Annotated in this window: 50 protein-coding genes, 2 tRNA genes and 1 pseudogene (1 of these 53 running past the window's edge); 46 read left to right on the top strand and 7 right to left on the bottom strand. The window is 43.2% G+C overall.

Features of this window, described 5'->3' with window-relative positions; all coding sequences use genetic code 11:
* On the bottom strand, positions 1 to 148 hold the 5' end (the start) of the coding sequence (locus ABWO12_RS02255) for a rhodanese-like domain-containing protein (protein WP_353086850.1). 164 nt of this gene lie to the left of the window's left edge; the window shows 148 of its 312 coding nt (coding positions 1-148); the start codon lies at positions 146 to 148; its stop codon lies beyond the left edge, outside the window.
* A gap of 89 nt (positions 149 to 237) precedes the next feature.
* Here ABWO12_RS02255 and ABWO12_RS02250 point away from each other — a divergent pair, with 89 nt between their 5' ends.
* The 19 genes from ABWO12_RS02250 (at position 238) to ABWO12_RS02160 (ending at position 22,915) form a co-directional block, all read left to right on the top strand.
* Positions 238 to 822: a TetR/AcrR family transcriptional regulator gene (locus ABWO12_RS02250; RefSeq protein ID WP_353086848.1), complete on the top strand. Its 585-nt coding sequence runs from the start codon at positions 238 to 240 to the stop codon at positions 820 to 822.
* An 89-nt stretch (positions 823 to 911) separates the two neighbouring features.
* The gene (gene paaE / locus ABWO12_RS02245; protein ID WP_353086846.1) at positions 912 to 1,985 is read left to right on the top strand and encodes a 1,2-phenylacetyl-CoA epoxidase subunit PaaE; all 1,074 of its coding nucleotides are present in this window, start codon (positions 912 to 914) and stop codon (positions 1,983 to 1,985) included.
* Between the two features lie 207 nt (positions 1,986 to 2,192).
* Positions 2,193 to 3,149, top strand: a complete 957-nt coding sequence (paaA, locus tag ABWO12_RS02240; protein ID WP_353086844.1) for a 1,2-phenylacetyl-CoA epoxidase subunit PaaA — start codon at positions 2,193 to 2,195, stop codon at positions 3,147 to 3,149.
* Between the two features lie 34 nt (positions 3,150 to 3,183).
* A complete protein-coding gene (gene paaB, locus ABWO12_RS02235) occupies positions 3,184 to 3,465 on the top strand; it encodes a 1,2-phenylacetyl-CoA epoxidase subunit PaaB (RefSeq protein ID WP_073364158.1) in 282 nt (93 codons plus the stop codon).
* 176 nt (positions 3,466 to 3,641) lie between these two features.
* Positions 3,642 to 3,848 (top strand): four helix bundle protein, encoded by a 207-nt coding sequence (locus ABWO12_RS02230; RefSeq protein WP_353086842.1) that lies wholly within the window; start codon positions 3,642 to 3,644, stop codon positions 3,846 to 3,848.
* Between the two features lie 198 nt (positions 3,849 to 4,046).
* Positions 4,047 to 4,817, top strand: a complete 771-nt coding sequence (paaC, locus tag ABWO12_RS02225; protein ID WP_353086840.1) for a 1,2-phenylacetyl-CoA epoxidase subunit PaaC — start codon at positions 4,047 to 4,049, stop codon at positions 4,815 to 4,817.
* 25 nt (positions 4,818 to 4,842) lie between these two features.
* Positions 4,843 to 5,322 carry a 1,2-phenylacetyl-CoA epoxidase subunit PaaD gene (gene paaD / locus ABWO12_RS02220; RefSeq protein ID WP_353086838.1) on the top strand — a complete coding sequence of 160 codons (480 nt, stop codon included), beginning with the start codon at positions 4,843 to 4,845 and terminating at the stop codon, positions 5,320 to 5,322.
* A gap of 84 nt (positions 5,323 to 5,406) precedes the next feature.
* On the top strand, positions 5,407 to 6,192 hold the full coding sequence (locus ABWO12_RS02215) for an enoyl-CoA hydratase-related protein (RefSeq protein ID WP_353086836.1): 786 nt from the start codon (positions 5,407 to 5,409) through the stop codon (positions 6,190 to 6,192).
* Positions 6,193 to 6,232: 40 nt separating this feature from the next.
* Entirely contained in the window at positions 6,233 to 6,592 is a 360-nt protein-coding gene (locus ABWO12_RS02210) for a four helix bundle protein (RefSeq protein WP_353086834.1), read from the top strand.
* 1 nt (position 6,593) lies between these two features.
* Entirely contained in the window at positions 6,594 to 7,814 is a 1,221-nt protein-coding gene (locus tag ABWO12_RS02205) for a 3-hydroxyacyl-CoA dehydrogenase NAD-binding domain-containing protein (RefSeq protein WP_353086832.1), read from the top strand.
* Between the two features lie 80 nt (positions 7,815 to 7,894).
* Positions 7,895 to 8,296: a PaaI family thioesterase gene (locus ABWO12_RS02200; RefSeq protein ID WP_353086830.1), complete on the top strand. Its 402-nt coding sequence runs from the start codon at positions 7,895 to 7,897 to the stop codon at positions 8,294 to 8,296.
* A 124-nt stretch (positions 8,297 to 8,420) separates the two neighbouring features.
* Entirely contained in the window at positions 8,421 to 9,623 is a 1,203-nt protein-coding gene (locus ABWO12_RS02195) for a 3-oxoadipyl-CoA thiolase (protein WP_353086828.1), read from the top strand.
* 157 nt (positions 9,624 to 9,780) lie between these two features.
* Complete coding sequence (gene paaZ, locus ABWO12_RS02190; RefSeq protein WP_353086827.1) at positions 9,781 to 12,279, top strand: phenylacetic acid degradation bifunctional protein PaaZ; 2,499 nt, start codon at positions 9,781 to 9,783, stop codon at positions 12,277 to 12,279.
* Between the two features lie 77 nt (positions 12,280 to 12,356).
* Positions 12,357 to 13,112, top strand: coding sequence for an enoyl-CoA hydratase/isomerase family protein (locus tag ABWO12_RS02185; protein ID WP_353086877.1), 756 nt, complete (start codon positions 12,357 to 12,359; stop codon positions 13,110 to 13,112).
* Between the two features lie 38 nt (positions 13,113 to 13,150).
* Complete coding sequence (locus ABWO12_RS02180) at positions 13,151 to 13,747, top strand: acyltransferase (protein ID WP_353086825.1); 597 nt, start codon at positions 13,151 to 13,153, stop codon at positions 13,745 to 13,747.
* Between the two features lie 41 nt (positions 13,748 to 13,788).
* On the top strand, positions 13,789 to 15,126 hold the full coding sequence (locus ABWO12_RS02175; RefSeq protein WP_353086823.1) for a dihydrolipoamide acetyltransferase family protein: 1,338 nt from the start codon (positions 13,789 to 13,791) through the stop codon (positions 15,124 to 15,126).
* A 16-nt stretch (positions 15,127 to 15,142) separates the two neighbouring features.
* Positions 15,143 to 16,198, top strand: a complete 1,056-nt coding sequence (locus ABWO12_RS02170; RefSeq protein WP_353086822.1) for a branched-chain amino acid aminotransferase — start codon at positions 15,143 to 15,145, stop codon at positions 16,196 to 16,198.
* A gap of 25 nt (positions 16,199 to 16,223) precedes the next feature.
* The gene (locus ABWO12_RS02165; RefSeq protein ID WP_502902903.1) at positions 16,224 to 18,299 is read left to right on the top strand and encodes an alpha-ketoacid dehydrogenase subunit alpha/beta; all 2,076 of its coding nucleotides are present in this window, start codon (positions 16,224 to 16,226) and stop codon (positions 18,297 to 18,299) included.
* Between the two features lie 257 nt (positions 18,300 to 18,556).
* On the top strand, positions 18,557 to 22,915 hold the full coding sequence (locus ABWO12_RS02160; protein WP_353086820.1) for a RemA C-terminal-like gliding motility protein: 4,359 nt from the start codon (positions 18,557 to 18,559) through the stop codon (positions 22,913 to 22,915).
* Here ABWO12_RS02160 and ABWO12_RS02155 read toward each other — a convergent pair.
* The gene (locus ABWO12_RS02155) at positions 22,905 to 23,237 is read right to left on the bottom strand and encodes a hypothetical protein (protein WP_353086818.1); all 333 of its coding nucleotides are present in this window, start codon (positions 23,235 to 23,237) and stop codon (positions 22,905 to 22,907) included. The genes ABWO12_RS02160 and ABWO12_RS02155 overlap by 11 nt on opposite strands.
* Positions 23,238 to 23,264: 27 nt before the next feature.
* Between ABWO12_RS02155 and ABWO12_RS02150 the strand changes: the two genes are divergently transcribed.
* The 8 genes from ABWO12_RS02150 to hemL all read left to right on the top strand — a co-directional run bounded on the left by ABWO12_RS02150 (position 23,265) and on the right by hemL (position 32,292).
* A complete protein-coding gene (locus ABWO12_RS02150) occupies positions 23,265 to 23,468 on the top strand; it encodes a C1orf53 family protein (RefSeq protein WP_297518134.1) in 204 nt (67 codons plus the stop codon).
* A 4-nt stretch (positions 23,469 to 23,472) separates the two neighbouring features.
* The gene (gene hutU, locus ABWO12_RS02145; protein WP_353086816.1) at positions 23,473 to 25,458 is read left to right on the top strand and encodes a urocanate hydratase; all 1,986 of its coding nucleotides are present in this window, start codon (positions 23,473 to 23,475) and stop codon (positions 25,456 to 25,458) included.
* A gap of 45 nt (positions 25,459 to 25,503) precedes the next feature.
* The gene (locus ABWO12_RS02140) at positions 25,504 to 26,043 is read left to right on the top strand and encodes a DUF4136 domain-containing protein (protein ID WP_353086814.1); all 540 of its coding nucleotides are present in this window, start codon (positions 25,504 to 25,506) and stop codon (positions 26,041 to 26,043) included.
* Between the two features lie 84 nt (positions 26,044 to 26,127).
* Positions 26,128 to 26,892, top strand: coding sequence for a polysaccharide deacetylase family protein (locus ABWO12_RS02135; protein ID WP_353086812.1), 765 nt, complete (start codon positions 26,128 to 26,130; stop codon positions 26,890 to 26,892).
* A 426-nt stretch (positions 26,893 to 27,318) separates the two neighbouring features.
* A complete protein-coding gene (locus ABWO12_RS02130; RefSeq protein ID WP_353086811.1) occupies positions 27,319 to 29,148 on the top strand; it encodes a DUF8693 domain-containing protein in 1,830 nt (609 codons plus the stop codon).
* A 45-nt stretch (positions 29,149 to 29,193) separates the two neighbouring features.
* Entirely contained in the window at positions 29,194 to 30,087 is an 894-nt protein-coding gene (locus ABWO12_RS02125; RefSeq protein WP_353086809.1) for a 1-aminocyclopropane-1-carboxylate deaminase/D-cysteine desulfhydrase, read from the top strand.
* Complete coding sequence (locus ABWO12_RS02120) at positions 30,080 to 31,000, top strand: glucosaminidase domain-containing protein (protein WP_353086807.1); 921 nt, start codon at positions 30,080 to 30,082, stop codon at positions 30,998 to 31,000. The genes ABWO12_RS02125 and ABWO12_RS02120 overlap by 8 nt, the downstream gene beginning before the upstream one ends.
* A 2-nt stretch (positions 31,001 to 31,002) precedes the next feature.
* Positions 31,003 to 32,292 (top strand): glutamate-1-semialdehyde 2,1-aminomutase, encoded by a 1,290-nt coding sequence (hemL, locus tag ABWO12_RS02115; RefSeq protein WP_353086805.1) that lies wholly within the window; start codon positions 31,003 to 31,005, stop codon positions 32,290 to 32,292.
* A gap of 28 nt (positions 32,293 to 32,320) precedes the next feature.
* On the opposite strand, the gene ABWO12_RS02110 is transcribed toward hemL, so the two are convergent.
* Positions 32,321 to 32,659 carry a hypothetical protein gene (locus tag ABWO12_RS02110; RefSeq protein ID WP_353086803.1) on the bottom strand — a complete coding sequence of 113 codons (339 nt, stop codon included), beginning with the start codon at positions 32,657 to 32,659 and terminating at the stop codon, positions 32,321 to 32,323.
* 260 nt (positions 32,660 to 32,919) lie between these two features.
* Here ABWO12_RS02110 and ABWO12_RS02105 point away from each other — a divergent pair, with 260 nt between their 5' ends.
* The 4 genes from ABWO12_RS02105 (at position 32,920) to ABWO12_RS02090 (ending at position 36,251) form a co-directional block, all read left to right on the top strand.
* Positions 32,920 to 33,291, top strand: a complete 372-nt coding sequence (locus ABWO12_RS02105; protein WP_353086802.1) for a hypothetical protein — start codon at positions 32,920 to 32,922, stop codon at positions 33,289 to 33,291.
* Positions 33,292 to 33,389: 98 nt separating this feature from the next.
* On the top strand, positions 33,390 to 34,199 hold the full coding sequence (locus tag ABWO12_RS02100; protein WP_353086800.1) for an MbnP family protein: 810 nt from the start codon (positions 33,390 to 33,392) through the stop codon (positions 34,197 to 34,199).
* Positions 34,200 to 34,252: 53 nt separating this feature from the next.
* A complete protein-coding gene (locus tag ABWO12_RS02095; protein ID WP_353086798.1) occupies positions 34,253 to 35,293 on the top strand; it encodes a cytochrome-c peroxidase in 1,041 nt (346 codons plus the stop codon).
* 40 nt (positions 35,294 to 35,333) lie between these two features.
* A complete protein-coding gene (locus ABWO12_RS02090) occupies positions 35,334 to 36,251 on the top strand; it encodes a transporter (RefSeq protein ID WP_353086796.1) in 918 nt (305 codons plus the stop codon).
* 27 nt (positions 36,252 to 36,278) lie between these two features.
* Here the strand turns inward: ABWO12_RS02090 and ABWO12_RS02085 are convergent, their stop codons facing one another.
* Entirely contained in the window at positions 36,279 to 36,620 is a 342-nt protein-coding gene (locus tag ABWO12_RS02085; RefSeq protein WP_353086794.1) for a hypothetical protein, read from the bottom strand.
* Positions 36,621 to 36,683: 63 nt separating this feature from the next.
* Entirely contained in the window at positions 36,684 to 38,372 is a 1,689-nt protein-coding gene (gene lysS / locus ABWO12_RS02080) for a lysine--tRNA ligase (RefSeq protein WP_353086792.1), read from the bottom strand.
* A 141-nt stretch (positions 38,373 to 38,513) separates the two neighbouring features.
* Here lysS and lipB point away from each other — a divergent pair, with 141 nt between their 5' ends.
* Positions 38,514 to 39,209, top strand: coding sequence for a lipoyl(octanoyl) transferase LipB (lipB, locus tag ABWO12_RS02075; protein ID WP_353086791.1), 696 nt, complete (start codon positions 38,514 to 38,516; stop codon positions 39,207 to 39,209).
* Here lipB and rnhB read toward each other — a convergent pair.
* Positions 39,206 to 39,811, bottom strand: coding sequence for a ribonuclease HII (gene rnhB, locus ABWO12_RS02070; protein ID WP_353086789.1), 606 nt, complete (start codon positions 39,809 to 39,811; stop codon positions 39,206 to 39,208). The two genes, lipB and rnhB, sit on opposite strands and share 4 nt — an antisense overlap.
* A 197-nt stretch (positions 39,812 to 40,008) precedes the next feature.
* On the opposite strand from rnhB, the gene ABWO12_RS02065 reads away from it, so the two are divergent.
* From ABWO12_RS02065 to ABWO12_RS02045, 5 genes are all read left to right on the top strand, one after another.
* Positions 40,009 to 43,059 (top strand): SusC/RagA family TonB-linked outer membrane protein, encoded by a 3,051-nt coding sequence (locus ABWO12_RS02065; protein WP_353086787.1) that lies wholly within the window; start codon positions 40,009 to 40,011, stop codon positions 43,057 to 43,059.
* 13 nt (positions 43,060 to 43,072) lie between these two features.
* Complete coding sequence (locus ABWO12_RS02060) at positions 43,073 to 44,689, top strand: RagB/SusD family nutrient uptake outer membrane protein (RefSeq protein ID WP_353086786.1); 1,617 nt, start codon at positions 43,073 to 43,075, stop codon at positions 44,687 to 44,689.
* 111 nt (positions 44,690 to 44,800) lie between these two features.
* The gene (locus ABWO12_RS02055) at positions 44,801 to 46,669 is read left to right on the top strand and encodes a S8 family serine peptidase (RefSeq protein ID WP_353086785.1); all 1,869 of its coding nucleotides are present in this window, start codon (positions 44,801 to 44,803) and stop codon (positions 46,667 to 46,669) included.
* A gap of 114 nt (positions 46,670 to 46,783) precedes the next feature.
* A complete protein-coding gene (locus tag ABWO12_RS02050) occupies positions 46,784 to 48,721 on the top strand; it encodes a putative porin (protein WP_353086783.1) in 1,938 nt (645 codons plus the stop codon).
* A gap of 141 nt (positions 48,722 to 48,862) precedes the next feature.
* Positions 48,863 to 50,224: a pyridoxal-phosphate dependent enzyme gene (locus ABWO12_RS02045; protein ID WP_353086782.1), complete on the top strand. Its 1,362-nt coding sequence runs from the start codon at positions 48,863 to 48,865 to the stop codon at positions 50,222 to 50,224.
* 32 nt (positions 50,225 to 50,256) lie between these two features.
* On the opposite strand, the gene ABWO12_RS02040 is transcribed toward ABWO12_RS02045, so the two are convergent.
* On the bottom strand, positions 50,257 to 51,909 hold the full coding sequence (locus ABWO12_RS02040; RefSeq protein WP_353086780.1) for a GLPGLI family protein: 1,653 nt from the start codon (positions 51,907 to 51,909) through the stop codon (positions 50,257 to 50,259).
* 92 nt (positions 51,910 to 52,001) lie between these two features.
* On the opposite strand from ABWO12_RS02040, the gene ABWO12_RS02035 reads away from it, so the two are divergent.
* The 9 genes and pseudogenes from ABWO12_RS02035 to ABWO12_RS01995 all read left to right on the top strand — a co-directional run bounded on the left by ABWO12_RS02035 (position 52,002) and on the right by ABWO12_RS01995 (position 57,589).
* Positions 52,002 to 53,273: a DUF2851 family protein gene (locus tag ABWO12_RS02035; protein ID WP_353086779.1), complete on the top strand. Its 1,272-nt coding sequence runs from the start codon at positions 52,002 to 52,004 to the stop codon at positions 53,271 to 53,273.
* A 25-nt stretch (positions 53,274 to 53,298) separates the two neighbouring features.
* On the top strand, positions 53,299 to 53,520 hold the full coding sequence (locus ABWO12_RS02030) for a PspC domain-containing protein (protein WP_073364244.1): 222 nt from the start codon (positions 53,299 to 53,301) through the stop codon (positions 53,518 to 53,520).
* A 7-nt stretch (positions 53,521 to 53,527) separates the two neighbouring features.
* Positions 53,528 to 54,397: a ComEA family DNA-binding protein gene (locus ABWO12_RS02025; protein ID WP_353086777.1), complete on the top strand. Its 870-nt coding sequence runs from the start codon at positions 53,528 to 53,530 to the stop codon at positions 54,395 to 54,397.
* Between the two features lie 24 nt (positions 54,398 to 54,421).
* Positions 54,422 to 55,590 (top strand): annotated as a pseudogene (locus tag ABWO12_RS02020) (acyl-CoA dehydrogenase family protein).
* A 215-nt stretch (positions 55,591 to 55,805) separates the two neighbouring features.
* On the top strand, positions 55,806 to 56,000 hold the full coding sequence (gene rpsU / locus ABWO12_RS02015; protein WP_073364309.1) for a 30S ribosomal protein S21: 195 nt from the start codon (positions 55,806 to 55,808) through the stop codon (positions 55,998 to 56,000).
* Between the two features lie 69 nt (positions 56,001 to 56,069).
* Complete coding sequence (locus ABWO12_RS02010; protein ID WP_353086775.1) at positions 56,070 to 56,963, top strand: tyrosine-type recombinase/integrase; 894 nt, start codon at positions 56,070 to 56,072, stop codon at positions 56,961 to 56,963.
* A 28-nt stretch (positions 56,964 to 56,991) separates the two neighbouring features.
* Complete coding sequence (hpf, locus tag ABWO12_RS02005; RefSeq protein ID WP_353086773.1) at positions 56,992 to 57,294, top strand: ribosome hibernation-promoting factor, HPF/YfiA family; 303 nt, start codon at positions 56,992 to 56,994, stop codon at positions 57,292 to 57,294.
* 91 nt (positions 57,295 to 57,385) lie between these two features.
* Positions 57,386 to 57,459, top strand: a tRNA-Thr gene (locus ABWO12_RS02000).
* A 47-nt stretch (positions 57,460 to 57,506) separates the two neighbouring features.
* A tRNA-Tyr gene (locus ABWO12_RS01995) sits at positions 57,507 to 57,589 on the top strand.
* Positions 57,590 to 57,671 lie beyond the last annotated feature (82 nt).

Raw genomic sequence — 57,671 nt, 5'->3', positions numbered from 1 at the left:
CCTGAAGCGGAATGTTTTTCGATCCTTTGATATGCCCCGAGGCAAATTCCTCAAAGGTGCGCACGTCAATAATCACAGCACCTTTTGCCATAAATTCTTTCGCACTTTCTCCTTTACTTCCAAAACCTAAAATGTTCAATAATCCCATAGTGTTATTTTTGACCAAAGGTAAACGACCCATCTCTCGTACAAGGTAACTCAAGTTACCAAACGCAAAATTGTGTACATTTGACTCCCATGAAACCCACCGATCGCAAAACGGAAATCATCAACGTCGCAGCCCGACTCTTTAAGGAGAAAGGGTACAGCGCCGTAACCGTACGCGATATCGCCCAATCCATGAACATTAAAGCGGCGAGTTTGTACAACCACATTCAGTCCAAACAAGAAATTCTCGTACTCATCGTTATCATCATCGCCGAAGAATTTACAACGGTAATGGAAGAAGTACAACAAAGTGAAGCTTCCGCTATCGCCAAAATCGAACGCATTATCCAACTCCATATCGATATCACCCTGCGCAATCCCGATGCACTCGCTTGTTTAAACAACGATTGGATGCATTTGGAAAAGGAAGCCGATCTGAAGTATTTCTTAAAAATGCGCACGGATTACGAAGAAAATTTTCGTCAAATTGTAAAAGAAGGCGTCCGCAACGGCGAAATCCAACACCACAATCCCGAAGTCATTATCTTCTCTATTTTATCCACCTTGCGCACACTTTACATTTGGTACAATAAAACCAAAAGCCTCAGCGAAAATACTTTGCGTAACGACATGCGCAATGTATTACTTAACGGAATCACTGTAAACGCACGTTAAAAATTTACAACGATTTCGTTACCCATTAAAAAAATCACTAAATTTGTATCGTAAACTAACAATTGTTAGTTAAAAATGAAACGCAAATTATGGTTCAGTTTTACAAGGTAAAAGTAGCTGCTATTTACAGGGAAACCAAAGATTGTTCGGTAGTGACCTTGGATATTCCTGCCGAAATCCAACCGGCTTTCCATTTCAAACAAGGCCAACACCTCACGTTCAAAACGCATTTGGATGGCCAAGAAGTGCGACGCTCGTATTCACTTTGTTCGGCACCTCACGAACAAAAATGGCAAGTGGCAGTCAAACAAATTCCCGGCGGATTGTTTTCGACCTATGTTAACGAACAGTTGCAAGCAGGGGACGAAATCGAAGTGATGGCCCCCGATGGGAAGTTTTATGTGGAAACGCAAAAAGAAGCGGCTAAAAATTACATCGCTTTTGCAGCGGGTAGCGGTATAACCCCTATGTTGTCCATCATCAAAACGCATTTGGCCCACGAACCCCTCAGCACTTTTAAACTGTTTTACCTGAATCGTAGCGTAAAATCCATTATCTTTAAAGAAGAAATTGAACAATTGAAAAATACCTATTTCAACCGTTTTGAGATTTTCCATTTCTTGACCAAAGAACACCGCCACGCCGAGTTGTTCAACGGTCGCTTTACCCCAGAAAAAATACAAACGCTTACCAAGCGAATCATCGATATTCCCAACACGCACGATTGTTTCTTGTGCGGTCCCGAGGAAATGATTCACTTGTTGCGGGACGAACTCACGGCGGCGGGATTGCCCAAAGAATACATTCATTTCGAATTGTTCAATACGGGGATTTCCGAAGCCGATAAAGAACGCATCAGCAAAATCGTCGAGAAGAAAGTCGAGGGAACCGAAGTCACCATCATCGATGGCGGTAAAGAATTCCACTTTGTGATGGGCGATGATTTTGATAACATCCTCGATGGCGCGATTGCCGCGGGAGCCGACTTGCCCTATGCCTGCAAAGGTGGCGTGTGCAGTACCTGCCGTTGCATTGTCAAAGAAGGCTCGGTCGAAATGAAATTGAACTATTCGCTGGAAGAAGACGAATTGGCCAAAAACTATACGTTGAGCTGCCAAGCCGTGCCCACTTCCAAGAAAGTGGTAGTGGACTTTGGGGTGTAATTTTTTGGAGCAAGAACCCTTGTTCTCAAAGGATACACTGTCCCGCTTTCGCCTTTATCTCTCCGCTTCGCTGCGAGGATACCGGCTCTATCAGGGCTAAAAAAGAACCCCTATTTTCAAAATAAATCCCCGAAAGGGAAAACATAAAAACAAAAAAAACGATGTGCCTTCGGGATCATCAAGTTGTCTAACGAAAAGGATTCAACGATGTCAGAAAAAGAGATCAAAAACTTAGAAGAATTGTTTCAACGTCGCATCGATAACGACGAGAAAATTGAACCCAAAGATTGGATGCCGGAGAAATACCGTCAAACACATATTCGTCAAATTTCACAACACGCCCACTCTGAAATCGTGGGGATGTTGCCCGAAGCCAATTGGATTACTCGCGCACCTTCCTTGCGTCGTAAAGTAGCCTTGTTGGCCAAAATCCAAGATGAAGGCGGACACGGCTTGTACTTGTACAGCGCCGCCGAAACCTTAGGCATTTCTCGTGACGAAATGTACGAGCAATTGCATACGGGTAAAGCGAAATATTCCAGCATTTTTAACTATCCTTCCTTGACATGGGCCGATATCGGCGCCATTGGTTGGTTGGTTGACGGTGCCGCCATCATGAATCAAGTCGCGTTGATGGGAACGTCCTACGGACCCTATTCGCGTGCCATGATACGCATCTGTAAAGAAGAAAGTTTTCACCAACGACAAGGTTACGAAATCTTATTAACCCTATCCAAAGGCACACAAGAGCAAAAGGATATGGTGCAAGATGCCCTAAACCGCTGGTGGTGGCCGTCTTTGATGATGTTCGGACCCCGTGATGCCGAATCACCGAACACCGAACAATCCGTGAAATGGAAATTGAAACGCAAAACCAACGACGAACTCCGTCAGCAGTTTGTGGATCAAACCGTGCCGCAAGCCGAAATCTTAGGCGCAAAAATTCCAGACGCGAACCTAAAATGGAACGAAGACCGTAAACATTACGACTTCGGTGAAATCGATTGGGAAGAGTTCTGGCAAGTAGTCAACGGACATGGAAAATGCAACAAATTGCGTTTAGAAGCCCGTCGTTCCGCCTGGGAAAAAGGAACTTGGGTGCGCGATGCCGCCATGGCCCATGCCGAAAAACAAGCCCAACGCAACCTAGAAAAAGCTGTGTAACAACACATAATTCATAACTCATAACTCATAATTTATGAACAATTGGCCTCTATGGGAAGTCTTTATCCGTAGCAAAAACGGATTAGAACACCGCCACTGTGGTTCCCTTCACGCAACCGATGCAACCATGGCATTAGAAAATGCTCGCGATGTCTACACCCGCCGTGGCGAAGGGGTAAGCATTTGGGTTGTACCCTCCAGCCAAATCACCGCCTCCAATCCCGAACACAACGGAGAAACCTTCGAACCGGCATTGGATAAAGTGTACCGTCATCCCACATTCTATGAATTGCCGGATGAGTTAAAGCATATGTAAGAAGTCGTAAGTCGGAAAGTCATCAGTCATAAGTGGCTTATAAAAATACTTTTTGATGGGATAATTACGAAGAGTGAATAGATAGACGAGATGCTATTTTAGAAAAATGAAAAGGAAAATGAATTGGAATAATCTTAAAAAAGTATGAAGTTTTATCAGTTCAAAGAAATTTTGGCTTGGCAAAAAGCACAAGATTTAGCTGTGTTGTTTTTAAAGAATTTTCGAGTGTAAAAGATTTTGGATACAAATATCAAATTCAGAATGCAGTCGTATCTATCTCTAACAACATTGCAGAAGGGTTTGATCGAATGAGTGATAAAGAATTTGTTCGATTTCTATACATTAGTTTAGGCTCGTGTAGTGAAGTGAAATCAATGCTTTAATTGGGAAATCGGTTAAATTATTTGGAGGAATCAAGTTCAAAAATGTTAATCGAACGCGCCAATGAGATAGCAATAATGATTCGAGGCTTGATTAAATCATTAAGCCCAAAAGATTAAAAAAACAATAAAAAGTGTCAATAGGTAAAAGGGTTTGAGTTTTAGTTTTGAATGACTTACGACTTACGACTTTTTCGACTTATGACTAATCATAGAACCATGTATACGACTAAAGTAAACTACATCCTTGGTATCGCCGACAACGCACTCATCCTTGGGCAACGCTTAAGCGAACTGTGTGGGCACGGACCCAGTCTAGAAACCGATATTGCCACTACCAATATCGCCTTGGACCTGCTAGGGCAAACGCGCAGCTATTATCAGTACGCGGCCGAATTACAAGGCGGGGAGGCTACCGAAGATACCTTGGCTTTTTTGCGCAAAGAACGCGAATACAAAAACGTCTTGTTGGTAGAACAACCCAATACCGATTTCGGATATGTAATGGCACGCCAATATTTGTTTGATGTGTTTCATCTGTTATTGTTGGAACAATTACAAAGCAGCAACGACGAAGTGCTAGCAGCCATCGCAAAGAAAAGTATCAAAGAAGTGAGTTACCACAAGCGCTTCTCCGGCGATTGGATCAAACGCTTGGGCGACGGAACCGAAGAAAGTCACAACCGTATGCAAGAAGCTTTCGACAATTTGTGGACTTTCACCAACGAGTTGTTCCTAATGACTGCTGACGACACCGCCATGGTTGAAGCAGGAGTAGGGGTGGATGTAGCTGCTTTAAAAACGGCTTGGACCCAAGAAATCACGGCCTTGTTGACGGAAGCGACCTTAATCGTGCCCGATTTGAAGTATTTCTTAAAAGGAGGTAAAGAAGGCATCCATTCTGAACACATGGGATTCATCTTGACCGAAATGCAGTACATGCAACGCACCTATCCAAACATGACTTGGTAAGAATATGGTAATTGAAATGAAAACAATGACTCCGAAGATAACCGCGATTCTCGAATCGGTTTCCGATCCCGAGATTCCTGTCCTTTCCATTATGGACATGGGCGTGGTGCGCGAAGTTGAGGTGCAAGAGCGCGATGTTTTCATCAAAATTACACCCACCTACAGTGGTTGTCCTGCTATGGATACCATCGCCGATGATATCAAAGCGGCTTTCGCCAAAGAAGGGTACCAAGCACAAGTCAAACTCATATTAGCTCCCGCTTGGTCCACCGATTGGATTACCGAGCGCGGGCGAAAAGCACTCGAAGCCTATGGCATCGCAGCGCCCCTAACCGAGGAAGCCGACAAAGAAGCCCTCCTTGGGAATAAAAAATTAGTGAAGTGCCCGCAATGCGGTTCCACCCACACCCGATTAGTCAGTCAGTTTGGTTCGACCGCCTGTAAAGCCTTGTTTCAATGCGAGGCGTGTCACGAACCCTTTGACTATTTTAAATGCTTAAAATAAAGTCCACCTGCACAATTTCGGTTGCTGTAGGTGTTTATATAACAAACCATAACGTAAGTCCGCTTACAACTAATCAATATACCGATGAGTACAACTTCAATTGAAAAAAAGATTGAAAACAAGGTCGCGTACCTACAGTTGAACCGACCCGAAGTATTCAATAGCTTCAACCGCGAAATGGCCCTCGCCATGCAAACCGCCTTGGATGAGGTGGCTCAAAACCCAGAGGTGCGCGCCATCGTCATTACCGGAAACGGAAAAGCCTTTTGCGCCGGTCAAGACCTAAAAGAAGTGACCACTCCCGAACTCAATCCGGGGTTCCGAAAAATCTTAGAAGAACATTATAATCCCATTATCGAACGCATTCGCACCATCGAAAAACCCATCCTAGCCGCTGTAAATGGGGTAGCAGCTGGAGCTGGAGCGAATATTGCTTTGGCGTGTGATATTGTGGTCGCCAACGAACATGCGGCTTTCATTCAAGCCTTCAGTAAAATTGGTTTGGTACCCGACAGTGCCGGAACGTTTTTCTTACCCCGATTAATCGGATTTCAAAAAGCATCGGCTTTAATGATGCTAGGCGATAAAGTGTCAGCAATTGAAGCCTATGAAATGGGAATGATCTATAAATGTTATCCCAATGCCTTGTTCGAGGAAGAAGTGCAAAAGCTAGCTTTAACGTTAGCCAACATGCCTACACATGCCTTGGCGCTCACCAAAAAATTGTTGAACCGTTCCATGATTAATAACCTTCAAGAGCAATTGGCCATGGAAAGCGACTTGCAAATCGAAGCAAGTTCGTCCACCGATTACCGTGAAGGCGTTGCCGCTTTTGTAGAAAAACGCAAACCGGAATTCAAGGGAAACTAGGGATTAACGATTGCTGATTAACGATTTTTGATTGATGAACATGAAGCCGAATAGTTTAGAAGAACGATTAATCCAATTTGCAGTTGATGTAATAAATCTTACGCAAAAGATGAATCATACTTTCGCTTCAGAACATTTAACAAAACAATTAATTCGTTCCTCAACATCAGCAGCACTGAATTACGGAGAAGCAAGAAGTGGAGAATCACCCAATGATTTTCTTCATAAAATGAAAATAGTTTTGAAAGAACTTAGAGAAAGTTTGATCAATTTGAAAATACAACAAAGAACAGCTTTGATTGAAAAAGAGGAGGATTTGAGACGATTAATTAATGAAAATGATGAGCTAGTCTCAATATTCGTAGCGAGTATTAAAACCGCTTCCTCTAAAAAGCAATAACATGATAGAAAGTAATAATCAAAAATCAACAATCGTTAATCTTCATTCGTTAATCAACGTGGCGATTATCGGTTCGGGAACCATGGGCAGCGGTATCGCGCAAGTGGCCGCCACCGCCGGGTGCTCCGTTAAATTGTTTGATGTGAGCCAAGGGGCGTTGGATAAAAGCAAAGCCGCACTCGAAGTGACCTTGTCCAAATTGGTGGAAAAAGAAAAAATCACCGCCGAGACGAAAGCCGGTATTCAAAGCCGTACAACCTATGTGACGTCTTTATCCGACTTGTCCGATGCGAATTTGGTGATTGAAGCGATCGTGGAAAACCTAGAAGTGAAGCGCAAGTTGTTTGCCGAACTCGAAAGCATCGTTGCGCCAACAACGATATTGGCCTCCAATACATCCTCGTTGTCCATTGCGTCCATTGCCGCTTCGTGTCAAAAAGCAGAACGCGTCATCGGGATTCACTTTTTCAATCCCGCACCCTTAATGCAATTGGTCGAAGTCATTCCTGCGGTGCAAACGGCAGAAACTGTGTTGCAAACCGCTGTGGAAACCATCCGTTCCTGGAAGAAAGTTGTAGCCGTTGCCAAAGACACTCCCGGATTTATCGTGAATCGTGTGGCCCGACCCTTTTACAGTGAGAGTTTGCGCATTTATGAAGAGGGGATGGCCGACTTTGCTACTATCGACTGGGCGTTGAAAACAGTGGGCGGGTTCCGTATGGGGGCGTTCGAACTCATGGACTTCATCGGAAATGATGTGAACTATGCCGTAACCGAATCGGTGTTTACCTCGTTCTATTTTGATCCGCGGTACAAACCATCGTTTACGCAAAAACGCCTTTCGGAAGCCGGATTCTATGGAATAAAATCGGGTCGCGGTTTTTACGATTATAGTGCCGCAATGCCGCAACCCACTGAAGATACCGCGTTGGCACAATGCATTTTTCAACGGGTCATCGTCATGCTCATCAACGAAGCCGCCGATGCGCATTTCCTGAATGTCGCATCCGTACAAGATATCGACAATGCCATGACCAAAGGGGTGAATTATCCCAAGGGACTCCTCGCTTGGGGCGACGAACTCGGTATTCAATGGTGTGTTGACAAACTCGATGCGCTCTACGAAGAATACCGTGAAGACCGCTACCGCTGCAGTCCGCTCCTCCGTCGAATGGCCAAAACCAACCAACGGTTTTATGAAAGTAACTCGTACAACGACTAAAGACTAAAGACTAAAGACTAAAGTCTAATGTCTAGCAATTAATTCATTTATAATTCAAAATTTACAATTCAAAATAACAAATGACTCCCTCCGAAATCGTCCATACCATGCTCTCCAACGACGCCTTTAGCCAATGGCTAGGGATCGAATTGGTGCACATTGACCACGGAACCTGTACCTTGTCGCTCACCGTTCGCGAAGAAATGCTCAACGGGTTTGGCATCGCACACGGAGGCATCACCTATGCGTTGGCCGATAGCGCTCTAGCGTTTGCCGCCAACTCCCACGGACGCCAATCGGTGAGCATCGATACGTCCATCAACCATGTGGAAACCCTCAAAGTCGGGGATGTGATTACCGCCACCGCCACCGAGGAAGCCCTCAAAAACCGCTTCGGATTCTATGCCGTAGCCCTAACCAAAAACGAAACCACCGTCGCGCTTTTCAAAGGAACGGTCTTCCGTAGCGAACGCGAATGGTAGTTTTTTTTAGGAGCTTTTTCCTGCGAAACCTGCCTGCCGTAGGTAGGTCGGGGCTAGGGTCTCCTGCTCAATAAAGTAAAACAATAAAAATCGATTGCCTAGGGCAATCCATGAACAAAAATATATGGAATCGTATATCATCGACGGCCTTCGAACGCCCATCGGAAATTACCAAGGAACTCTCGCTGCCGTGCGCCCAGACGATTTGGCAGCTCACGTCATCAAAGCCTTGGTGGAACGCAATGTACAAATCCCCAAAGACGCCTATGCCGATGTGATTTTAGGCTGTGCCAACCAAGCTGGGGAAGACAACCGCAACGTGGCGCGTATGGCGCTACTTTTAGCAGGCTTGCCGTATACCGTTCCGGGAGAAACCGTGAACCGTTTGTGTAGCTCCGGACTATCGGCAGTGATTCATGCCCACCGCGCTATTCAAGCCGGCGACGGAAAGGTATTTATTGCAGGCGGTGTTGAAAACATGACCCGCGGACCACTCGTGATTTCCAAACCTTCGGTGGCTTATGGAACCGATAGCAAAATGTACGATTCCAGTTTTGGATGGCGTTTCGTCAATACCAAAATGCACGAAATGTTCGGCACCGACGCCATGGGGGAAACCGCTGAAAACTTAGTGGATCTATACCAAATTTCCCGTGCCAACCAAGATGCCTTTGCCTTGCACAGTCAGCAAAAAGCAACAGCTGCCCAACAAAGCGGCCGCTTGGCACAGGAAATCGCCCCTGTAACGATTCCCCAACGCAAAGGTGATCCCATCGTTTTTGAAAAAGACGAGTTTATCAAACCCAATTCCTCTATGGAAGGATTGGCCAAACTCCGTCCCGCTTTCCGTAAAGACGGTAGCGTTACCGCCGGAAATGCCTCAGGATTAAACGACGGAGCGGCGGCCTTGATTGTTGCCTCAAGCGAAGCCGTAGCCCAATACGGGTTGAAACCCTTAGCCCGAATCGTGAGTTCGGCAGTTGTCGGGGTCGAACCCCGCATTATGGGTATCGGACCCGTGGAAGCGAGTAAGCAAGCCTTAGACAAAGCGGGTTTAACGCTTCAACAAATGGATGTGATTGAACTAAACGAGGCGTTCGCAGCGCAAAGCATCGCGTGTATTCGTGCCCTAGGATTAGCCGATAACGATCCGCGCATCAACCCGAACGGAGGAGCTATCGCCATCGGTCACCCACTGGGAGTAACGGGCGCGCGCATTGCCTACTCTGCGGCCTTGGAATTGCACCAAACGGGCAAACAATACGCCTTGATTACCATGTGTATTGGTGTGGGCCAAGGTTATGCAGTCATCATCGAGCGCGCGTAAAGAAATCGTGCGTGACGGTTTAGCCCCGATAGGAGCGGCATCCCCGGAACGCAGTGGAGGGATATAGCGGATAGCGGGACAATTCGGGTAAAGAACACTAAACGTCCTGCTCCAAAAAAATAAAAATCAAACGACGTTAAACGTCAAAAGATAAATTATGAATACAATTCAACATTACGTTTTGGGTCAGTGGACCACCGCCAACGGGTCGGGAACACCCACCTACGATGCGGTTACCGGCGAATTTATCGCGGAGACTTCTGTAGAAGGATTGGACATCCCTGCCATTTTGCATTATGGTCGCACCAAAGGCGGTGAGCAACTCCGCAAAATGACTTTTCAAGAGCGCGGGAATCGACTCAAAAGTTTGGCGCTCTACCTAAACAAACGCAAAGAACAATTTTATGACCTGAGTTACCGCACGGGCGCTACCCGCGTGGATAGCTGGATCGATATTGAAGGGGGTTTCGGGAACCTATTTGCCAATGCTTCGTTGCGCAAATTATTCCCCAACCAACCCTATCACGTAGAAGGCGATCCCATCGACCTGTCGCGTGGTGGTCGATTTATGGCGCACCACATCATGGTGCCCAAAAAAGGGGTTGCCATTCACATCAATGCGTTTAACTTCCCGATTTGGGGAATGCTAGAGAAATGTGCGGTCAACTGGATGGCGGGAATGCCTGCCGTGGTGTTGCCAGCACCGTCGACTTCGTATTTGACCGAAGCGGTGGCGCGCGAAATCATCGCGTCCAATATTCTTCCGGAAGGGGCGTTGCAACTGATTTGCGGTACCGTGACCAATATTTTTGACACGGTTGAGAGTCAGGACGTGATTACCTTCACGGGTTCGGCAGCCACCGGACGCAAATTGAAAGCCCATCCGCGCATCATCCAAGAAGCGGTTCCATTTACTATGGAAGCCGACTCGCTCAACGCGTCTATTTTGGGCGCTGATGCCGTGCCGGGAACCCCCGAATTTGATTTATTCATCAACCAAGCGCGTAGCGAAATAACCGTGAAGGCCGGACAGAAATGTACCGCCATTCGCCGTATGATTGTCCCCGAAAATTTGATGGACGATGTGCAAAGCGCCTTGGCCAAATCCTTAGATAAAGTAACCATTGGCGACCCACGCCTCAAAGAAGTTCGTATGGGTGCTTTGGTGAGCAAACACCAAGTCGAAGTGTTGAAAGGGCGCGTGAATGAACTCGCCCAACACAGTCAGATCGTGTACGGTGGCAATTGGGATGCGCTTTCCTTAGTAGGTGCCGATATCCAAGGGGCGTTTGTCGCGCCTGTCGTGTTGCGTCAAGACCGACCTTTCGAACATACTGCTGTGCACGAAATCGAAGCGTTCGGTCCTGTGTCGACCATTATGCCGTATAAAAACCTCGACGAAGCCATCGAATTGGCCCAAATGGGGAAAGGTTCGTTGGTGTCTTCGATTGTTACTAATTCCGATGACATCGCCAAAGACTATGTGGTCAACGCGGCATCGCACCACGGCCGTATTTTAGTGCTTAACCGCGAAAACGCCAAACAAAGCACCGGTCACGGTTCGCCACTCCCATTACTCGTTCACGGCGGTCCCGGACGCGCCGGTGGCGGTGAAGAAATGGGCGGGGTACGCGGTATCAAACACTATATGCAACGCTGCGCGATTCAGGGTTCGCCTACTACCTTAACCGAAATCACGGGCATCTACCAAGCCAATGCGAAATACAAGGAAGTGGACCAACATCCGTTCCAGTACCATTGGGAAGATATCCAACCCGGAATGTCGTTGAAAACGCACAAGCGAACCATCACCGATACCGATATCATCAACTTTGCAAACCTGACGTGGGATCATTTCTATGCCCATACCGATATCACCTCTTTGGACGGCAGTATTTTTGAAAAACGTACCGCCCACGGTTATTTCATTCTTTCGGCTGCCGCCGGGTTATTCGTGTACCCCAACAAGGGACCGGTAGCCGCCAACTATGGGTTGGAAGAATGCCGTTTCTTACGTCCGTTGTACCATAACGATACGGTGTATGTGCGCTTGACGTGTAAGCAAAAAATCGAACGTGATGTCGCTTCAGCCGAACACCCGAGCGGTATTGTGAAATGGTTTGTCGAAGTTTTTGACAGCGAAGACGAATTGGTAGCCGTGGCCACGATTCTCACCATGGTGCAGAAAAAACAAACCGTTTTTGTGGAAATGACTACCGAGAAAATCCAAGCCTGTTTGGACAAATTAACGGAAGCGTCTCAACCGAAATGGGGGATACTCACCGCGCAACATTTGATCGAACATTTGGAAGAAGGCTACCGCATAATGTCGGGCGAAAAGCAAGATTTCGAGATTGCGACCCCTGAGAAGATTTTGGATAAAGTCCACCATTCGTTATACAATTATGAACCCTTCCCGAAAGGAACCTTGTTCCCAACGATGAGGAAAGGCGAGTTGGAAGACTTGATCCACCCGGATCTCGCAACCGCCAAAGCCAAATTCTGGGAAGCGCGCGAGGCCTATGTAACGTTCTTCAAGCAAAATCCCGAAGCCGTCATGAAGAATATGGTCTTTGGCCATTTAAACCGCTACGAGAGTTATTTGCTCGAACGCAAACATTTGAACCACCATTTTGAACAGTTCGGAGTTTTGTGATTAACGAGTGAAGATTAACGATTAACGATTTTTGAAGTTAATTTACCAACAACCGACAACCATTAACCAACAACTCCATTATGGAACCTTACGTAAAACACCATATACAAGAAAACATCGCGACGATTGAGTTTTTTCATCCGGAGCAAAATTCCCTGCCAGGCGCCGTTTTAGCCGAATTGGCACAAACGATTACTGAAGTAGGACAGCGCGACGACGTCAAAGTCATCATCCTGCAAAGCGGCGGCGACCGTACATTTTGTGCGGGGGCGAGTTTTAAGGAACTTATCGCCATCAACGATGCCGCTACAGGAAAAGTCTTTTTCTCTGGCTTTGCCAACGTGATCAATGCCATGCGCAAATGTCCGAAGTTCATTATCGGACGTATTCAAGGGAAAACCGTTGGCGGTGGCGTGGGGATTGCTGCGGCAACCGACTATTGTATGGCGACCCAGTTTGCCGCAATTAAGTTGAGCGAACTCAATGTAGGGATCGGACCCTTTGTGGTGTCGCCCGCCATTGAACGTAAAATGGGGGTTTCCGCTACCTCGCAAATTGCCATTGATGCCAATACGTTTTATGAAGCGACTTGGGCCCGCGAAAAAGGGTTGTTTGCACAAGTATTCCCGTCGTTAGAAGAATTGGATGCTGCGGTTTGGGCTTTTGCGCAACACCTATGCACCTACAATCCCGAAGCCATGCTCGAAATGAAGAAAGTCTTCTGGCGCGGCACCGACGATTGGGATACCTTACTCGCCGAACGCGCAGCTATCAGCGGCCGTTTGGTACTCAGTGATTTTACGAAACAAAAACTGGAAAAGTTTAAGAATTAACCTGAAACTTTAAACTTTAAACCTGAAACAAAAATATAATGATTTACGCATTCAAAGGATTTATTCCGGTCATTCACGAAAGTAGCTTTATCCACCCGCAGGCTTCGGTTACGGGGAATGTGATTATTGGGAAAAACGTGTATGTCGGACCCGGTGCTGCCATCCGTGGGGATTGGGGCGAAATCATCATCGAAGACGGATGTAACGTGCAAGAAAACTGCACGCTGCACATGTTTCCGGGGAAGACGATGGTTTTAAAAGCTGGGGCTCATATCGGCCATGGCGCGATTATTCATGGCGCGAATATCGGAGCCAACTGCCTCATCGGAATGAATGCCGTGTTGATGGATGATGTGAATGTCGGCGACGAATGTATCATCGGCGCGTTGGCGTTTGTGAAAGCCGGAATGCAAATCCCCGACCGAAAAATGGTCGTGGGAAATCCAGCCGAAATCATCAAAGACGTTTCCGACGAGATGATCGCCTGGAAAACCAAAGGGACCCAATTGTACCAACAATTGCCCCAAGAATGTTATGAAACGCTACAGGTGGTCGAACCTTTACGGGAAATCCCCAAAGACCGACCCACACAAGAAGCGTTTTATGCAACTTTGAACGAATTTAAAAAAAAGTAAGCAGTCGCAGTCGCAGTGTTCAGTGAATACTGCTACTGTTCATGCAACTGAATATAAAAGCAATGATTATAGAGTTTAAAATGCCCAAACTGGGGGAGAGTATTGCTGAAGCGACGGTCATCAGTTGGTTGAAAAATGTCGGGGACTATATCGCGGCCGAAGAGACCCTTTTGGAAGTCGCCACCGACAAAGTAGACAGCGAGGTGCCATCACCCGTTTCGGGAATAATTAAAGAAATTCGCTTCCAAAAAACCGATGTGGTCTCCGTAGGAACCGTGATGGCGTTGATTGAAGCATCTGAAGGGGAGTCTCAGTCTCAGTCTCAGTCGCAGTCTTCAGTCAGCAGCCTGCCTGCCGATCAAGGCAGGTCGCAGTCACAAGTAGCAGAACCGAGTTCGCCCTATGCCTCCGCCGCACCTTCTTCCGTGGCGCAATTGCGTCAGGGAGGCACCACCTTTTTGTCGCCGCTCATCATTAGCATCGCACAAAAAGAAAACCTATCGATAGAAGAATTGCAGTTGATTCCAGGTTCTGGGGCTGACGGTCGTTTGCAAAAAAGCGATGTATACCAGTATTTGAAAAACCGAAAATATCCGGTACAAAGTAAACCCGTGGTTCAAAGTCTACCCACGTCTTCCTATCCCAAACCGAAAATCAATTATACCGAAGGGAAAGATTATATCATCGAAATGGACCGTATGCGCAAGATGATTGCGGATCATATGGTGTATTCGAAGCAAACCTCACCCCATGTTACGTCCTATCTCGAAGTGGATGTGACCGATCTCGTGGCTTGGCGCAATACCCACAAAGAGGCGTTTCAGGCCAAAACCGGGCACAAACTTACCTTCACGCCGCTTTTCGTAGCGGCCGTTGCCAAAGCAATTCAAGCTTATCCGTTGATTAATGTGGCCGTAGAAGACACCAAAATCTACGTCCGCAAAGACATCAATATTGGGATGGCGACCGCATTACCGACGGGGAATTTAATTGTGCCCGTAGTACGCAATGCCGACACCAAAGATTTAGCCGATTTAGCAACCGATGTGAATCAACTCGCCGAAAGTGCGCGCACCAATACCTTAAAACCCGAACAAATTCAAGGGAGTACCTTCACCATTTCCAATGTGGGTACCTTCGGGAGTTTGATGGGAACACCCATTATCAACCAACCCGAAGTAGCAATCTTAGCTTTTGGCATCATCAAAAAACGTCCCGAAGTGATTACCACCGAAAAAGGGGATGAGATTGCCATTCGCAGTATGATGTTCCTTTCACTATCGTTTGACCACCGCGTCGTGGATGGCTTCCTCGGCGGCTCGTTCCTCCGCAAGGTGGGCGATTACCTCGAACAATTTGACACCCATACAACCTACTAAATAAAGAATGAGATCAATGACGCAAGAAATAAAAATTACGAAAGTAGCAAAGTCGCAAGCGGCAGGCGTGGATTTTCACAACATTGTAATGGGAACGCGGTTTAGCGACCACATGTTTATCTGTGACTTTGAAAATGGTGGGTGGCACAACCCGCGTATCGAACCCCTAGCTTTAATTCCGACGCACCCTGCCGCGATGGCTTTACATTACGGTCAGGCGATTTTTGAAGGGATGAAAGCGACCCTTGGACAAGACGGAACACCGTTATTATTTCGCCCTGAAGAAAATGCGAAGCGCTTAAACCACAGTGCCGATCGTATGGGAATGCCCGCATTTCCTGAAGAGTTTTTCGTAGAGGCCTTGAAGCAATTTGTGGCTATTGAAAAACAATGGATTCCCACCCAAGAAGGAAGTGCGTTGTACTTGCGTCCGTTTATGTATGCCGATGAAGCGTTTATCGGAATGCGTGCCGCGACCTCGTATAAATTTATCATCATGGCTTCGCCGGCCGGACCCTTTTTCAGTCGTAAGATTAAATTGTATGCTGAGAAAAAGTACGTACGCGCGGTAAACGGGGGAACGGGAGAAGCAAAAGTGGCTGGAAACTACGCTGCAGCCATTCGTCCCACCGAATATGCCAAAGCGCAAGGCTACGACCAAGTTTTATGGTTGGATGCCCACGAGTTCAATTATATCCAAGAAGTCGGGACTATGAACATCTTCTTTAAAGTGGATGGAAAATTCATCACGCCGAGCTTGAGCGGTTCTATTCTCAACGGAATTACCCGCATGAGTGTGATCGACTTGTTGCGTCACAAAGGCTATGAAGTCACCGAGCGTCCGATTACGATTGATGAAATCAAAGCGGCCCATGCAGCCGGGCTCCTCGAAGAAGCCTTCGGAACCGGAACAGCAGTAGGCATCGCTATGGTGGAAGCCATCGGAAATAACGATTTCACGTTGAAATTGCCCGAAGCCAATCCCGTTTCGCACATGGTCAACGATACCTTGAATGCTATTAAAGTACAACAAGAAGCCGATCCGTTTGGATGGATTGTGCCCGCTCAATAATTTGTGCTTGACGCACCCCATGGATATGTTAGATAAAAAAATACTTGAAAAAGCGTTTACGACCTTAGTGACGGCCAAAACGATGGCCGAATGGTACGAAGCGAATTTTAAAACCGTTTCCAAATACGTCCACGCCACCTCACGCGGCCATGAAGCGATTCAAATTGCGGTGGCGATACAATTGGGTCCCCAAGATTATGTGTTCCCCTATTACCGCGACGACGCCATGTTGTTGGGTATTGGGATGCAACCCTATGACTTGATGTTGCAATTATTGGCGAAGCGAGACGATCCGTTTTCGGGCGGGCGCACCTACTATTGCCACCCGAGTTTGCGCGATGCCGACAAACCCAAGATTCCGCACCAGTCGTCTGCGACAGGGATGCAAGCGATTCCCGCTACGGGGGCGGCCATGGGATTTTGGTACAAAGAAAATTATCCATTAACGACTGAAGGGGGAGGATTCGAAGGCGAGATTCCTCCATTGGGGGCTAGGGGGCTTGTCGTTTGTTCGTTAGGCGATGCCTCTGTTACCGAGGGTGAAATTGCAGAAGCCTTTCAAATGGCGGCCTTAAAGCAATTGCCGATACTGTATTTGGTACAAGATAATGGCTGGGATATTTCGGCGAATGCCAAAGAAACCCGTGCCCAAAATGCCTTTGACTATGCCAAAGGTTTCCACGGTTTGGAAGCCATTAGCATTGATGGGGCCAATTTTATAGAAAGTTATACCGCACTGGAACACGTGATCCAGACAATACGTACCGAACGCCGTCCGTTTTTGGTACACGCCAAAGTACCGTTACTCAACCACCACACTTCGGGTGTGCGGATGGAATGGTACCGCGACGACTTGGACGAAGCTCGTTCACACGATCCGTATCCCGTTTTATGGCAGCAGATGTTGGAAGCTGGATTCATGGAAAGCGATTTAAAAGCGATCGAAGCAGCGGTGCTCCAACAAGTGGAAGCTGATTATGAAAAGGCGATGGCAGCTGAAGATCCGCGCCCCGAAGATTTGTTTACGCATGATTTTGCCCCAACACCCGTTACTGAAGAAGTAGGGGAGCGCTCACCCGAACGCGAAGATAAAGTGGTGATGGTTGATTGCGCCTTATTTGCGGTCGAAGAACTCATGAAGAAACATCCCGAATGTTTGCTCTACGGGCAAGACGTAGGCGGACGCTTGGGAGGTGTTTTCCGTGAGGCAGCTACCTTGGCCCAGAAATTTGGCGACAACCGCGTATTCAATACCCCCATTCAAGAAGCCTTTATTGTAGGATCTACGGTGGGGATGTCGGCCGTTGGCTTAAAGCCCATCGTTGAGGTACAGTTTGCCGATTATATTTGGCCAGGCTTGAACCAATTGTTTACCGAGGTGAGTCGTTCCAATTACTTAACCAACGGGAAGTGGCCGGTGAGTATGATTTTGCGTGTCCCAATTGGAGCGTATGGCAGCGGCGGACCCTATCACTCGTCTTCTGTGGAGAGTGTGTTGACCAATATTCGGGGGATAAAGATTGCCTATCCGTGTAATGGTTCCGACTTGAAAGGTTTAATGAAAGCAGCCTATTACGACCCGAATCCTGTAGTGATTTTGGAACACAAAGGATTGTACTGGAGTAAGGTGAAAGGAACGGATATGGCACGGGTAAACGAACCTTCAGAAGACTATCTATTGCCGTTTGGAAAAGCGAATGTAGTGCAAGAAATATGGCCCCAAGAAACCCAAGAAACCCTTACGGTGATTACGTATGGTATGGGCGTACATTGGGCGCTGAATGCTTCGGCGGGCATGGCAACGCAGGTGGAAATTGTCGACTTGCGCACCTTGTATCCGTTGGATGAAGAAACCATTTTCAAATCGGTACGCAATGCCAAGAAGTGTTTGGTAGTAACCGAAGAGCCGGTAAACAACTCGTTTGCCCGCAGCTTGGCGGGTCGTATTCAAGAGGAATGTTTCCGCGACTTGGATGCACCCGTGATGGTGATTGGTTCCGAAAACCTACCTGCGATCCCTTTGAACAGCACGTTGGAACACACCATGATCCCGAATGCCGAGAAGGTGAGGGTGAAGATGGAGGAGTTGTTGCGGTATTAGTTTCAGGTTTAAAGTTTCAGGTTGGTGTCGGTGGAAGGTTGTCGTTTGCGATTGCTTAGTAGCTCAGTATCTCAGGGTTTCAATGACTCAGTAACAGAATCTCAGAGGCTCACTAACTGAATAAAGCCAATAATTTTTATAAGAAAAAACAGATTATTTGCATTTCAACAGAAAATCTAACAGTTAATCGACTTTATAATAAATTCCCGATTTTTTGAAGAAAATTTGTATTTGTCTTGGTTCAAAACAAGTGATGCATGAAACTTTACAATTTCTTTTTTTATACACTACTTTTCCTTATTTCTTATAAACTAAATGCACAAGGTGCCACTTGTGCAACTGCAGTAAATGTAAATGTCAATGGCACATGTATTACCAATCATACTATTACTGACTCCACAATTGATAGTGGGGTTATTGGATACAACTGCGGAGGATCAATTGTTAGAGAGGGCTGGTATCAATTTACAATTACATCGGGTCCACAGATCGTGAGTATCGTTGCTCAAGGAAACAATAGAAATATTGCTATTCAACTGCTTACAGGATCTTGTGGGAGCTTAACACAAATACGATGTTCTAATGCAATTACAACAAATGGGACTCAAACAGAGACTTTAATTCATCCTACTCCTTTGAATAACGGAACCTACTTTATTCGAATTCTTAACGTAGGAAATAATAACGACATGACTTTAACTAGCCTGTGTGTTAGTGCTTCTCCTCCAAATAGCATTTGTAATAATGCCACATCATTACCATGCGGCACAACAAATTTAGCAGGTACTACAGCGCTAACGACTAACTTGAATAATCATGGAACAGGTTGTAGTATGAGTAATAACGGAGTTTGGTATACCTTTGTTGGAGATGGACAAACCAATATAATTTCCTCAACTGCAAATAGTGGTTTTGATCATGAAATGGCGATTACTAGCGGGTCCTGTGGAAGTTTGACCAATATCACGTGTCAAGATTCAGGTTTAAGTGGTGAGACAGAAACGTTTACATTTAATACCACACTTGGAACTGTTTATTATGTATATATAGCCTATTGGAGTACTGGAACTACAACAGGTGGTTTTACGATTTCAAGAACTTGTTTGACACCACCCACGAATGACAATTGTAGTGGTTCTATAATACTAACCCCTTCGACGAGTTGCAATTATACTACTTACTCAAACCTTGGCGCTACAAATTCCGTTGGACCGCCAGCACCAGGTTGTGCTAATTATTTGGGTGGGGATGTATGGTTCAGAGTAACCGTACCCGCCTCTGGTATTTTAAATATTGACACTCAAACGGGAGTCATAGCCGACAGTGGAATGGCGATATACTCTGGGTCTTGTGGCGCTTTAACTCTTATTACTTGCGATGATGATTCAAGTACCAACGGATTGATGTCTAGTATCAATTTGACTGGACAAACCCCAGGAGCCATCTTATATATTCGTGTTTGGGAAAAAGGAAATGATAGCTCTGGTACTTTTGGGATTTGTGTAACCAGCCCTGGCCCACCAGTTAATGATAATTGTGCTACGGCCATAGCTTTAAACACAAATCCAACATCTGTATGTACACTATCCACAAATGGGACTACAACCTTAGCAACACTTTCTTCTGCTGGTTGTGCAGGGAATGCCGATGATGATGTTTGGTATACCTTTGAAGCTTATGAACCTTCCCACACGATAACGGTAACCCCTGGGACTTTAGCCAATGCCGTTCTTCAAGTATATAGTGGCTCATGTTTAGGGCTAACCTCGTTAGCTTGTATAAATGCTACTACAGGAAGCTTAACTGAAACAACGACGCTTACAAGTCTTACTATTGGAGCTACCTATTACATTCGTGTCTATAGTTTTGCTAATGGCATTGGCCAAGGTACCTTCAATATTTGCGTAACAACAACTTGTTCTCCTGGAACAGGAGTTGGAACAGTCTCTACGGGCTGTCCCACCAATATTGTTGGAGGTTTAGGATTAAACGGAGTTAATCCTGCACCTATTACTACTTGCGGAGCTTCTACTTGTACTACCTTGGAAGCCACTTATAAAAATTTAGGAGATACTACGAATTACACGGTTGAATCTATCCCTTACGCTCCGCCTTATCAATTTGGATGCTTGGCCAATTCAGTAAGTATTAACGTGGATGACGTTTGGTCTGGTTTGGTATCTATCCCTTTCAACTTCTGTTACTACGGAAATACCTATAATCAAATGTTGATTGGGTCTAATGGGGTTGTTTCATTTAATACCACCAACAATACCCCTGGAGGGTTTAATAACTGGGCTTTAAGCACTAATTTGCCCAGTCCTTCCCTTTTCTTAAATACGATTTTTGGAACCTATCACGATATCGACCCAAGCATAGGTGGTGAAGTAGGTTGGGAATTAGTGACCATGCCTTCGGGATGTCGCGCTATGGTTATTGGATGGAGCGAAGTACCTATGTATTGGTCAACTTGTAATAACTTGATGTATACCGGAATGATTATTTTATACGAAAACACCAATATCATTGAAGTATACATCAAAGAAAAACGCGTATGTTCTTCTTGGAATAGCGGCAATGCTGTTATTGGTATTCAAAATAATAATGGAACTGTAGGGACTGTAGCCCCCAATCGTAACTCTTTAGATCCTGATTGGACTTCAACGAACGAGGCTTGGCGTTTTATGCCTGCTGGACCTTCGATTACCACGATAACTTGGTTTGAAGGCGCAGGAACATCGGGTCCTGTAGTGGGAACTTCTCCAACACTTAGTGTCTGTCCAAATCAAACGACAACCTATACTGCACGCATTCGCTATACTTTTTGTAATGGCGTCATCATGGATGTCACCGATGATGCAACTATTACGGTGAACAATCGTAAAATATGGAATGGCTCGGTTGATACCGATTGGAATAAAGTGAATAACTGGACACCCAACACCAGCATTCCCAACAACGCAGATTGTGTGATTATTCCTGTTGCAGCAAATAATCCTATCGTTTCGGGCAGCTCTTATCATGCCTTTGCCGGAAACTTGATTGTCCAAACAGGCGCTAGCTTAACCGTAAATGCCTCCAATACCATCACGGTTACCGATTGGGTAAATGTGCAAACAGGTGCTCAATTTAACCTGCTAAACAATTCAAGTTTGGTGCAAATCAATAACGTAGCCAATACCGGATCGATCAACTATACCCGCAATGCAAACATTCGTCGCCAAGACTACGTGTATTGGTCCTCTCCTGTTGCTGGTTTTAGCACGAGTAGCATTGGTGCGCCTACCACCTCAGGATTAATCTGGCGCTGGAACCCTACTATTGCCAATACCAATGGCGGGCAAGGCAACTGGGAAATGGCTGTGGGCAACACGATGACTGCGGGTAGAGGATACATTGTCCGCGGCCCTGATTCGTTTGGAAATGTAACACCACAAACCCTAGTCAATACATTCACGGGCGTTCCCAATAATGGAAATATTACCACAGTTGTATCACGCGGGTCTAATACTAATACCGCTTACCAAACGGGATTAAATGGCACTGAAATAACCAACTATAGTGACAACTGGAATTTGATCGGTAACCCCTATCCTTCAGCGATTCGTGCGAGTCAGTTTTTGTTCAATAACCGCACAAAAATCATGGGGAATATCAAAGTTTGGACCCACGGTACCTTACCATCTCAAATTGCAAGTCCGTTTTACAATACTTACATTTACAATTACAGCCCTGGAGATTATCTAACTTATAATTTCACAGGTACGTCTTGTTGTCCAGCAGCATCAAGCGATTATTTCATAGGTGCTGGCCAAGGATTCTTTGTGCAAATGATTGATGGCCCTGCGACGACCGACACCGTTGCTTTCAACAATGGCTTACGAAGCAATACATTTGACAACAGTAATTTTTATCGCGCTAACCAATTTTTTGAACCCCCCGTAAATGTTGAACTAGAACGTCACCGTTTTTGGTTGGATATAGTGAATAGCAACCTTCAATCGGATCGTACATTGGTTGGTTATGTTCAAAGTGCTAGCAATGGAAAAGACAATTTTTTTGACAGCAATACGGCAATTTTAGGATCCATGAGTATCTTTTCACTTATTGATACTGAAAAATTCCAAATTCAAGGAAGGGCATTGCCATTCAACCCGATGGATGAAGTTCCTGTTGGATTCCACGCTCCGGCCGCAGGTAGATACCATATAGCTTTGGCCGCCGTCGATGGAATGTTTAACGATCAAGATATTTTTATCCGTGATAAAGATTTGAATATTGTACACAACTTAAAAGTAAGTCCGTATCGCTTTACGACCACAACGGGAACACGTTTGAATCGCTTTATCATCATTTACAACAATGGACTGAAACAATCCGCAGAGGCTGAAGATGAAGTGACTGTTATCACACAAGAAACCCTACAAGTAAGTTCTGTCCGTGAAGTAATTGCCTCCGTCACCATTTTGGATATGTTGGGTCGCGTTATTGGTCAATACAATCAAATCAATGCTTCACAATTTGAAGTCCCAAATTTAACACGCAACCAAACCCCATTATTGGTGCAAACACGATTGGCCAATGGAATAATTACTGCTACTAAGATTATTTTTTAAAATAAGAAAGAAAGGAATACAACGACCTTCGCTTGAGATAGTGAGGGTCGTTGTCGTTGGTATACGCCTCTCGTTCAAAGGAGAGCGCACGATAGGCCGCCATACGGTCGCGAAATACCATCCAACGTACTAAAAATTCCAAAACATACCAAACATAAAAAAACACCACGAGTAGTTCGCGTTGTTGGTGGATATGTATACGCTCGTGAGAAAGCAAATGTGGATTCGATAGGGCTTCTTTTGACCGTACAATGATAAAAGGAAAAATGGTAATGGCCCGAAATCCAACAGGCGTTAAATATTTGGCAACGATGACTTTCATTCCTGCAAAGTTTTTAATTTTGTACATATGAATGACGCTCTCCACCCGAATAATCTTAAAGAAGGCGAGGATTTTTATCTGAGTCCCGAAGGATTTCGTGTTTTTACCGAACGCTATCACCTGAAGCGTGGGTATTGTTGCAAATCGGGTTGCCGCCATTGCCCCTATGGTTTTGATAAAAGCACGGGCGACATTCGACAAAACAAACAAACCAACAAACCAAGACATTAAATTAATGACCTTTCACGAACAAATACTCGGGGGAATCCCAAAGGTTTTACCCCAACCGAAACCGTATGATCCCGCTATCAATCATGCGCCCAAACGCAAAGAAATATTAAACGACGAAGAGAAAAAATTGGCGCTACAAAATGCCTTGCGCTATTTTGAACCGCAGCACCATGCCGAACTCATTCCAGAATTCAAGCAAGAATTGGAAACCTACGGCCGTATTTATATGTACCGCCTTCGCCCTGATTACCGCATGTATGCCCGACCCATTTCGGAATACCCCGGCAAAAGCGAGCAAGCTAAAGCCATCATGCTCATGATTCAAAACAACTTGGATTATGCCGTGGCGCAACACCCGCACGAATTAATTACCTACGGAGGGAATGGTGCCGTGTTTCAAAACTGGGCCCAATACCGCCTTACCATGAAATATTTGGCCGAAATGACCGACGAACAAACGCTCGTCATGTATTCGGGCCACCCGATGGGACTCTTCCCCTCGCACAAAGACGCCCCGCGCGTAGTGGTGACCAACGGCATGATGATCTCGAACTACTCCAAACCCGATGATTGGGAAAAATTCAATGCCCTGGGTGTCACCCAATACGGGCAAATGACTGCGGGTAGTTATATGTACATCGGACCCCAAGGTATCGTGCATGGCACCACCATCACTGTACTCAACGGCTTCCGAAAAATCAAAAAGAGTCCGAGCGGCAACCTTTTTGTCACCTCAGGTCTTGGCGGCATGAGTGGTGCGCAACCCAAAGCGGGTACCATTGCCGGTTGTATCACGGTTTGTGCCGAAGTCAACCCCAAAATCACCCGCATCCGTCACGAACAAGGATGGATTCATGAGATTGTTGAAAATATTGACGCACTCGTAACCCGCGTGCGCAAAGCCCAAGAAAACAAAGAAGTGGTATCCATCGCTTACTTGGGGAATATTGTGGATGTCTGGGAATGTTTTGATGCCGAAAACCTGCATATCGACTTGGGCTCTGACCAAACCTCGCTGCACAATCCGTGGGCGGGTGGCTATTATCCGATGGGGTACAGTTTTGAGGAATCCAACGATTTGATGGCCAACCATCCTGAAAAGTTCCGCGAGGAAGTCCAAAAAACACTGCGTCGTCATGCCGCAGCCATTAACAAACACACTGCCAAAGGCACCTATTTCTTTGATTACGGCAATGCGTTCTTACTGGAAGCGTCCCGTGCTGGAGCCGATGTGATGAACGACCATCCTACTTTGGGGCGCGAGTTTAAATTCCCCAGCTATGTCCAAGACATCATGGGACCCATGTGTTTTGATTATGGGTTCGGACCTTTCCGTTGGGTGTGTGCCTCAGGTGATCCCGAAGATTTGAAGAAAACCGATGCGATTGCCTGTGCGGTATTAGAAAAAATCATGGAAACCGCGCCAGAGGAAATTCGCCAACAAATGGCCGACAACATCCAATGGATCAAAGGCGCCCAAGAAAATAAATTAGTGGTAGGTTCGCAAGCCCGCATTCTGTATGCCGATGCCGAAGGCCGCATGAAAATCGCCGAAGCCTTTAACCAAGCGATTGCCCGTAGCGAAATCGGTTACGTAATTTTAGGCCGCGATCACCACGATGTTTCGGGAACGGATTCCCCCTATCGCGAAACCTCCAACATCTATGACGGTTCACGTTTTACCTCGGATATGGCGATTCACAACGTGATTGGCGATAGTTTCCGTGGGGCAACTTGGGTGTCGATTCACAACGGTGGTGGTGTTGGTTGGGGCGAAGTGATGAACGGTGGCTTTGGTATGGTTCTTGATGGTTCTGCCGATAGCGATAGACGCCTGAAATCCATGCTTTTCTGGGACGTGAACAACGGAATTTCCCGCCGCAGTTGGGCCCGCAATGAAGGCGCTATTTTTGCCATCAAACGAGCCATGGAAGTGGAACCTTTGTTGAAAGTAACCCTTCCCCATTTGGTAGACGAAACCTTGTTGTAGCCGATTTCCACTCCGAAAGAAGCTGCACTCTAAATACCAATTGTTATGAAAAAACTATTTTTACTCACCGCAGTTTTGGCGTTATGCTTAACGTCCTGTAGTACGATTCGTGTGAATGCTGACTATGACAAAGATGTCACATTTAGTCAGTATAAGACCTATGCCTATCAAAAAGCGGCCATTGACAAAGCGGCCATTTCGGACTTGGACAAGCGGCGCATTTTACGATCGATTGACGAAGTGATGGCTACTAAAGGCTTTACCAAAAGTGAGGCGCCCGACTTAATTGTTTCCATTTTCACCCAAGAAAAAGAGCAAGTCGATGTCATCCAATCGCCCATGTGGGGTTGGGGCTGGGGCTGGGGCTGGGGTTGGAGTCCTTGGGCTTGGGGTGGCTTCAATTCAGTGTACCAATATGTGGAAGGTAAACTGACCATTGATTTCCGCGATGCCAAAACGAAAGAACTGATTTGGCAAGGCGTGGGCGAAGGCGAACTCACCCAACGTACGGAGAAAAAAGATGCGAACATCAAGGAGTTTGTAACCAAGATTCTCGAATATTATCCTCCTCAATTGAAAGAATAAAGTATACAACTGTATAATTCGAACCGGAACAAAGGTGCCTTTGCTCCGGTTTTTTTTTGTACTTTTAAGAACCAATACCTAGCCATGATTAAACGACTTCAATCGACGTTTACCCTACTCCTCTGTTTCATCACCTTTTTGGGGTGTACTTCAAAAAAAGAAACCCCACTCGAAGCCGGTGTTATCATCACTTTTGACGATGCGTATGTGAACGAATGGTACCGCGCCAACAAAGTCTTGAAAAAATACGATTGGAAAGCGACCTTCAATGTTTGCCGTATCGACTCCATTGGTGAACCTCAACAGCGCATGCTGCATCAACTCCAAAACGAAGGGCACGAGATCGCTGGACATGGGTACCACCATTACAATGCCGTAAAGTTTGTCGACCAAAACGGGATGAACGCATACCTCCAACAGGAAATCGACCCCATGATAGCCGCCATGAAACGCCGTAAATTCAACGTAACCACCTTCACCTACCCCTATGGCGAACGCTGCGATGCGTTAGACTCAACACTTACCAAACGGTTTAAAATTATTCGTGGTCGCGCCTTTTGTAGTGAACAACCCGAGAAGGAAGGCTGCTATTTTCGGGGAACCAAGTTTATGTATGCCTTTGATATCGACAAGAGCCACAAGCACTTCAGTTACCATTACTTGCTCGAACTCCTCGACTACGCCAAGAAAAACAACAAAATCCTCGTGCTGTGTGCACACAATGTGGTCGACAACGTAACGGGCGACTACCAAACCCAACTCGGAACCTTGGAATTTGTGTGTAAGTATATGAAAATAAATAACATGAATTTTTATACGTTGCGGGATATGGAGGGGTTTGTGAAGTAGTTTCAGGTTTCAGATTGGTTCACGGGAGAAATCACATTTCATGATATATATGATTCAAAATATCAACCTTTCTTTAACTAAAATGATGATAAACAGTAAATAACTTCTTTGATTAAATACGCATTCTGTTTTTTAAAATCGTAAGTATTTAAACTTTCAATTACAATCGTGAAAATTATACCAATTAGTTTTAACAATTACAAACCTTTTTTTCATAATACACCATCCTCTGTTTAGAAAGTAACTATATAACTGTTAAGACCTTCATTTTCAATCCTTATTTTGTTAAATTTGAAATCGAAGTTACACTAGCAACGATTAAAACTTCGAGTTTTTGTTAAAAAACATGCATTTCATCGATTTTTATGGTTATTACGTCGACTATAAGAAGTATATTCCTACATTTACAACATAAAATTTTTGATTATGAAAAAAATAGTACTATTATTTGTTTGTTTAGTGTCATCTGCGACCTATGTTAGTGCACAAATGTATGTGTCTAATAATAGCTATGTTTTCAACAAAGGTGCTTTGTTGTTTGCACGTGGAAATTTGGAGCTTAATGGGGCCAATAGTTTTTTATACTTACGGAATGAGGCGCAATTTCTTCAGGGAACTAATGGTTCTTCGGCCAACAGAGGTTTGGGTCGACTGTCGGTCTTTCAAGAAGGAACGAGTAATGCCTTTGCTTACAATTATTGGTGTGCGCCTGTAGGTAATGCTTCTGCTGGTTCGGGTAATGAAAATTTTGGCGTAAGTATGTTAGGTACTCCAATTTCATTAACAACCACTACCCCAGCTACCTTATCTTCTGCAACATACAACGGGGTATCTTCTGTTGGTTCTCTAACCATTGCAACCTATTGGATTTGGCGTTTTTTGTCGTCAACAAACTATTCGCAATGGGTACAATCTGCAGCTTCAACCAATATTGCTCCTGGAGAAGGATTTACTATGAAAGGGGTCTCAGGAGCCGATACGACAAATCCCGGTGAAGCGGTAGCTAATAATCCTGGAAATCGGCAACGCTATGATTTTCGTGGTAAACCTAATGATGGAACTATTCTTATTAATGTTGGAAATGGAGCCTCAACACTCACAGGAAACCCCTATCCTTCATCGATTGACTTAAACTTGTTCCTCACCGATCCTGCTAATTCAGCAATTGATGGTACTGCTTTGTTTTGGGAACACGACAAAACCGTCAATTCGCACAACATAGTAGATTATCGTGGCGGTTATGGTGTATATAACGGCACCACAAGTGTATACACTCCTGCTACTTTTTATACCTATGATTTGGGAGGTAGCCAAGGCTCTGTTTTCAGTTCTCCAAACAATGTCTACCAACGTCGATTTTCTCCAGTTGGGCAAGGTTTTATGTTGCGGGGCGTTGCGAATGGTACGGTTAGTATGCGCAATGTACATCGTGTGTTTGTTAAAGAAGGTGCTGCCAATTTCTCCCAGTTTGAACGACTCAGTAATGAAACAAATACTGCGGGCATTACTAGTTTTGGTCATATTCCCAATGTGGCGGGGATTGACTATACACAGTTAAGTGCCGAACCTACTCCTCACTTTACCGTGAATACCTCTTTAGGCGGAAATGCTGTTCGACAAGTAGCTTTATGCTTTTTACCCAATGCCATTGACGGTGTCGATCGCGCCGATTCAAAATCACCCGATGCTACGACTAACTTGCCCATGGACATGTATCTCGTTCTGGATAATGAGCCTTATGTTCATGCGACCACGTCATTTGATATCAGCAAACGAATCAATGTAGGATTCAAATGCAATGCTTCCACCACCTTCACCATGATGGTCAAAGATATCGTGAACTTTGACATGGCAGAAGATATTTTCCTATACGATGCCGAAACAGGATTGTATCATGATATCAAAAATCAACCGTATGCATTTACCTTGCAACCCGGGGTGATCAACAACCGTTATCAAATCACGTTTACGGATCAAGCACTTTCCAGTGGCGAGTTTAATGGAGGTCGATTGGATATACTACAAAACAATCAGGAACAGCTTTTAGTAATCAGTAATCCAACACAATACGAGCTTTCAGAAGTGAGCCTTTATGATATGCTTGGAAAAAATGTATTTACCAAAAAAGGCTTGGGTAGTCAAAATCAATATGAGTTTGCTACAGGTTCCCTTGCAGAAGGAATTTACATCGCCCGCATAAAAACAATAGAAGGGCATTCGCTCAGTAAAAAAGTCATTATCGAGCGTGTTCGCTAAAACTAAAGGGGCCTTAAGGCTCCTTTTTTTATGTACTTTTGTCTTATGCAAGCGATTTCGCAAAAACTCGAGTTACATGACACCATTTCCGTGACCCTCCGTCGGGAAGACCTCCTCTTTCCAGAGATTTCAGGAAATAAGTGGCGAAAACTCAAATACAATATCCAACACATTCTCCAAGAGGGTTATGAAGGGGTGCTAACATTTGGTGGCGCTCATTCCAATCATATCGCTGCCACCGCCTATGCGGCCAAAGCGTTCGGATTTAAAGCGATAGGTGTAATCCGAGGGGATGAACTTCAACAAACCACTCCGTTGAGTCCTACACTCCAATCGGCACAGCAATGGGGCATGACTTTAAAATTTTTATCGCGAGCGTCTTTTCGTGATTTAAAATCTGATGTAACGTATTGGAGCGATCGTTTTCCCAATTATTTTATTTTGCCCGAAGGAGGAACCAGCGCTTTAGCGGTTCAGGGATGCGCCGAAATACTCATGCCCGAAGACCAATCATTCACGCATGTTGTGTGTGCTGTTGGGACAGGAGGAACGCTAGCTGGATTGAGTGAAGGGGCTTTTGCACATCAAAAAATTTTAGGATTTCCTGCATTAATTGGGGATTTTTTAAGAGAAGATATTCGTAATTTTGCAAAAAATGAAAATTGGGAGTTGATTCAAGGCTATACTTTTGGAGGTTATGCCAAAACAAGTCCCGAGTTAATTCGTTTTATTAATCAATTTTATCAAAAACATCAGGTGCCGTTGGATCCGGTTTACACGGGTAAAATGATGTATGGTTTGGTTGATTTATTGGCAAACGATTTTTTTTCAAAATCAGCAAACATACTGGTCATTCACACAGGAGGGTTACAAGGTATTCCCGCTATGAATGAAAGGCTTAAACAAAAAAATCAAATTACGCTTCAAATTCATGTATAAATTCATCTGTATTTTTGTCGTGTTATTGGTCTTTACGGCCTGTGGCTCCTCGCGTCCTGTCGTTCGAACGACCAAACCCACTGCACAATCCACAAAAACTGATCCGCGCAAAGCGAAGCGCCCCGTAGCGGCTACGACACCCGCAACCCCTTCATCCACAAAACCGGTTCCAACCGCTCCAACACCTGTGGCTACCCCGCAAACAGATCAATCAAAAACCGAAGTATTGGAAGCTACTACTGCCGTAAAAGTTACTACTGCGATGGTGCTCGAATACATTGAAAAGTACAAGGATATCGCCAAAAAAGAAATGGTCGATTACGGTATTCCTGCAAGCATTACTTTGGGCCAAGGGATATTAGAATCGGGGGCAGGAACGGGACCGCTAAGCGTTCAAGCCAATAACCATTTTGGAATAAAATGCCACAAGGAATGGAAAGGCCCCAGTGTAAGTTATGACGATGATGCAGTAGGCGAATGCTTCCGCAAATACAGCGATCCTTATGAATCGTTTAAAGATCATTCGATTTTTCTCGTGACACGTGAACGCTATGCCAATTTATTTCGCTTGGATATTGCCGACTACAAAGGCTGGTCCAAAGGACTCAAAGCCGCAGGCTATGCTACCGATCCAGCCTATCCTGCCAAACTAATCGGATTGATTGAACGCTATCAATTGCAGCGTTATGATATCGAAGTACTCGGAACAGGTTCAATAACAAATACGATCAGCTCAAGCGCAACACTCCCAATTAAAAGTGATTACACGACTGAAAAACAGCATATTGTGGTGAAAGGCGATACGTTGTATTCCATTTCCAAGAAATATAGTATTCCGGTTGAAGTGTTACAATCAAAAAACAATCTAAAAGATACCGCATTAGCTATCGGTCAAATTTTACGCATAGAATAAAAATGATATACCAAAGAAGTAGTGCGCTGTTTGCAGCCGCTGAAAAAGTAATTCCAGGAGGAGTAAATTCCCCAGTACGCGCTTTCAAAGGAGTAGGAGGCACTCCGATTTTTGTTAAATCCGCCAAAGGTGCTTATTTGTATGATGAAGACGGCCATCGTTTGATCGATTATATCAATTCGTGGGGGCCGATGATATTGGGACATGCTTATGAACCTGTGATCACTGCCATTAAAGAACGCGCTGAAAAAGGAACCTCTTTTGGAATGCCGACCGAATTGGAAACTCAAATAGCGTCCTTAGCCATTGCTATGGTGCCCAATATTGATAAAATTCGTTTTGTAAATTCAGGAACAGAAGCCTGTATGAGTGCCATTCGTTTAGCGCGTGGGTTTACAAAACGCGATAAGATTATCAAATTTGCAGGCTGTTATCATGGTCATTCGGATTCATTTTTAATTCAAGCCGGTAGTGGTGCGAGTACATTTGGGACACCCAACAGCCCAGGTGTAACGCAAGGAACTGCCAAAGATACCTTGTTGGCGCCTTACAACAACTTAGCCGCGGTTGCCGATTTGTTTGCCGCCAATCCGCAACAAATTGCCGCCATTATTGTGGAACCCGTTGCTGGAAATATGGGGTGTGTACCTCCTTTACCAGGATTTTTAGAAGGACTCCGTGAATTATGTTCACAGCAGGGTGCACTGTTGATTTTTGATGAAGTCATGACGGGCTTCCGACTTGCAGCTGGGGGTGTACAAGAGCGCTTATCCATTACCGCCGATATTGTTTGTTTTGGTAAAGTGATCGGTGGTGGACTTCCTGTGGGGGCTTTTGCAGCCAGAGAAGAGATTATGAACTACCTAGCTCCAGTTGGTCCAGTGTATCAAGCAGGAACCTTAAGCGGTAATCCGTTAGCCATGGCTGCTGGTCTGGCGATGTTGACCGCTTTACACGATGATAAAGATGTTTTTAATCGAATCGATCAAAAAACAGCCTATTTGCATGAGGGAATGGCAACCGTTTTACAAAAAACAGGACTGCCACACACGATTAATCGATTAGGGTCGATGATTTCAGTTCATTTTGACGAAACTCCAGTAATCGATTTTGAAACCGCAAAAAAAGGAGATAACGATCGGTTTAAAGCGTTTTTCCATGGGATGTTGCAGGAGGGTATCTACATTGCTCCGTCTGCCTTTGAAACATGGTTTATTGCCGATGCGCTCACCTATGAAGATTTAGATAAAACCGTGGAAGCTGTCGCCAAAGTAACCACAGTATTGAAATAAAAAAAGCTCCGAAAGGAGCTTTACTTTTTTACTTTATTTTCTTGCCGATGAGTCGGTTTAAAAGTTCGGGATTGGCTTCCAATTGCGCCATTTGTTGGGGAGATAATGTGCCTCGAATTTTTGCTTCAATCACACGGCTCATTTCCAACTTTCGTTCAGCGGAAAGATTTTTATTGTCTAACACTTCATACTTCATTTCAAATAGTCTGAAAAAATCTTCTTGTTGATTTTCAGGTAAATTTACCACCAGGGCCAACGCAACCATATCGTTTTTTGCTTTAGCTTGTAACGATAATTCCTTGTCTTGAGCCGACATGCTTAACATGGCTATCATACAAAAAGCAAAAGAGAGAAGTAATTTATTCATAACTATTAAATCTTAATTGATAATCAAAGGTAAACTATTTAGCTATAAATCCAAAAAAAATTAATAATATGAAAGTTATAGTTTCGACGGCTCAAAAAAACCTTATGTTTTTTATTTTTTTTCATTGCACTAAGCCGTAAAAATAAGTGCGAATTATTTCCTTTTTTTTTGTTTTACTTTCGCTATTGCGATAACAAAATAATAGCCTATTTTTTTAGCCATCACGCAGGAAGTAGGCAAATAAATTGTACTTTTGTAGTGTGAAAATTGGTGTAATCGTAATCGTATTTGTTTTTCTGTTTCGCCCCGTAATGCCGGTGGTAGAATACGTATTGAATTACGATTACATTCGTACGGTTTTGTGTGAAAATAAAGCCAAACCCAAGTTGTCTTGTAACGGTAAATGTCATTTGATGAAGCAATTGGCTGAAGCCTCAGAGCAAGAAGATACCAATCAAAAAAACAACAAAAGCCAAGTCAAAGCGGAATGGGAATTTCCATTTATGCAAGCAAATGTTCACGAAAGTAGCGCTACTTTTGTTCAATGGGCTGATCAAAATTCAATCTTTTCGTATTCTAATTTATACCAATTTTCCTCGGTAATTGGCGTTTTTCATCCACCAACGGTTTAATTTACTTTTCTCGATTCTTACAGCCTTGTGCTGCACATTTTGATGAGTTTTACCTAAAATTCATCACTTAATTATTTTTTTTAAACGTAAATTAAAACATGAAAAATTTTTTAAAAAAAGCAGCCTTATGTATGGTTGCCCTTACTGCTTTGTCCCTAACTTCTTGTTCCAATGATGACGATGCCAACAACAACATCACGGGTGAAGGGACCTTAAAATTAGAGTTCGATAATATCTATAAAGCGGACAACTTGGCAATGAACACGCCTTATACCAATACAAATGGGGAGATAGTAAAGGTATCAAAAATGAAATACATCGTAAGTAACATCAAACTTACTAAAGATGATGGCACCGTGTTTACGTATCCCAAAAGTCAGAGTTATTTTATTGTAGATGAATTAACACCAGCGTCATTGATTCTTGATTTGCCTAATATTCCAGCAGGGAATTACACCAAAGTTACTTTCGGCATTGGAGTGGATCAGGAGCAGTTCAATCTTGGTGCAGCTGGACAAGGCGATTTCTTAACGCAAGCGCAAAATGCCGGCATGATGTGGTCATGGAGTGCAGGGTATAAATTTGTTAATTTTGAAGGTACCTTTACTTCCTCAACCGTAACAACAGATACTAATTTTAAAGTGCATACGGGACAAACAGGTACAGATTACAACTACACCACGGTGACTTTAAACTTACCATCCAATGCTTTGGTTCGCACCAACATTACCCCACAAGTGCATATCATGGCGGATGTTTCACATTTAATTGATGGAACCAACAAAATTTCGATGACAGCAGCCAAAGGGACTGGCGCAGCTGCTAACATTATGGGGGGACCAAGTTTAGCGCTTGTTACAGCCAATATCGCCAATATGTTTACGGTAGATCATGTTCATAATGACTAAATAAATCCTAAAGGCGTTCGACTTTCGGGCGCCTTTTTTATCTTCTTTATACCATGAGAAAAGTGATCATAGGGGTATTAGCCCTTGGACTTCTTTCGGCCTGTTCTTCTGATGAAGACGCGCAATACATTGATGTTCCTTTGGAAACCTCAAAACCCAGTAATTTTCCAGATGCAGTCTATAATTATGGAAATAATCCTCCAACACAGGCAGGGTTTGAGTTAGGAAAAAAACTGTTTTATGAGGGGCGTTTGTCCTCTGATGGTCTGGTTTCTTGCGGATTTTGCCATATTCAAGCCGATGCATTTACCCATCACGGACACAGTGTGAGTCACGGAGTAGATAATTTGGTAGGAACCCGTAACACGCCCCCCATTCAAAACATGGCCTTTCAATCGGTTTACATGTGGGATGGCGCGACGAATCATTTGGATTTACTTTCCGTCATTCCCTTTACAAGTCCCATTGAAATGAATGGTAATTTTGAAACAGCTCTCAATATGATGCGTCAAGACAATACGTATCGAACCCTTTTCAAAAGAGCCTTTCCCGATGGATTAATTAACGCCGAGAATATGTTAAAAGCTCTCGGACAATTTATGGCAATGATGGTTTCCTCTAATTCGCGTTTTGATCATTACCGACGTGGCGAAAGTGGTGGCCAATTAACCACCATTGAGTTGGAAGGGTATGCAATTTTTAATCAAAAATGTGCAAGCTGTCACGCAACGGACTTGTTTACGGACAATTCTTTTCGAAATAATGGCCTTCCTATCAATCCTCAAATCAATGATGTTGGCCGTTACCGTGTTACCGAATTAGAACAAGACCGCTATAAGTTTAAAGTACCTAGTTTGCGCAATATCGAATTCACAGCACCATACATGCATGATGGACGGTTTTTTACCCTTGAAGCGGTATTGGATCACTACAGTTCGGGCGTGGCGCAAACCCCCAACTTGGATCCGTTGTTGGTTAATGGAACGACCCTTGGAATTCCGCTTACGGCTTCAGAAAAATCCAAACTCATTGCGTTCCTAAAAACTCTAACCGATCATCAGTATTTAAATGATCCCCGATTTGCTGAATTTTAAGATGAAAAATATTCTATTTATACTGATTTCAACGTTTGTTATGGCTTCGCCAAAAGATACGTTGCCTTCACCGAATTGGATTTACAGCTTTAGATTACCCAATGCTGTACTTGAAGATTGTGATTCCTGTGGCTGTTCAGCAAGTGGAGGAAGTATGGGATTTGCCTCGTTGCTGAATTCCAATTTTATTGGAGTGCGGTATTTTTACCAACATTATAAAACCAATGATGGATTGTACTCAAATTCACCTTGGTATGATGAATATTATCAAACGACACAATTGTGGACACGTATTCCCTTAACGTCAAAAATTCAAATTTCTGCCATTGTGCCCTATCATTTTCATCAACGTCAAACGGTAAATGGCACAGAACCTATTTCTGGATTGGGCGATGTAACGGTTATGGGTTTGTATCAGGTGTATCAAAGTGTAAAAAAAGATACGACGGCTTTCTCCCATACCTGGCATTTGGGAGGGGGAGTGAAAGCCCCAACGGGAACTTATGATATCCGCAACAACGGCAGTATTAATCCAGGCTATCAATTGGGAACAGGGAGCTGGGATGGTTTGATTTTGACCGAATACACTCTTCGTAAAAACGCTTTTGGGCTAAATCTAATGGCCAATTATACTGTAAAATCAGAAAATGATAAAGGATACCGGTTTGGCAACCAATTGAATTATGGTGGAACGATTTTTTATTTGTGGGAACGAAACCAAAATACCTTTTCACCGCAATTGGGCCTCAATGGAGAGGTGTATGAATTTAATTTCCAACACGGACAAAAGGTGCAAGAAACAGCAGGCTCCATCCTTTTTTCAAAAATTGGTTTTGAATGGGGGATAGGAAAATGGTCGTTGGGAAGTAATTTGTTGGTGCCTTTGCGACAAAATTTAATTGCGGGCAATGTAGAGGCTAAATTTCGCTTCGCCTTTAACGTAAATTATGCTTTATAAAAAAAAGAGGTCTCGTGACCTCTTTTTTTATCCTTTATAGAATATCAATTTCTGATATAATTCTGTGTTGGCTTTCAGCGCTTGACGTTGCTCGTCGTTTAATCCTGAAAGTAATTTAGAGCCATAGCGCTCATAGACGGCTTTTTTGGTCGATTCATCTGGAGCGCTTTGCACTTGTTCTGCGCGCATAATGAATAGTTGGGTAAAACTCGTCTTTAAGTTGTCGTCTAATTTAACCACTTTTGATAAAGCCTCCATTTCGGTAGCGGCTACTTCTTTAGGTTGTAAGGCAACCGTGTTTTGTTTGTCTTGAGCCATGCTCAACTGAACTGCCAAGAAAGCGAATAATGCAAAGACAATTTTTTTCATAATGATAGAATTTAAAAAGCGAATATAACAATATATTTCGTACTATCCATAGGATTCAGGCAATTATGTCAAATGAACGGTTTTTGACTCACCCTCAACGATGACTTTGACCACGCCTAATTTACTTAATCCTTTCATGGCAGCATCCCATTTTTTACCACTCAACTGCGATTGCTCTTTCAATTGGGCTAAGGGTTGACCATCTTCTGATTTGAGAAGCTGTAGAATTACTTTTTCTTCCTCGGTAAGCTCAAGGGCTTTCTTTTCGGGGCGCATTTGTGGAAAAAACAATACTTCTTGAATCGAGGCATTATTGGTAAGGAACATGATTAAGCGGTCCATTCCAATACCCAATCCAGAAGTGGGAGGCATTCCAAATTCAAGCGCACGCAAAAAGTCCTGATCAATAAACATGGCTTCATCATCTCCTTTTTCAGCCAATTTCATTTGCGCTTCAAAACGTTCCCGCTGGTCGATTGGGTCATTTAATTCAGAATACGCATTGGCGATTTCTTTGCCGCACACCATCAACTCAAAACGTTCGGTCAATTCAGGATTGTCGCGATGCGATTTACACAAGGGCGACATTTCTTTGGGGTAATCGGTGATAAAAGTGGGTTGGATGAAGTTGCCTTCGCATTTGGCCCCAAAAATTTCATCGATGAGCTTTCCTTTCCCCATGGTCTCATTGACTTCGATACCCATCGATTGGGCAGCTTCTCGCAATTCTTCCTCGGTTTTTCCTGTAATATCAAAGCCTGTAAACTTTTGAATGGCTTCGGTCATGGATACACGTGCATAAGGCGCTTTAAAATCGACCGTATGTTCTCCAAAAGTGGCTTCTGTTGTTCCGTTGACTTGTAACGCACAATACTCCAGCAATTTTTCGGTGAATTCCATCATCCAATGGTAATCTTTGTAAGCAACATAAATTTCCATGGCTGTAAATTCAGGATTGTGGGTGCGATCCATTCCTTCATTACGGAAATTTTTGGAAAATTCGTAAACGCCATCAAAACCGCCAACAATCAAACGTTTTAAATACAATTCATTGGCAATACGCATATACAAGGGAATGTCCAAAGAGTTGTGGTGTGTGATAAAAGGACGCGCAGCAGCTCCTCCGGGAATCGATTGTAAAATTGGGGTTTCCACTTCCAAATAACCAGCATCGTTAAAAAACGTTCGCATGGCCTTAAACAACTTGGTACGTTTGATAAAAACATCTTTCACCTGCGGATTCACGACCAAATCGACATAACGCATTCGGTAGCGAAGTTCAGGGTCGGTAAAGGCATCATAGGTTTTTCCTTGATCATCCGTTTTGGGCATGGGTAAGGGGCGAAGTGTTTTACTTAAAAAAGTAAATTGCTGAACAAGGATTGATTTTTCCCCTACTTTAGTGTAAAACAACTCACCTTCCACTCCGACAAAATCTCCTAAGTCAGTGAGTTTTCGAAAAACGGTTGTATACAAGGTTTTGTCTTCCCCTGGGCAAAGGGTGTCCCGGTTGAAGTACAACTGAATTCGTCCTTCACTGTCTTGTAGTTCAGCAAATGCCGCTTTTCCTTGGTCACGAACACTCATTAATCGTCCTGCAACAACTACTTTTTTGCCTTCTACAAAGGATTCCTTGACCTGTTTCGACGTGTGGTCAACAGGAAAAAGGTGGGCTGGGTAGGGGTTAATACCTAAATTGCGTAATTGATTGAGTTTTTCTCTTCGAATTTGCTCTTGTTCGGACAGTTGCATAAATGGGAAATTAAGGGGGCAAAGATAATTTATTGTTCAAAAACTACCAACTGCCCTTTTGATTTAATAAACCTGTTTGAAATTCATACGCATTGCTATGCTCCTTTGTATCTTTGTGGGATTAAAACGACCTTTTTCGAAATGAATAAAGAAGTATATTTTCAAAACTTAGGCATACGCGACTATAAAGATACATGGGATTATCAGGAAAAACTATTTGCAGACATTGTGGCCGATAAAATGAAAAAAAGAACCAACCCTGACCAGCGTACTGAAAATTATTTTTTAACGGTATCGCATCCGCATGTGTATACTTTAGGTAAAAGCGGTGATTTGTCTAATTTATTACTCAATGAAAAGCAACTCGAATCAAAAGGAGCGACCTTTTATAAAATTAACCGAGGGGGCGATATTACTTATCACGGGCCGGGACAATTGGTTGGGTACCCGATTTTGGATTTAGAAAATTTTTTTACCGATATACATAAATATTTACGGCTACTAGAAGAAACCATTATCCTCGTTTTGGCAGAATATGGTTTGAAAGGCGAACGAAGCCCCGGCGAAACTGGAGTTTGGCTCGATGTGGGAACCCCTTTTGCGCGAAAAATTTGTGCCATGGGGGTGCGGGCAAGTCGCTGGGTGACCATGCACGGGTTTGCTTTAAATGTAAATACCGACTTGGGTTATTTTGATCATATTATTCCTTGTGGGATACGAGGCAAAGGCGTAACGTCATTGCATGTTGAATTGCAACGTACGGTTGATGAACGCGAGGTGGAGCGCCATGTGCTGCGCTATTTCTCGCAATTATTTGAAGCTACTATCGTGGGTTAGAAATCAAAATCCAACGTTAATTGGTCAGGTAACAGCCGAAAACTCTTACGATGATAAGGCGTTATCCCGAATTCACGAATGGCATCGCGATGATCTTGGGTAGGATATCCTTTGTTTTTATTCCATTGATACATGGGGTACTCTTCATGGATGCGATTCATATAGGTATCTCTGTAGGTTTTTGCCAAAATAGAAGCCGCTGCAATGCTCAAGTATTTTCCATCTCCTTTTATTATCGTCTGAAAAGGGATGTTACCAACTGGTTTAAATCGGTTCCCGTCTACAATAATAAACTCGGGTTGCGGCATAAGTTGAAGAATGCTCTCTTGCATGGCTTTAATCGATGCATTCAAAATATTTATCTCGTCAATGATTTTGGGTTCTAAATGGACTACGTGAAAACTGATGGCCTCTTTTTCGATGATGGGTGCTAAGGCAGTACGCTGTTTTTCGGTAAGTTTTTTCGAATCATTCAGCAATTCGTTTTCAAAATTAAGAGGTAAAATCACAGCAGCTGCGGTAACGGGTCCAGCCAAGCAGCCTCTTCCTGCCTCATCGGTTCCACATTCCAAAACATAATTCGAAAATTGTTTGGCCAACATCGTGTTAAATTAAAATTAATCTAATGTTAACGCAACTTTTTGATGACAAATGCATCTCTAATATGGGTTGCAACCACAAAGTTATACCAAAGCCGTTGAACTTTAACAAACGTAAACGCTAATATTCCGAAGTATTATTTGTTTATTTAAGAAATTATTAAGAAGTTTGCGGAATAACTAACTCAAATAAATTTAATATGAGATCGAAGTTCAAATGGATTTTTACGCTTTTACTAGCGTTTACAATGCAGTTTTCATTTGCACAGGAGAAAACTGTTACTGGTACAGTTACCGATGGTAAGGTGTCATTGCCTATGGCCAACGTAACTATTAAAGGAACCAAAAACGGGGTGCAAACCGACATGGATGGTAAATTCTCCATCAAAGCCAAACAAGGTGACGTTCTTGTAGTGTCGTACCAGGGGTATGATACTAAAGAGGTCAAAGTAGGTGCTGCCAACAATTACGGTGTAGTTTTGAAGGAGGAAGCTAAAATTCTTGATGAGGTTCTAATTACTCAAGGTTATCGATTGGTGACCAAAAAGACAGCAGTTGCTGCAACAGCATCTGTGACCAACAAGACTATTGAAAACCGTCCTAATGCTAACGTGATGAACACGCTTCAAGGGCAGTTGGCTGGGGTTAACATTACAGCTGGTACAGGACAGCCTGGTGCCAAGTCAACGGTAATTATCCGTGGACAAGGTACGATCTCAGGAAACACAGACCCCTTGTATGTAATTGATGGTTTCCCAACCAATGCGGATAACTTCCGTTCCTTAAACCCGAATGATATTGCTTCTGTGGAGGTATTGAAAGATGCTTCTGCAATTACAGAGTATGGTTCGCGTGGGGCAAATGGGGTAATTGTAATTAAAACGAAGAAAGGGTCTTTCGGAGATGCCAAAACAAGTTTCCGTTACACCTCGGCTGTTGGTTTTACCGAATTGCAAACGCCACGTTATGATTATGCAGACTCTCGTCAGTTGTTAACCATTGAGAAAGCAGCAGGTGCTGGTTTGGGAGCTACCCTTACTGATGCTGAAATTGCAGCTTTCAATATAAATACTAATTGGGTTGATGAGTTCTTTGGAAAAGGTACTTTCACCTCTCACAACTTAAACATTGAGAATAGTTCTAAGAACTTAAACTCGTTTACTTCTGTTGGATATTTTGACCAAGAAGGGGTTTTGAAAACTACTGGTTTAAAGCGTTTCACTGTACGTAACAACATTAACGGTAAATCTGATAATGAAAAATTCAAATACATGGTGAATTCTTTTGTTGGTTTCTCTAAAAATAATGAAGCGACTAACTTAGGGGGTGGAGCAGTAAACCGTAACTATGTGTTAGGGGCTTACATTTCAGTGCCTTACGTATCACCTTCTACGTATGAAAATCCACAGCAGTTATTTGATTTGTATGAAGTAGACGGTACCTTATTGTACACGCCTTTGTTCTTGATTGACAAATTAAAAACATACACTAATTTAACAGACGAGATCCGTGCGAGTGTGAATACGGAGTATTCTTATAAATTACTAAAAGATTTAACTGTTCGCGGAAGAACTTCAGGAGAATTGTTGGAAACTCGTTTTACGCAATCTGAGCATCCGATTTCTTTCAACGCTTTCTTATTCCTCGGAACCGGTCAGCAGTTCGGTGGATTTGAAGATGTGAATGCACGTCGTGAATTCCGTTTCAACCAATTATGGCAAGCAGATTATTCTAAAACATTTGGAAAACATACAGTAGATTTAGCAGGAAGTTTAGAGTACAACCATGCTCGTGTACAAACAAACAACTTCCGTCAACGTGGTTTGAATCCGCAAACCTTTGTGCCAGGCACAGGGTCTGGATATCTTCAAGATATTACAGGGCCAAATTCAAATGACTTTTATGTACCTATTGTTTCAGCATCTAACTTACGCTTAAACCGAATTTCGTATTTTGGATCGTTGAACTACGACTACAACAAAAAATATGGGGTAGCATTATCTTTACGTAGTGACCAAACCAGTCGTTTCTTAAATGCATCTAAAGCATTTTATTCTATTGGTGGACGTTGGAATATCGATGAAGAAGCCTTCATGAAAAAGTTGGAATTTGTTAAAACATTGAAAATCCGTGGTTCTTATGGTACTGTAGGTAACGAGCGTATCATTGCAGGTACAGAGTTTGCCGGTTTAGTACCTCCAGGGTTCTTTGACGTGTATTCTGCGGCTAACAATGTCTACAATAGTGGTTTAGGTTTCGGAATCACTTTTGGGTACCCTGATTTGCGTTGGGAAACTACTACCATTTCTAACATCGGTTTTGACTTTGAATTGTTCAAAGGAAAACGTTTACGTGGAACATTTGATTACTACACGAAAAAATCTTCGGATCAATATTTGTCCAAACCAGTGTCTCCTTATGTAGGTACAACTAATATTATCCAAAATACTCCTGCATTCGTTAAAAACTCGGGTATCGAGTTGAACTTGGCCTATGATTTAATCAACAACCAAGAGAAAGGTATGGTATTAACGTTACGTGGTAACGGAAGTATCAATAAACAAGAAGTAGGTGGTTTAACTGCGCCAATTATTGACGCTACTGTGCCTGCTTATATCACCCAAAATGGTGGGATGTTGGATGAGCCTTTTGTATTCCCATACGCAGGTGTAAACCCAGATAACGGTAATATGTTGTTTGTTGCAGCTGATGGTACCTTGACTGAAACGCCAACAGATGCGGATCGTAGAGCTTCTGGTAAAAACAGATTGCCACAAATCCAAGGTGGTTTCGGTTTTGACTTCGATTACAAAGGCTTCTTTACCTCTGCTACGTTTACCTATGCTTTCAAAGTATGGCGTTATGACTACGATTTGAACAACTTGTATGACCCATCTAACTTAGGTCAGTTCACTGTAGGTGCTGATTTATTGAATGCTTGGACACCAACAAATACCAATACCGATGTTCCTTCGTTAACAGCTACAAACTACGGTTTTGTGGATCAGTCAGATCGTTTCTTGTGGGATGCCTCTTATGTGCGTTTACGTAACTTACAAGTAGGTTACCGTGTTCCTAAGAAATTCTTAGAGAAAACATTTATTCGTGACGCTTCGATTACACTTCAAGGTGAGAACTTATTCAACATTACCCGTTGGAGAGGATTTGATCCAGAAAGTGATCGTGATGCGGATGTATACCAGTATCCAACACCAAGAATTTATACGTTAACGTTAGATGTTAGATTCTAAAAAAAAAATGAAGATGAAAAAAGTATTTTTATTATTATCCGCTTGTGCAGGTACACTTTTTGTATCCTGTGACGAAAGTTTGATTGAGCCTTTTACACCTGGTGCGTTAACTGAAACTGTGGCGATTCAAACTTCAAACGACTTGCAAGGGTTGATGAATTCTACCTATGCTAACTTGTACAACCGTGAGGATGCTGTGTTTACCTCAGTATTTACAGACGAAGCTGGGATCGGTTTTGCCAATGGTGGTCAAGGTATCACTGAAGAGTACGTGTTCTTTTTGAACTCCTCTTCTGCGGCTCCAAATGCAGTGTGGAACAGTATGTATTTTGCCTTGTCACGTGCAAACCGTGTAATCACCTTTGCTGATCGTATCACTCCAGTAGATGCGGCCGATACTGAAAAAATTCAACGTATCAAAGCTGAAGCTCTGGTGGTTCGTGCTTACTGTCATTTAAAATTGATGTCGTATTTTTCAACTGATTTGAAAAACGATGGAGCTTTGGCTGCAATTTTATCAGACCGAATTATTCCTTCTACTGAAACAAATTTACAACGTTCAACAAATGGTGTGTTTTATCAAGCCATCCACAGTGATTTAGATGCTGCTTTGACAATATTCAATACGTTAACAACTAATCCTTATACTGGAATTGTAAGAACGTATTATGCTAGTGATGTATTGGCAAAAGCGTTAAAAGCTCGTGCTTATGCTTACAAAGGCGATTATACCAATGCTGAAACTTGGGCTGATAATGTAATCAATACTTCTGGAATTGTATTAGCTAATACAACGGAATATTCAAAAATTTTCTGGACTGATAATGAAGCTGCAAATACTGAAGTTATTTGGAGATTAAAAAGAACTCCAGCTCAAAATGGTCAGGGGGTTAACATGCACAACGGTTGGTGTTCAGTTCGTCCTAACGCAGCAGGTTCGCCTTTCTATGAAGTGGGTCGTTCTTTGTTCAACATCATGAACCCAACAAACATTCCATCGGCAACGTCACCTGCTAATGGAGGTTGGCCCTTGACTGGTGCTATTAAAGATGTACGTTTCCGTACTTTAGTGGCTCCTTCTTCTGTTGTGGCTTCTGATTGGAATACAAATGCTGATTATATCAATGCTGATAAATTAATCATCCACAAGTATGGTGGGGTAGGTACAGGTACAAGTACATTTGCTTCAACGGCTGCAAATGGAAATAGTAATGACTACAAACTCGTTCGTTTGTCAGAAATGTATTTCATCAAAGCGGAAGCGCGTGCTAACGCAAATGACCTTACGGGTGCTGCTACTGCATTAGAAGCTGTTCTAGATGCACGTAATGCTGTTGATATGCCAGCTCCTGTATTTGCTAATGCAACCCAAGCATGGGCTGAAATTTTAAAGCAGCGTCGTCTTGAGTTCTGTTTCGAAGGATACCGTTATATTGACTTAAAACGTTTGGCTTCCTTGGCTAATTTTACTGCTCTAGATCGTCATCCTATAGATTACTCTTCAAGTACAACAAATTACCCTGGGGCGAATCCTGCTAACTTACCAATGAACAGTTATAAGTTTACGTTCCCTATTCCAACTTCAGAAACCAATGCGAATACCACGATTACTCAAAATCCTGGTTACTAATCGTTTCTGCTGAAATAATTATAAAAGACCGAAAGTTTTCTTTCGGTCTTTTTTGTTTTTATTAACGCAGGATACACACCAATTTTTTTATATTTGAAAAAAAATAGTTTTATGAAAAGATTGTTACCTTTTTTGTTTGTAGTTGGCTCTGTCTGTGCTCAGTCTGTAAATGAACGCGAAAAGATCTTGCAGAAAACAAATGCAACAGTTCGCGAAACTCTAACACAGCAAATAACCGAAACTCAAAACGCTAACAAGGCAGCGGTTCAAGCGTATTTACAACAACATCCTGAAACACCCAATCCGCAAAATATTCAGTTTATTTTAGACGGAAAACCAATCTATTACGGGGTTGATTTTAATGCTGATTCTGTAGCCTCCTTGCGCGCAAATACCATGTATCCTGGGGGTACATTAGGTTTAAACGTTACGGGCAATGGGATTACTGTAGGTATTTGGGACTCAGAGAAAGTTCGCACAACGCATCAAGATCTTAATGGTCGGGTTGTAAGTTCCGATGCCGCCACCGTTTCTAATACGCATGCTACCCATGTGGCGGGTACCATTTTAGCGAGTGGAGCTAATGGTGCATCAAGTGCAACACGCAGAGGGTTTGCCTATCAAGCCAATGGACGAACCTACGATTTTGGTAGTGATATCGGTGAAATGAATGGGTTTGCAGGTGAAGGCTTTTTGGTTTCCAACCATTCCTATGGTTTAATTGCCTCCAATTTAACGAATGCTTTTTTTGGCCAGTATACCTCTCAATCGCAAGCCGTTGATGAAGTGATGTACAATTACCCCTATTATCAAGTCGTTAAATCGGCAGGGAATGATCGTGCTACTACTTCTTTATCTCAGGTTCAAAACAAAGCAGGGTATGATTTGTTAACGGGGATGTCTTGTTCTAAAAATGTTTTGACAATTGCTGCTGTTCAAGAAGTAGCTAATTATACTAGTCCCGATAGTGTAATTATTTCAACCTTCACTAATTATGGACCAACAGATGACGGTCGCGTAAAACCCGATTTATCAGCAATGGGCGTCCAGGTCAATTCTTGTATCGCTACAAGTGATGTAGCCTATGGGTTTTTAAGTGGTACTTCAATGTCGGCTCCGGCCGTTACAGGATTAATTGCTTTGTTGCAAAAACATTACAATAATTTAAATCCAGAAACCTATATGCTTTCTTCTACCGTTCGCGCTTTATTGTGTCAATCGGTACGTGAGTCAGGGGGGAATCCAGGACCTGATTATGAATTTGGTTGGGGGCTAGCCGATGGGTTTAATGCAGCTCGTGTAATTTCAGGACGAAATAGCTCGTCAATTTTAGATGAATTGACCTTAAACAACGGACAAACTTACACACGTACGTTTACCATCACACAATCACAAGATTTAAATGTTGTAGTAGGGTGGACAGATCCTGCAGGAGCGATTAATTCAACAACGGTGGCAGATAATCGTTCACCTCGTTTGGTAAATAATCTTGATTTAAAAGTGATCAAAGATGGTGTAACCTACTATCCGTGGAAACTAAATCCCGATGATGTCTATGCAGGCGCTACCAATGATTCAGACAATAACGTAGATAATCTTGAAAAGGTTGAAATTTTCAACGCAACACCCGGAGTATATACCATTCAAGTGACACACAAAGGATCTTTACAAGGGGGCTCACAAGATTTTTCACTGGTTGCCTCTGGGACTTCAGGTTTGAGTTTGTCTAATGCGAATTTCGATAACGACAACACGTTCTTTGTTTATCCTAATCCAGCACTGAATGAAATTCACTTCAATAACCCCAAAGGCTTAAGTTTGGATGAAGTGTCCATTTTTGATATCACGGGTAAATTGGTGCTGAGTTCGCAAGGAGTAGCTAACAACACCATAGACGTGTCACGTTTGCAAAGTGGAGTCTATATGATAAAAATCGCTTCTCAAGGGGCAACTTTTGTGCGTAAGTTCACTAAAAATTAACTCCTACGAAATAAATTAGAAAAGAACGCCTTCCTCTGAGGGCGTTTTTTTATCGTTTTTCATGAATACGTGCAAACATTCTTTATTTTTGTGGCCTCTTTGAATCCCTTGATTATGCGATTATTTTTTTTGGTTGCTTTTATGTGTATTACTCTAGGTGCTTTTTCCCAACAAATTGGGGATAAGCCTCCTAAGAGTATGATTAAAACCGCCGAAGATAAAGCCAAAGAAGCGGCACGAAAAGCTCCTATTGCATGGTATAAAATTTACTCGGTTGAAAAAGATACCGTAATCGCCGATACTTCGTTGACCTTACAACGTTATTATCAATACAACTACCTGCGCAAAGATCGTTTTGGACATTTGCAGTACCCCAATGAAGGTCAGGTGTTTAATTTGTTGGATTACACTCAGGCAAAATCTTCGGTATTTCCGGTTTTGGGCTATCAAGCCAAGCATTATGCTTTTTTAGAAGCCGATGATATTCGGTATTACCACGTACCCACCCCATATTCCGATATTTATTTTAAGACGGTTATGGAACAAGGTCAAAATGTTGACGCCTTGGTAGCGTTGAATACCTCCAAAAATTTCAATATTTCAATTGCATTCAAAGGGTTACGGTCACTCGGACGCTACACCAATCAACTGGCAAGTACGGGCAATTTTAGGTTGACGTCATCCTATAAAACGACCTCAGGCCGTTATGCGATTAATTTTCATTACACGGGTCAAGATTTTTTGAATGGTGAAAACGGAGGTTTAGCTAATCCAGCCGAGTTTGAAAGCGGCGAAGCTATCTTTAACAATCGGGCACGTCTGCAAGTGATGCTTACTGATGCACAATCGGTTTTGAAAAGCAAACGTTTCTTTTTTGATCACGCTTTTCGAGTCAATCCCAACGATAGCCAAAATAATTTATCGGTATTTCATCGATTCAATTACGAGCATAAGTTTTTTGAATTTAACCAAAGAACATTGGCCACCACAGTGAATTCGGTAACATTTAACCGGTTTGGTAATGCTGTTGTCACTGCCAATATCAATGATCATACGAATTACGACAAATTCTATAACCGTGCGGGAATCGCTTATGAAAATAAATCCCTGGGAACAGTTCGCTTTTATATCGAACATTTCTTCAACCGTTTTGGTTTTCAATCAGAACGTACCATAAATACGCTAGTTATTCCCCGTAAGCGGGATGTAAATGTAGCTACCCTAGGTGGGGTTTACGAATACCGTAAAGGTAATTGGCGTGGAACGGCTACCTTAGCCAATGCGCTTGGAACAGAAACAGTGCGCTACGCCGAAGCGAAAGCAGCGTACACCTTTAATGCGCGTACGCATGTTAACTTTCAATACACCAATCAAAGTAAATTGCCCAACAATAACTACTTATTGCATCAAAGTAGTTACGAGGCGTATAATTGGGTGAATAATTTTAGAAATGAAAAGTACAATGCTTTCCAATTCGAAGCGCAAACTCCTTGGCTCAATGCATCGGTGCAATGGTCTAATAGTACCGACAAATTATTTTTTACCGATGTTCAAAATGTAGCCAATCAACAGTTGGTAACACCACAACAATTTTCGGGGAGTATCAATTATCTTGCGGTAAAAGTGGCGCGTGAGTTTCGTTACAAACGTTTCGGTCTCGACGCTACCGTTTTGTATCAAAATGTAACCCAAAGCCAAGCCATCCTTAACCTCCCTGAATTCACTGCTCGCGGAAGCCTCTATTACCAAGACCATTGGTTCAAAAAAGCGATGTTTATCCAAACCGGAGCCACCGTCAATTATTTTACCTCGTATTTTGCCGACGATTATAATCCTGTACTTGGAGAGTTTTTTGTGCAAACACAAAAGAAAATAGGGGATTTTCCCGTAGTTGATGTTTTTTTCAATGCTCGAGTACGTCAAACGCGTATTTTCTTGATTGCCGAACATGTTAACGGTCTTCTCCGAAACAATGATTTTTACGCCTCGCCCAGCATGCCGTATCGCGACTTTATCATTCGATTTGGCTTGGTTTGGAACTTTTTCCAGTAACCAAAGCTTTTACCGTTTGTATGCTCAAGTCCAATACTTTATTGTCGACAAAAAAGATAGTGGCCAAAAGAATCATAATGGCAATTTAATACCGTATTTGGGGTAAAAAAGGTATCTTTATGCCCTAAATTTTCCATAATAATGAATTATTCTGAAAATATATTGGGAACCATTGGAAATACGCCTTTGGTTAAATTGAATAAAGTAGTTGAAGGAATTGATGCCTTGGTGTTGGCCAAAGTGGAAACATTCAATCCCGGAAATTCTGTCAAAGACCGCATGGCACTCAAAATGGTTGAAGATGCAGAAGCCGATGGACGATTGAAACCCGGCGGAACCATTATTGAAGGAACTTCAGGGAACACAGGTATGGGTCTTGCTTTAGCAGCTATAGTCAAAGGGTATAAACTCATTTGTGTGATCACGGATAAACAATCGAAAGAAAAAATGGATATACTTCGGGCGGTGGGTGCTAAAGTAGTTGTTTGTCCTACCGATGTTGAACCCGATGATCCTCGTTCCTATTACTCGGTTTCCCGTCGTCTAGCGGAAGAAACGCCTAATGCCTGGTATGTAAATCAATACGATAATCCAAGCAATGCCCAAGCCCATTATGAGCAAACGGGTCCCGAAATTTGGGCCCAAACCGAAGGGAAAGTTACCCATTTTGTGGTCGGCGTTGGTACCGGGGGAACCATCTCAGGGGTAGCGAAGTATTTGAAAGAACAAAATCCCAACGTCAAAGTTTGGGGTATTGACACCTATGGTTCTGTTTTTAAAAAATACCACGAAACAGGAATTTTTGATGAAAACGAGATTTATCCCTACATCACTGAAGGGATTGGCGAAGATATTTTACCCAAGAATGTTGATTTTAGTTTGATTGACGGATTCACCAAAGTAACCGACAAAGATGCGGCCGTCTACACCCGAAAAATTGCCTTGGAAGAGGGAATCTTTGTGGGGAATTCTGCTGGTTCTTGCATCAAAGGATTGCACCAATTGAAAGAACATTTCAAACCCGAAGATGTTGTGGTCGTGTTATTTCACGATTCAGGCAGTCGGTATGTCGGTAAAATGTTCAACGACGATTGGATGCGAGAGCGCGGTTTCTTGGAAGAAGAAGTAACCAAAGCTGAAGACGTCATCAAGGATCATTTGGACAAACCATTGGTTACCGTACGCACCGAAGAATTGGTGTCACACGCTATAGATCGCATGCGCAAATACAAAATCTCACAAATTCCTGTTGTTGATATTCACGGTTTTGTGGGGTCGGTTGATGAAACCGATTTGTTCCGAAGTTATGTGGCCGATAAAGAAGTGGCGCAAAAACCCGTTCGTGAAGTGATGGGGCAACCTTATCCTGTTGTAAAAGCGACGACTCCTATTGAAGAGGTGTCTAAATTGTTTACCAAAGATAACCAAGCGGTTTTGGTTGATCTTGGAAATCAAAAACATCATATCATCACCAAGTACGATATTATTGGTTCGATCAAATAAACCAAAGGGCTGTCTTAATCGACAGCCCTTTTTTAATGGCCTAATAGCACTCCCGAAACGTTCCATGCGCTAAAACTGCTTCCTTCAGGAGCGCCTTGTGGGATTTTCACCTGAAGCGTATGAGTGCCCGCTTTCAAATCGCCCAAGTCGATATAATAAGGATAGGTAACCATACCGGGACACCAATTGGATCGGCTGTAGTCGGAGGAGGATAATCCATTCGGGAAGTTGCCTGAGGCAGGATTAAACAAACGGTACGTCCCGCAATCTTCACGCCAGGGAACGATACTAAATACTTCTTTTCCGTCCAATATAAGAGTGTTTTTCTTGGGGACAAATTCGTCGCCGTTTTCCCAGCCGCCATGACCCGTTGTGAGGTAACGTAAACGCGCGCCACGGACGTCTTGTGTCAAAGTAAAAGTAACTTCAAGTCCTTTTTCATGGTTAAACATCGTCCCATACTCTTGCCCAGCCATTTCCATCACATTCACCGTATTAAAAAGGGGCATGACCAATGGAGACGCTGCACTACTTTGCTCTTGGGGATGAAGGGTAATATGCATCGAAATGCGATGTCCGCCTTTGTCATAATTTCCTATAAATACTCCTAGGTAGACTTCTTTTCCTGAAAAGGCCGCGGCAAGTTCACTAATATCTTGTCGATACGGCACTTGCGTATACCATGTCTTGTCCTTGAGGCTGATGTGATTGAAATGGGAAATGCCAAAGGGGGTAAAAAATCGCATTAACTCTAGCAAAGGGCTGTAGGAATTGGTAGCCACAACTCCCTGGTATTTCTTTCCGTTGCCATTTTCGTAAAGGGGTAATGAATTGGCTCCTTGGGTGAGGCCGTTCCAGAAAGTGTTGGCCTTATCGGTTGGAATTAAAAAGACAGAGCCAGTGCGGTCATAAGCATCCCCATTGGATTGCTCGATTAGGTCAATAAAAACTTTACTGCCCGGTGTAATCACGGGGAAGGTTATTTTTCGAACGGCGATTGTACCATTGGCAAATCGGAGGATGCTGTCGTTGGATTTGGCTTGGTCGGAGAAATTAATGATTTCTTTCTCAAAAACGGGAAGGGTAATAAAGCGACTTTTCCAAACCAGATCGCGATAAGAAAGTAGATCGACTCCATTTTTAGTATCGGGAAGCACAACAGGAGTTTTTTGTTTTTCTTTTTCAATGGATAGCGCTGTAGTTACAAAATTTCCGTTGCGCACAATTTCAAGCACCATCCCGAGATTCTGCCCCAAGACCGTCGGTGAGCCTTTAACCCCCAACGCATCGGTATACCAAAGTTCTAATGTATTTGAGTTGATACTTGTCACGGCCTTTTTACATACATAGCCAAGGATGGTTTTGGTTTCCGAGCTGAATTCAAATTGTTGTTTCTCAAGACTCACACTGTCAATATTAACGACAAATCGTTGCGCATTCAATTGTGCTTTTTGAACCAACGCATTTCGTTTTCGGTCGACAAAAGTTTCCTCTCTCGGGTAACTGGCTTTTTGTTGTAACATTTGCACCGAACTGATTAAGGTCAAATGCGGTGTTGCCAATACGACCACAGGATCTTGATTGGGGATAATGGTTCCGTTGGATGATTTTTGATAAGTGATTCGAAACGATTGAGCGGAAAGACATTGCAACGAAAGCAGTCCGATAAGCATCCATTTTTTCATACATCTGATTTTTACAAAGATAAAAATTAGTCTACGAATGGAATTTTTTTTATCTTCGTAGTATCTCCACCAAACCGAATTATATAGGCCTTATGAAAGAAGATTTTCTACACTATGTGTGGCGTTTTACTTGTTTTGACGTTACCCAATTACAAACTACGACCGGCGAACCCATTGTTCTCCTTCGCACTGGCGATTACCTTCAAACAGAAGGACCTGATTTTTTTAATGCACAGCTGCAAATTGGTGCCCAAAAGTGGGTCGGGAATGTAGAGATTCATCTCCGTTCCTCCGATTGGTATGCCCATCATCACGAACGCGATTCCCGCTACGATAATGTTATTTTACATGTTGTGTGGGAACATGATGCGCCTGTGTTTCGAAAGGACAATAGCGAACTCCCAGTTTTGGAGTTAAAAAGTCGAGTTGCTCCTGATTTGATCAATGATTACGAGAAACTGATGCTGCGAAAAGAAGGATTGTATTGTTCGCATTCGGTAGGCCAACTTCCGCAGCAACTGATTGTCCTCTGGCTTGAGAAATTATATATCGCGCGACTTCAACAAAAAGCAACGGGCATCTTGGATTTACTTCAGGGCTATCAAAACGATTGGGAAGCAGTTTTATTTGTAGTATTGGCCAAAAACTTTGGTCTCAATTCCAACGGGGAAGCCTTTGCAACGCTGGCACAATCGATTTCATTTTCCATTTTCCGAAAGGAAATATTGGAAGTGCATTTGGTAGAAGCCCTCTTGTTGGGGCAAGCGGGATTAATTCCAGCGCACCCTTTGGATACCTACACCGTCGAGTTGCAATCCTGGTATGATTATTTAAAAGTGAAATACCACTTAGAACCACCTGAAGTTTCCCTTCGTTTTTTCAAATTACGACCGGATAATTTTCCAACGATACGAATGGCCCAATTAGCCATGCTGTACCATCAACGCAAACAGCTTTTTCAATCGGTATGGGAGGCCCGATCAATTCATGATTTTTATTCTTTGTTTGGGGTTTCCACGAGTCCGTATTGGGAAACGCATTATCAATTGGATAAATCTTCGCGAAAACGCAATAAACGGGTATCGGAGGCGTTTATTCAGCTTTTAATCATCAATGCACTCGTTCCCATTCGTTTTGCTTATGCGCAACATTTGGGGCGCCTCGATGCAGATGCGCAAATGGGTTTCCTCCACTTGATTCCTCCCGAGCAAAATGCCATTGTTCAAAAATTTAAGCATTGGGGGATTTCCGCACACGATGCCCTTCAATCGCAAGCCATATTGCAGTTGAAGCAACAGTATTGCGACCGAAAACAATGTTTGAATTGCGCCATTGGCGTGGAGTTGTTAAAAAGAAAATCGTAACTTTAAACCCTGAAAATTGAGGAGTATGATTACCGAATTACGTCATTTTTTTGAACGACACGGATTTTATGTTTGCTCGCGTTTGGCCGATAAGTTGGGGATGCGCGCCACGAATGTTCGTTTGTTTTTCATATACATATCGTTTGTCACAGCAGGCTTGGGATTTGGGTTGTACCTAACCATGGCTTTTGTCATTCGATTGAAAGACTTGATTCGGGGAAAACGATCCTCCGTTTTCGATCTCTGAAACAATCATGAAATTAGTATTTATACGCCCATTCATTCATTTTACAAAAAGTCAACGCCTCGGATTATTTTCACTCATCAGTCTTATCTTAGTCTTGCAGGCTATCCTTTGGTGTCAACCGCTATGGTATACTCCTGAACCCCTGCCCAAGGAGGCGCAAATTTGGCTGCAAGATACCTCAAGCGAGCCTCTTGTGCCAACCTATAAATCCTATCCGATTAAACCCTTCAATCCCAATTTTATGACCGAATACAAAGCCTTTCGGTGGGGAATGAGTGCAGCATCGTACCAACGTTTACAAGCTTTTCGGGCTCAAGGAAAATTTGTCAACTCGGTACTGGAATTTCAAGAAATCACTAAGGTTCCCGATTCTGTTCTTGAAAAAATGGCGCCTTACTTTAAGTTCCCGGCTTGGGTAAGTACTTATAAGAAGGGGAATTCGAGGCCTTTTACATTTGCGCACGAGCCCCCCAAAAAGATTATAAAAAAAGACATTAATTCGGCTACAGCCGACGATTTGATTCTCGTTCGCGGTATTGGACCTGTTTTGTCGGAACGTATTTTAAAGTATCGCGCGGCATTGGGTGCCTTTGTAGCGATGGCGCAATTGCAAGAAGTGTATGGTTTAAAGGAGGAAGTTTTTGATACATTGCTTGAGCATTTTGCGGTAGTTCAGCCTCCTGTTTTGGAGAAAATTAAAATTAACGAGGCGACTATCAAGGAGTTAGGGGTGTTTCCCTATTTTCGGTATCCCATTTCGCGCCATATTGTAGCCTATCGCAGTATGAACGGTCCGATTCGTTTTGAGGATTTAACAAATGTAAAGGGGATAAGTGTCGAAAAAATAAAAATTATTGCCTTATATTTGGAATTTTAAAAAAAAGACTAAAAAAAGACCTCTATGAGTTCAATTTACTTTACGGAAGAACACGAATTGTTTCGTGCGAGTTTTAAGGATTTTTTGCACAAAGAAGTAGTGCCACATATTGAGAAATGGGAAAAGACGGGAACCATTGAACGGTTTATCTGGAAGAAGTTCGGCGAAATGGGTTTTTTCGGGTTGTCTTATCCTGAGGCGTATGGAGGGATGAATTTGGATTTGTTCTACACGGTGGTTTTTTTGGAAGAATTGCAAAAGATCCATTCTTCGGGATTTGCCGCGGCCATGTGGGCCCATGCGTATTTGGCGATGACCCATTTGAATGCGGAAGGTAGTGAGCGCATTAAACAAGACTATTTGGCACCGAGTATAGCGGGTGAAAAAATTGGAGCGTTATGCATTACCGAGCCTTTTGGAGGAAGTGACGTTGCGGGTATGAAAACAACAGCCGTTAAACAAGGCGATACCTATGTACTAAACGGTTCAAAAACCTTTATTACCAATGGTGTGTATGCCGACTATTATGTGGTAGCGGCCAAAACGAGTCCCGAGAAAGGGAATAAAGGTATTAGTATTTTCTTGATGGATACAAATACTCCCGGTGTTTCGGCGACCAAATTGGATAAATTAGGTTGGCGCGCTTCCGATACGGCTGAAATTGCTTTTGACAATGTAGTGATTCCTGCAGATAATTTGATGGGTGAGGAAGGGAAGGATTTCCCTATATCATGCAGCATTTTGCGTTAGAGCGATTGATTATGGCGATTAATGCCCATGCGCGTGCTGAGTATGCCTTGGATTACACCATTGATTATATGTCCAAACGGGAAGCTTTTGGAACAACGATTAATAAATTTCAAGCCTTACGTCATACGCTGGTCAATCATGCTACTGATGTGGAGCATTGTAAGATTTTTAATTACGCTGCTACAGCGCGTTTGAATCAAGGCGAGTATGTGGTCAAAGAAGCTACGATGGCCAAATTGAAGTCGACTAAAGTTGCTGACGAAACGATCTACAGTTGTTTGCAGATGTTGGGTGGTTATGGGTACATGGAAGAATATCCGTTGGCTCGTTTATTGCGAGACAGTCGTTTGGGTCCGATTGGCGGAGGGACATCCGAGATTTTACGCGAAATTTTATCCAAGATGATTATCGATCAAAAAGACTATCAACCGGCGGTAAAATAATACGGATAGGTGCAGGAATTGCGTGAGGGGTGGAAGTGGAAAGCCCGGCTGCGGAGCAACGGACTTGTAGCGGACGACCCGACCCCGACGCGGGCAAGTTAGGAGCAGTGCGTTTATTTCGGGGGCACGCCAAAAAAATATTTTAAAATTTATAATTTATAATTCAAAATTAATTTTACCTTTGCGCCCACTAAATGAAGGGAGGTGTCCTGCTTATGTTAATTATACCTATTAAAGACGGAGAAAACATTGATAGAGCTTTAAAGCGCTACAAGAGAAAATTTGATAAAACTGGAACGGTTCGTCAGTTACGCGCACGTCAAGCGTTTACGAAGCCTTCTGTAGTGCGTCGTGCACAAATCCAGAAAGCTCAGTATATCCAAGGATTGCGTGATGCGATGGAAGGATAGGACTTAGTTTCTCATTTAAATACAACTGCTGTAAGGAAGTTTTTATAACTTTGTTACAGCAGTTTTTTTATGGCCTATTTGCAAGCATTTCAGGAGTATTTGGCGTTGGAGAAAAAGTATTCTCCGCATACGGTTTTGGCGTACTACAATGATTTGTTTTTTTTTCAGCAGTTTTTAAAATCGGTTTATGAAATGGAGTCCTTGGAGGCGGCGCATTATCCGATTATTCGGAGTTGGATTGTTTCGATGGTCGATGCGGGGATGAGTACGACTTCGGTAAACCGTAAAGTGTCTTCTTTAAAAGCGTTTTATAAATTTTTGATGAAAATGGGGGTGTTGCAAAGCAGTCCGTTGGCCCAACATAAGGCGCTCAAAACGCCTAAGAAAGTACAGGTTCCTTTTTCGGAAGTGGAGTTGGACAACGTATTGAATACCCTTGAATATCCCGAAGGTTTTGAGGGGGTCCGTGACAAGTTGATTATTGATTTGTTTTATACTACGGGAATTCGTCGGGCGGAGTTGATTGGGTTGCGTATGCACCAAGTAGATTTTGCGGGGGGGATGCTTAAGGTGTTGGGGAAGCGCAATAAAGAGCGGATTGTGCCCTTATTGCCTGTGGTGGTGAAACAAATGGAGATATATATAAAGGAACGCGCTGGAATTGAAAACCGTATTGATGCGGACTACTTTTTTTTGATGTTAAAAGGCGTTAAATTAAACGAATCGTTTGTGTATCGGTTGATAAATTCGTACTTTAGTAATGTTTCCGAGAAGGTAAAAAAGAGTCCTCATGTGCTTCGGCATACGTTTGCGACGCATTTGCTTAATCAGGGAGCAGACATTAATTCAGTAAAAGAGCTGTTAGGGCATTCCAGTTTGGCGTCGACTCAAGTGTATACGCACAGCAGTTTGGCAGAGTTGCAGCACGTTCATCGTGCGGCGCATCCACGGAATCGAAAATAGCGCAACGTTTAATTTAAAATTTTGAAGTATGAAGGTAAATGTTAATGCTGTGAATTTTTCAGTAGACCGAAAGTTGGTTGATTTCATTCAGGTTCGTTTGGATAAATTGGAAAAGTATTTTGATAAAATTGTGAGTTCGGATGTTTTTTTGAAGGTTGATAATACGAGTGAAAAGGAGAACAAGATTGTGGAGTTAAAAATTCACGTCCCTGGCGATGATTTTTTGGTCAAAAAACAATGCAAAACATTTGAGGAAGCGGTCGAGTTGGCAGCCGAATCTTTAGAGCGTTTGTTGGTAAAACGCAAGGAGAAAATTCGTTCCCATATTTGATTAAATTTTTTTCAAAAAAATATTTTGATAGAAAAATAAATTGCCTACATTTGCAGTCCGTTAGAAATAGCGGACTTTTTTATTGCATATTGCCGGTGTAGCTCAGCTGGCTAGAGCAGCTGATTTGTAATCAGCAGGTCGTGGGTTCGAGTCCCTCCATCGGCTCTTTGAAATATTGAATGTATTGTTTTGGTAGTACCGAAACATGGCTAGGGGAGATACTCAAGCGGCCAACGAGGGCAGACTGTAAATCTGCTGGTTTTCACCTTCGCAGGTTCGAATCCTGCTCTCCCCACAATTAAAAGTTTAATAGTTTCAAGTTTCAAGTGGTTTTTAAACCTGAAACTTCAAGCCTGAAACAGAAAACTTTACCGCCG

Origin of the sequence: Flavobacterium sp. (assembly GCF_040379285.1) — a bacterium.
Taxonomy (GTDB): Bacteria; Bacteroidota; Bacteroidia; order Flavobacteriales; family Flavobacteriaceae; genus Flavobacterium.
This window is presented reverse-complemented; position numbering and strand designations above follow the sequence as displayed.

Bases quoted from the DNA above. Each gene is read 5' to 3' on its own strand.
- ABWO12_RS02175 (WP_353086823.1), top strand. From the start codon at position 13,789: ATGCAACTGAATATAAAAGCAATGATTATAGAGTTTAAAATGCCCAAA.
- ABWO12_RS02110 (WP_353086803.1), bottom strand. From the start codon at position 32,659: ATGAATAAATTACTTCTCTCTTTTGCTTTTTGTATGATAGCCATGTTA.
- ABWO12_RS02165 (WP_502902903.1), top strand. From the start codon at position 16,224: ATGTTAGATAAAAAAATACTTGAAAAAGCGTTTACGACCTTAGTGACG.
- paaB (WP_073364158.1), top strand. From the start codon at position 3,184: ATGAACAATTGGCCTCTATGGGAAGTCTTTATCCGTAGCAAAAACGGA.
- ABWO12_RS02025 (WP_353086777.1), top strand. From the start codon at position 53,528: ATGAAATTAGTATTTATACGCCCATTCATTCATTTTACAAAAAGTCAA.
- ABWO12_RS02135 (WP_353086812.1), top strand. From the start codon at position 26,128: ATGATTAAACGACTTCAATCGACGTTTACCCTACTCCTCTGTTTCATC.
- rpsU (WP_073364309.1), top strand. From the start codon at position 55,806: ATGTTAATTATACCTATTAAAGACGGAGAAAACATTGATAGAGCTTTA.
- paaE (WP_353086846.1), top strand. From the start codon at position 912: ATGGTTCAGTTTTACAAGGTAAAAGTAGCTGCTATTTACAGGGAAACC.
- ABWO12_RS02250 (WP_353086848.1), top strand. From the start codon at position 238: ATGAAACCCACCGATCGCAAAACGGAAATCATCAACGTCGCAGCCCGA.
- ABWO12_RS02065 (WP_353086787.1), top strand. From the start codon at position 40,009: ATGAGATCGAAGTTCAAATGGATTTTTACGCTTTTACTAGCGTTTACA.
- paaA (WP_353086844.1), top strand. From the start codon at position 2,193: ATGTCAGAAAAAGAGATCAAAAACTTAGAAGAATTGTTTCAACGTCGC.
- ABWO12_RS02035 (WP_353086779.1), top strand. From the start codon at position 52,002: ATGAAAGAAGATTTTCTACACTATGTGTGGCGTTTTACTTGTTTTGAC.
- lysS (WP_353086792.1), bottom strand. From the start codon at position 38,372: ATGCAACTGTCCGAACAAGAGCAAATTCGAAGAGAAAAACTCAATCAA.
- lipB (WP_353086791.1), top strand. From the start codon at position 38,514: ATGAATAAAGAAGTATATTTTCAAAACTTAGGCATACGCGACTATAAA.
- ABWO12_RS02045 (WP_353086782.1), top strand. From the start codon at position 48,863: ATGAATTATTCTGAAAATATATTGGGAACCATTGGAAATACGCCTTTG.
- ABWO12_RS02010 (WP_353086775.1), top strand. From the start codon at position 56,070: ATGGCCTATTTGCAAGCATTTCAGGAGTATTTGGCGTTGGAGAAAAAG.
- ABWO12_RS02100 (WP_353086800.1), top strand. From the start codon at position 33,390: ATGAAAAATTTTTTAAAAAAAGCAGCCTTATGTATGGTTGCCCTTACT.
- ABWO12_RS02060 (WP_353086786.1), top strand. From the start codon at position 43,073: ATGAAAAAAGTATTTTTATTATTATCCGCTTGTGCAGGTACACTTTTT.
- ABWO12_RS02195 (WP_353086828.1), top strand. From the start codon at position 8,421: ATGGAATCGTATATCATCGACGGCCTTCGAACGCCCATCGGAAATTAC.
- ABWO12_RS02090 (WP_353086796.1), top strand. From the start codon at position 35,334: ATGGCTTCGCCAAAAGATACGTTGCCTTCACCGAATTGGATTTACAGC.
- ABWO12_RS02200 (WP_353086830.1), top strand. From the start codon at position 7,895: ATGACTCCCTCCGAAATCGTCCATACCATGCTCTCCAACGACGCCTTT.
- ABWO12_RS02215 (WP_353086836.1), top strand. From the start codon at position 5,407: ATGAGTACAACTTCAATTGAAAAAAAGATTGAAAACAAGGTCGCGTAC.
- paaZ (WP_353086827.1), top strand. From the start codon at position 9,781: ATGAATACAATTCAACATTACGTTTTGGGTCAGTGGACCACCGCCAAC.
- ABWO12_RS02180 (WP_353086825.1), top strand. From the start codon at position 13,151: ATGATTTACGCATTCAAAGGATTTATTCCGGTCATTCACGAAAGTAGC.
- rnhB (WP_353086789.1), bottom strand. From the start codon at position 39,811: ATGTTGGCCAAACAATTTTCGAATTATGTTTTGGAATGTGGAACCGAT.
- ABWO12_RS02050 (WP_353086783.1), top strand. From the start codon at position 46,784: ATGCGATTATTTTTTTTGGTTGCTTTTATGTGTATTACTCTAGGTGCT.
- ABWO12_RS02205 (WP_353086832.1), top strand. From the start codon at position 6,594: ATGATAGAAAGTAATAATCAAAAATCAACAATCGTTAATCTTCATTCG.
- ABWO12_RS02160 (WP_353086820.1), top strand. From the start codon at position 18,557: ATGAAACTTTACAATTTCTTTTTTTATACACTACTTTTCCTTATTTCT.
- ABWO12_RS02210 (WP_353086834.1), top strand. From the start codon at position 6,233: ATGAAGCCGAATAGTTTAGAAGAACGATTAATCCAATTTGCAGTTGAT.
- ABWO12_RS02095 (WP_353086798.1), top strand. From the start codon at position 34,253: ATGAGAAAAGTGATCATAGGGGTATTAGCCCTTGGACTTCTTTCGGCC.
- paaC (WP_353086840.1), top strand. From the start codon at position 4,047: ATGACTAATCATAGAACCATGTATACGACTAAAGTAAACTACATCCTT.
- ABWO12_RS02150 (WP_297518134.1), top strand. From the start codon at position 23,265: ATGAATGACGCTCTCCACCCGAATAATCTTAAAGAAGGCGAGGATTTT.
- paaD (WP_353086838.1), top strand. From the start codon at position 4,843: ATGACTCCGAAGATAACCGCGATTCTCGAATCGGTTTCCGATCCCGAG.
- ABWO12_RS02120 (WP_353086807.1), top strand. From the start codon at position 30,080: ATGTATAAATTCATCTGTATTTTTGTCGTGTTATTGGTCTTTACGGCC.
- ABWO12_RS02170 (WP_353086822.1), top strand. From the start codon at position 15,143: ATGACGCAAGAAATAAAAATTACGAAAGTAGCAAAGTCGCAAGCGGCA.
- ABWO12_RS02040 (WP_353086780.1), bottom strand. From the start codon at position 51,909: ATGAAAAAATGGATGCTTATCGGACTGCTTTCGTTGCAATGTCTTTCC.
- ABWO12_RS02140 (WP_353086814.1), top strand. From the start codon at position 25,504: ATGAAAAAACTATTTTTACTCACCGCAGTTTTGGCGTTATGCTTAACG.
- hpf (WP_353086773.1), top strand. From the start codon at position 56,992: ATGAAGGTAAATGTTAATGCTGTGAATTTTTCAGTAGACCGAAAGTTG.
- ABWO12_RS02055 (WP_353086785.1), top strand. From the start codon at position 44,801: ATGAAAAGATTGTTACCTTTTTTGTTTGTAGTTGGCTCTGTCTGTGCT.
- ABWO12_RS02130 (WP_353086811.1), top strand. From the start codon at position 27,319: ATGAAAAAAATAGTACTATTATTTGTTTGTTTAGTGTCATCTGCGACC.
- ABWO12_RS02125 (WP_353086809.1), top strand. From the start codon at position 29,194: ATGCAAGCGATTTCGCAAAAACTCGAGTTACATGACACCATTTCCGTG.
- ABWO12_RS02155 (WP_353086818.1), bottom strand. From the start codon at position 23,237: ATGAAAGTCATCGTTGCCAAATATTTAACGCCTGTTGGATTTCGGGCC.
- hemL (WP_353086805.1), top strand. From the start codon at position 31,003: ATGATATACCAAAGAAGTAGTGCGCTGTTTGCAGCCGCTGAAAAAGTA.
- hutU (WP_353086816.1), top strand. From the start codon at position 23,473: ATGACCTTTCACGAACAAATACTCGGGGGAATCCCAAAGGTTTTACCC.
- ABWO12_RS02030 (WP_073364244.1), top strand. From the start codon at position 53,299: ATGATTACCGAATTACGTCATTTTTTTGAACGACACGGATTTTATGTT.
- ABWO12_RS02085 (WP_353086794.1), bottom strand. From the start codon at position 36,620: ATGAAAAAAATTGTCTTTGCATTATTCGCTTTCTTGGCAGTTCAGTTG.